This window comes from Rhodococcus sp. ACS1 (assembly GCF_002300155.1).
GTDB classification, from domain to species: domain Bacteria; phylum Actinomycetota; class Actinomycetes; order Mycobacteriales; family Mycobacteriaceae; genus Rhodococcus_F; species Rhodococcus_F koreensis.
This window is the reverse complement of the sequence record NZ_NSDZ01000011.1, coordinates 57,672-115,342: the sequence shown is the minus strand read 5'-3', so window position 1 is coordinate 115,342 and position 57,671 is coordinate 57,672. Positions and strand designations below refer to the sequence as shown.

The window sequence follows — 57,671 nt, the reverse complement described above, 5'->3', positions numbered from 1 at the left end:
GTCGTCGCCGATCATGATGTTCTCGGGTTTGAGGTCGTTGTACACCAGTCCCATCGAGTGCAGGTATCCGAGCGCAGGCGTGACTTCGAGGAGGTAGCGGATGGCATGCTCCACCGGCAGCCTCGGTTTCGGGTCGTCGGGCGCCGCCTCCTCCTTCAGTTCGGTGAGCACGTCGCGCAGGGTCCGGCCCCGGACGTACTCCATGACGATGTAGCCGACGGGATTGCCGTCCATCCCGGGGTGTTCGACGAAGTTGTAGATCTTCACGATGCTCGGGTGCGTCACCTCGGCGAGGAACCGGCGCTCGGCGAGCGCCACTTCCTGGGCCTCGGGGTCGCCCGAATGCAGCAGGCCCTTGAGGACGACCCAGCGGTCGCTGACGTTGTGGTCGAGCGCGAGGTAGATCCAGCCGACGCCGCCGTGGGCGAGGCACCCGAGAACCTCGTACTGACCCGCCACCAACTCGCCCGCCTCCAGTTGGGGGGCGAACGAGAAAACGGTCCCGCAGTGCGTGCACACCCCCTCCGTGTCGCCCGGCCGGGCCGCGGTGGAGCGTCCGACCGGCCGCTTGCAGCGGTCGCAGTACCGTTTGTGCTCGGCGAGAACGGGATTGGTCAGGAGCATCGACAGGTCGGAGGTGTGCGCGGCGTCCGGCACCGTGCGGGACGAGGGGACTTCGTCCTCGTCGTCGTCCGCGAACGGATCGAACCGCACTCCGCGTGTGGATTCCGGTTCGTCCATCGGGGTTCGCCTGGTCTCGTCGCTCACGGTCGGTGACACCTCAGTCCCGGTAGGTGGCGGTCGGCGGTCCCGTGACGGGTCCGAGTACCGTCAGCCAGCTGTCGTAGAGCCTCATCCACGTTCCGTCTGCGCGCATCCGATCCAGCGTCCCGTTCACGAAGCGCACCAGATCCTCGTTGCCCTTGTTGACCCCGATACCGTACGGCTCCGACTGCAGCGGCGGGCCGACGATCTCCAGATTCGGATCCTGCTCGGCGAGCCCGGCCAGGATGGAGTCGTCGGTGCTCGCGGCGTCGGCCCGACGCTGCTGGAGCGTCACGAGGCAGTCGTCCCAGTCGGGCACCGTCACGATCGTGGCCTCGGGCTGCACCCGGCGAACGGTGTCCAGTGAGGTGGTGTCGGCGACGGTGCAGACGCGCTTGCCCGCCAGATCCTCCGGGCCGGAGATGCCGGAGACCTTCGGCACCAGCAGTCGCTGGTACGCCTGGAAGTACACGGTGGAGAAGGCGACGCGCTCGGACCGTTCACACGTGATCGTCGTGCTCTTGACCACGAGATCCACGGCCTTCTTCGCGAGGGCGTCGAAACGGTCGCCGGACGTGAGCAGGCGGAACTCGACCCTGCTGGGGTCGCCGAACAGGTCCCGCGCCATCTCACCCGCGACGTCGACGTCGAATCCCATCAGCATGCCGGTCGTCGGGTCCCGGAAACTGAACAGGTTGGTGTTCTGGTCGATCCCGACGACGAGCCTGCCGCGTGCGGTGATCTCGGCCAGTGCGCTTCCCGGCGCCCGGACGTCCGGCGCGGTGACCGGGCGGAGACTCGCGAGCGCGCCGCAGGAGTCGGGTGCGGGTGGTTCCGCGGGCACGTCGCCGGTCGGCGGATGGATCTGAAGTCCGTTCGTCAACGGCTGTTCGGAGTAGTCGCCGCTCGCGATGGGAGTGAGGGGTTGCGGGGCGGCGCATCCGGCCGCGAGAACGGTGGCCGCGGCAGCCGAAAGGATGAGGGCGCGCGGGCACGTCCGCCGTCTCGGTCGCCTCACCCGCGTCATCAGTGGTACTCGTTCAGTCTGGGCCAGATCCCCCCACCGACGGCGAACCCGCAGAGCACGCCGATCACCATGCTACCCACCGCGAGCAGCGACAACGAGCGAAAGGACTCGGTCATTCCGTCGACTTCCTCGCCGCGGAAGCTGTCGATACCGTGCTGCAGCGCCTCGTCGAGGGCCGCGAACGTCGCGGGAGACGCGGAGTCCGCGGGGCCGATCGCGACGGCCGTCGCCCCCGGGTAGTCCCCCACCTCCAGCCTCTGCTCCAGCATGTCGTGCGCGTGCCGCCAGTCGCCGAGTGCCGTCACCGCCTCGTCGATTGGTTGCGTGGCGCCCGGTTCGTGAGAACCGCCCTGCAGGCCCGCGAGCACGTCGGCCAGCGCGGCGGAGCGGTGGGCGTAGTCGATCTCGGACTGTTCGTCGGATCCACGCTGCAGCAGCGCGAGGGTCTCGTCCGCCCGGGCCTGCTGAGCGAGGATCCTCGCCTGGGTGATCGTCGCGAGTGGTTGCGCCCCTTCGGTTCTCGCCCGATCAGTGGCCGCGGTGGAGACCAGGCTGGCGCCTGCCAGCCAGACCAGGAGGGTGGCGGCGAGCAGGGACGCGACGACGAGGCCGGGGTTGATGCGGCGTTTGCTCTTGCGCGCCAGGTACACCTGCGCGAGGAGGAGCGCGACGAGCAGGGCGACGGTGGCGGCGAACGCGACTCTGGGGAGCCGCCCGGTGAGGACCTGGGTGTCGGCGACGGCCCTCGACTGCTCCGAGTACAGACGCTCGGCGGCGGGCAGGATCGTGTCCTGCATCATCGAGGACGCGTCGCTGAGATAGGCGACGCCGACCGGGTTGCCCGATCGGTTGTTGGCGCGGGCCGTCGCGACCAGGGTGGTGTACGCGGCGAGGTTCCGGGACACCTCGGACAACTGGGCGAGGGCGGCGGCGTCGGTCGAGTCGACCCCGTTCGACGCGGTGACCAGCGCATTCGACGCGTCCCCGATCGCCTGGTTGTACCGATTGCGGACGGCGATCGGCTCGACGCCGCCCGAGATGAACGACGTGGCCGCCGCGGCGTCGGCGATGGACAGCGAACTGTAGAGCCGTTCGGCCGCGTAGGTGAGGGGTTCGGTGTGCGTCCGCAGCGTCTCGATGCGTTGTTGCCGGGCGCCGATCGCCGCCGACGTGACCGCCCCGGTCGCCAGCGCCGCGGTGACGAGCACGATTCCCAGCACGGACAGCCGTCCCGGGGTCGAGACGAGGAATTCCCGCCACGGCCGGCGCCGGGAGTCGGGCTCGACGAGCAGCGACTCGTCGAGCGAGTGTTCTTCGGTGACGACGTCGTCTCCGCGGTGGAACACGGTGTCCTCCTCCGCCGAGGTCTTCTGCAAGTGTGCCCCGATTCGCGGCGGGTCGTGCCGGAAAAAGCCGATGTGGCATCGGGGGCACAAAAGAGGGGCAGGGACCGCCGGTGCGGTCCCTGCCCCTCTTCGACAAGGCGTGTGTCAGTGTTGTTCGCGCGTCACGATTCCGACGAGTTGTTCCGCTTCGGCACCCGTGGCGGCGGGTTCGGCGGCCGGTTCCGCGGGCGGGGTGACGGTGTCGAGGCGTTCGGCGCTGGTGCGGCTGCGCCGGCGGAACTCGTAGCCGATCAGGATGAAGGCCAGAGTCACCACACTCAGCCAGAACTGCGAACGGGTGGTGGGGAGCACGGCCATGGCGGCGATGACGGTCCCCATCAGCGCGATGGTCGCGTAGCTGAGCCAGGGGAACAGCCACATCTTCAGGCTGAGTGCCTCGGGATCCTGCGCCTCCAGCTTCCGGCGGAGCGCGACCTGGGAGATCGCGATCATGAGGTAGACGAAGAGCGCCACGGCGCCGTACGAGTTGACCAGGAACGAGAACACGAGATCCGGGGAGACGAACGCGGCGATCACCGAGGCGTATCCGATCACCGTCCCGGCGAGGATGGCGCGCCGGGGCACTCCGCCACCCGACAGGCGGGTGAACATGTGCGGGGCGTCGCCGTTGCGGGTGAGGGCGAAGAGCATCCGCGAGGACGTGTACAGGGCGGAGTTCAGGCAGGACAGCACCGCGGTGAGGATGACGACGTTCATGATCGTGGCCACCCCGGGAATGTGCAGGGCGGACAGGGCCGCCGCGTAGGGGCTGACGCCGACGGCTTCGGCGCTCCACGGCACCACGGCGACGACCACGAAGATGGATCCGACGTAGAACGTGATGATCCGGACCACGATGGAGCGCATCGCCCGGGCGACGGCCTTCTTGGGTTCCGCGGACTCGGCGGCCGCGATGGTCACGATCTCGGCGCCGGTGAAGAAGGCGACGCAGGGAACGACCGCGGCGAGTACCGCGCCCCAGCCGAGCGGAGCGAATCCGCCGTGATCGACGAGGTTCGCCACCCCGGGGGTCGAGTCCGGCCACAGTCCGGTGATCCACAGGGCACCCAGACCGAGGAAGAGGACGATCGCGATCACCTTGATCGACGAGAACCAGTACTCGAACTCGCCGAACGACCGGGCCGACACCAGATTGGTGCAGGTCAGGATGACGAGAAGGCCGAGGCTGAGGATCCACAGCGGCGCGGACGGCAGGTAGAGCTGGAGTATTCGGCCACCGGCGATGGCTTCGACGGCGACGACGATGACGAAGAAGTACCAGTACATCCAGCCGACGGAGAATCCGGCGCGATTGCCGAGCGCTTCCCTGGCGTACACGTAGAACGATCCGACCACCGGCTTGGCCACGGCCATCTCCGCCAGCATCCGCATGATCAGGAGCGTGATGACCCCCGCGATGAGAAACGACACGATCGCCGCCGGGCCCGCGCTCTCGATGACGACACCGCTGCCGACGAACAATCCGGCACCGATCACGCCGCCCAGGGCGATGAGATTCATGTGCCGCTTCTTCAGACCCTTCCCGAGACCGGAGTCCTGGGATTGGGCCGGGGGTGGTGTTGCAGTCACGTTTTCCTCCACTGTGCGCTGACCGGAAACGTCAGGTCGCCATCGCGATCCGGGTCGGATCACCGGCGGTTGGAACGGAGAACAGTGCCGGCGGAGAAAGAGGAGACGATCCACCGCGAACTGAACTGTTGATGTGATGCACAACACTGTATGGAGGGTGCGGTGGGGAGCACAGTGCCAGTTCCGGTGCGCCTCTGAGGTCCAGATTGTGAGGTTTGACGGTTGCTGCCGTTACCCCAGTTCGTAGACGCGGCCGGTGTGGATCCCGGCCACCGATTTGATGAACGCGCGTGCGACGTCGGCGGCGGGAACGGGCGCGAATCCGGGGAAGAAGTCGCCGTAGACGTCGAGTGCTTCGGTGACGACGCTCGGGCTGACCGCGTTGATGCGGATGCCGCGCGGAAGTTCGGCTGCGGCCGCTTTCACGAACGCCTCCAGGGCCCCGTTGACGGTCGACGCGACCACACCCGAGCGAATGGGTTCGCGGGCGAGCACCCCCGTGACCAGGGTGAACGAGCCGCCGTCGGCGACGAACGGCAGCCCGCGCAGGACCAGTTCGATCTGCCCGAGCAATTTGTCGTCGAAACCCTGCCGGAAGTCGCCGGTCGTGGTGTCGCCGAAGGCGGGGAACGGGGTGACACCCGCGGTGCTGACCACCGCGTCCACCGTCCCGACTCGTTCGTACAGCGCGGTGACGGACGCGGCATCCCGGAGGTCGACCGCGACCTCGGTGGAGCGGGATGCGACGACGACGTCGTGGTCGGGTGTCAGGGCGTCCACCACCGCCGTGCCGATGCGGCCGGTGCCTCCGACGACGAGAACCTTCACGAGTTGACCTCCTGTCCGTGCACGGCGGCGACCGGTGTCGCCCGGTGGGCCGGTGTGCGGGTGGGTGCGGCGGGTTCGACCGCTAATCCGGAGTCGGCGAGCGCGGCGTCGAGTTGTTCGGTGTGGAAACCGCTGCGGACGGCCCACACGTAACTGACCAGGGCCAGCGTGATCACGACCAGCAGGTCCCAGTAGTCGGCGAGCGGCGGTTCGTCGAGAGGACCGAATTCGCCGTAGTAGGACACCAGCAGCGTCGCGAGGAGGGTGGCGATCAGCCAGACACCGGCGTCGAGGTGACGACGGCCGGCCGGAGTGCTCACCACCCGCAGCGCGAGCACGAAGGCCAGCAGTGCCGCGGTCATCGCCGCGAAGTAGACCGGGAACGACCAGCTGCCGGCGCGCTGCACCTCGGTGGTGTTCATGAACCATCCGCCGCGGGAACTGACGTAGATCCACACGACCAGGAACACCGCCGAGATGGACCACCCGGCGGGCCTGCGCACCCAGCCGTGGTTCACCGACGTGTAGGCGCCGTAGATGCTCACCCCGGCGAATGCGATGACCAGGAGCTGCGCGAGGGACGCGAAGCCTGCGGCGTAGACGATGAACAGGCCTGCTGCGTAGCCGGCGGGCGCCCAGAAACCGATTGCGGGCAGCCGCCAGGTGCGGTCCGCGTGGGGTGCGGTCTTGCGGAGCACCGGTGCGATCGCGCTGCCCATCAGGTAGCTCAGCACCAGGCAGACCGACACCACCGACACCAGCTGGTACCAGCTCGGGAACGGGAGCATGAAGAGCGCGCTGACCACGATCGCGACCACGAGCGACACCCACGGGATGCCGTACCGGTTCACCTTGGCGAGACCCTTCGGCGCGTACTTGTCTATGCCGAACGCGTACGACGCCCGGGCGGCGCTGCCGAGGGTGACCCAGCCGTTGCCCGCCGGGGAGATGGCGGCGTCGATCAGCAGGACGGTGGCGAAGGCGCCGAATCCGGCCGCGCCGAGGGCCTGGAACAGCGGGGCCGACGCCCAGCCGCTGGTCCGCAGACCCGCCCAGTCACCGACGGAGATCCCGGCATCGGACCAGTCGAGTGCGCCGAGGAAGCCGATCTGCAGGCCGATGTACACGACCATCGGGATGAGGATGGACAGCACGATCGCCAAGGGGATGTCGCGCTTGGGGTTTCGCGCCTCCCCGCCGTAGTCGAGCACCTGCCGGGAGCCGAGGTAGCCGAATGCGATCCCGCCGATCGCGAGAGCGTGCACGATGCCGCCCGCGCCGGTGGGGAGGAAGCCGCCGCCGACGGTGAGGTTGCTCGAGTTGAACGCGAAGAACAACAGGAGGAACGTCAGGCACGGGACGACGAGCTTCCAGATCGTCACATACGTGTTGACCTTCGCCAGCAGCTTCACGCCGAACAGGTTGAGGACGAAGAAGATCGCGAGAATACCGATGCCGCAGAGTATTCCGTTCGGCCAGGCGAGGATGGTGGTGCCCTGCTCCACCTTCACCAGACCGAGATCGGGGAAGCGGCCGCCGAGATAGGTCAGGACGGCCTGCGCTTCGATGGCGGGCAGGCAGACCGTGCCGATCCAGTATCCCCAGCCGGTGATCCACCCGGCGAATGCACCGTGAGAGAGCGCCGGATAGCGCACGATCCCACCCGATCTCGGGAACATGGTGCCCAGTTCGATCCAGGTCAGCGACACGACGATGAACAGGCCCGCGCCGAGGACCCACGACAGGATGGCGGCCGGGCCTGCGACCGACGCCGACGACAGCACCGCGAACAACCAGCCGGAGCCGATCTGCGTGCTGACCCCCAGCAACGTCAGCTGCCAGAGTCCGAGGGTTCTCTTCAGTTTGTGATCGGGAGCGTCCGGGGATCCGGGCGCCGAAGGTGAATCCGGTAATGTGCTCATGTGAATCCTCCTTGGGGATTCAGGTGCCCGCTCTCATTGGCGTGAGGTTTCGGCGGGCGCCGGGGACCATCGTGTCCGGGGGTCGACCTCCTCGGCAGAAGAGATCGACCCCGCCCCGGTGGGTTGCTGAAAAGTGTTCGGGGTCAGTGTCTGCCGAAGATGAGGTCGTGCCAGCCCTTGTGTGCCTCTCCGGTAATGTCGGACATGACGTGCTTGACGTTGGTGTACTCGTCGAACGAGTAGGTGGACATATCCTTGCCGAATCCGGAGGCCTTGTAGCCGCCGTGCGGCATCTCGCTGATGATCGGGATGTGGTCGTTGACCCACACGCACCCGGCCTGGATTTCCCGGGTGGCCCGCTGCGCCCGGTACACGTTCTGCGTCCAGGCGGATGCGGCGAGGCCGTAGGGGGTGTCGTTGGCGAGGGTGATGGCCTCGTCGTCGGTGTCGAACGGCAGTACGACCAGGACGGGGCCGAAGATCTCCTGCTGGACGATCTCGGAGTCCTGCGTCGCGTCGACGATCAGCGTCGGCTCGTAGTACGCGCCCGCGGTCGGGGTGTGTTTCGGGATACGGCCGCCGCGAACCACTTTCGCGCCGGAGTCGCGGGCCCGGTCGACCATCGCCGCGACCTGGTCGCGCTGCTTCAAGGAGATCAGCGAACCCATGTCGGTGTCGGTGTCGTCGGCGGGGCCGACCTTCACCTCGTCCATCAGTTCGGCGACCCGCTGGACGAAGTTCTCGTAGAGCGGACGCTGGACGTAGGCGCGGGTGGCGGCGGTGCAGTCCTGGCCCGCGTTGATCAGCGAACCGGCGACGGCGCCGCGGGCGGCCGCCTCGATGTCGGCGTCGTCGAACACCACGAACGGTGCCTTGCCGCCGAGTTCCAGATGGACCCGTTTGACGCTGCCGGCCGCGGCCGCGGCGACCTGCTTGCCGACCGGCGTCGACCCGGTGAACGAGACCATGTCCACATCGGGATGCTCGATCAGAGCCTGTCCGGCGATCCGTCCGGCCCCGGTGAGGATGTTGACGACGCCGTCCGGCACGCCGGCTTCCTTCGCGGTCTCGGCGAAGAGCAGCGACGTCAGCGGGGTGAGCTCGGAGGGCTTGAGGACGATGGTGTTGCCGGCGGCGACCGCGGGCAGGATCTTCCAGGCGGCCATCTGCAGCGGGTAGTTCCACGGCGAGATCGACCCGACGACGCCGATCGGCTCGCGCCGGATCGACGAGGTGTGATCGCCGGAGTACTCCCCGCTCGCCGTGCCCTCCAGATTGCGGGCGGTGGTGGCGAAGAACGTGACGTTGTCGATGACCCCGGGGATGTCGAAACCGTCGGCCAGCTTGATCGCCTTGCCGCCGTTGCGGCTCTCCAGGGCGGTCAGCTCCGTGCTGCGGGACCGCAGGACCTCGGCCCAGCGCAGCATGATGTCCGAGCGTTCGGCGGGCGTGGTGCGGGACCAGCCCGGGAACGCGGCGCGAGCGGCCGCGACGGCGGCGTCGACATCCCCGGTGGCCGCGGCCAGGCCGGTGGTGATCGGCTCACCGGTGGACGGGTCGATGATCGTCAGCTCCGTGTCGGAGCTGCCGTGCCGGCGTTCCCCGGCGATGAACTGCAGCTTCTCGTGGGTGGTCATCAATTCTCCAGATCGAGTTGGTCGAGTAGTTGCCGGGCGTCGTCGCCCTGGGACTCCGGGCCCCACAGGTCGCCCAGGGTGTAGCCGCGCGGAAACGGGTCGTCCGCGTCGAGGACGTACTGGTTGAACCCGGTGATCCAGCCGCGACCGCTGACCGACGGCAGCACCGCCCGGTGCGGTCCGACGTCGGTGATGTCGGTGAGTGTGCCGGTGAACGTGGTGCCGAGCAGGCTCTCGTGGACGAACTGCTCTCCGAGCGCCAGTTCGCCGCGCGCGTGCTTGGCGGCCATCCGCCCGCAGGTGCCGGTGCCGCACGGCGACCGGTCCAGCGCGCCGGTCCACGTCGTCGGGTCGTCGAGGTCGACGGTGCCGTTGGGCAGGACGACGGTGTTGCGCCCGGAGACCCCCGGGGTCGGGGACGGGCCGTGGATCATCGTCAGTGCGACGTGGTCGATGTCCGGGTTGAACGGGTGCCGGACCGCGACATCGCGTTGCGCGACGGTGCGCAGCACGGCCCCGGCGCGGGCCAGGTCCTTCGCGGCGCCGGGCACCAGTTCGACACCGAGGTCGGCGGCCTTGGCCTGGACGAAGAACTGCCCGCCGAAGACGATGTCCACCGGGACGGTGCCGTATTCGGGCAACTCGAGCGGATGGTCGATGGCCACGGCGAACGCGGGGACGTTGTCGAAGGTGACCCGCACGACCCTGCCGCCGGCGATGTCGGCGCGCACGTGCACGACACCGACGGCGGTGTCGACCTTCAGCTTCGTCACCGGCTCCTGCACCGGCAGGGTGCTGGTCTCCAGGAGCGCGGTGACGGCGCAGATGAGGTTGCTCCCGGACATCGGCCGGAATCCCCCTTGTTCGAGCACCACCATGCCGAAGTCGCTGTCCGGGTTGACCGGGGGCAGCACCAGGACGGCGCACAGTCCGGGATAGCCGCGCGGCTCGTGCAGCATCAGCAACCTCAGATCGTCGAGGTGCTCACGGCAGTACTGCAGCCGGTCGGCCATGGTGGCGCCTTTGACGTGCAGGTGGCTGCCGATGAGCACCCGTCCGGGCTCGCCGGCGGCGTGGACGTCGACGGCGTTGATGGTCTGCCTGGGGATCACGGTCTCGTCCTTCGGTTCTAGTTCTCGACGACCGGTTCTAGTTCTCGACGACGCTGACGCCGGCCGCGACGAGGAGGCGGCGGAACTCGTCCCGGAACTCCGGTGCCAGTGGCAGCACCGGGCGGCGGGTCGGGCCCGCGTCCTGGCCGACGAGCTCGAGGCCGGTCTTGATAGCGCAAGCGTAGTTGTGTGATTCGAGGAATTCGCAGATCGGGAAGATCTTCGTCCACAGTTCCCGGGCGGCAACCAGATCGCCGCGGACGGCGAGGGCGTCGAAGAAGTCCGCGCACAGCTGCGGGATGACGCTCGCGGTCCCCCACACCGACGCCTTCGCGCCTGCGGCGAGCCCGGCGAACGAGAGGGTGTCCCAGCCGTTCAGCGCGGTGATGTCCGCGGCGTGGTGGTTCAGCACGGACGCGAACTTCGCCGCGTCTCCGCCGGTGTCCTTGTAGGAGTTGACGCGGGTCTTGCGTGCCAGTTCGGCGAACTGCGCCGGCGCCAGGTCCACCCCGGTGGCGGAGGGGAGGTTGTAGTACATGATGTCGATGTCGACCGCGTCGGACACCGCGCTGTAGTGCGTCAGCAGTTCGTCCCAGGACGGGGTGTCGTAGAACGGCGGGACGATCATCACCGCGGCGGCGCCGGCGTCGGCGGCGTGCTTGCTCAGCTCGACGGTCTCGGCGGTGCTCAGTGCGCCGGTGCCGGCGACGACGGGGACCCGGCCCGCCGCGGCCTCGATGTACAGCTCCGTCGCCCGCTTGCGTTCGTCGGTGGACAGGGTCGTGAACTCACCGGTGCTACCGCCGGGGACGAGGCCGTTGATGCCGCCGCCGATGATGTGCTCGGCCTGACGCTTGATGCCGTCGGGGTCGACGGCCGATCCGTCGGCGGTCAACGGGGTGACGACCGCGGCGAGGATTCCGCTGAACTGCGTGCTCATGAATTGTCTCCTTGTGTGTCAGGGGTGGTCGGAGTCGCCGATGATCGAGACGACTTCTTCTGCGCTGCTTCGGATGTGCCGGGTCACTTCGGCCCGGATGATGTCGGGGTCCCCCAGTTCGATGACGTCGACCAGCCGGGCGTGCATGGCGAGGTCGCGGTCGGGGTCGTAACGGGTGGCCTGGTCGACCGTCATGGCCATGCGGATCTGCGCCGCCACGAGAGGCCAGATCTTGATCAGCATCTCGTTGCCCGACGCCAGCCACAGCGTGCGGTGGAACTCGAGGTGCGTCAGGTCGGACGCCACCACGTCGCCGGAGGCGATCGCCGTTCGGTGGGCGTCGAGTGCCTGCCGCAGGGTGTCGAGTCCGCCGCGGGTGGGGTCGGCGGCCAGCCGTTGCGCCGCCGTGGTCTCCAGCGAGACACGGACCTCGGCGAGGTCGAGCAACGCGTGCGGGCTGGTCTGCGCCACCCGAATCCCCTTGTACGGCTCCTGGATCAGGGTTCCCTCGTGAATCAGCACGTGCACTGCTTCGCGCAGGGTGGGCCTGCTGACGCCGAGGACGGCGGCGAGTTCGACTTCTTTGATCCGCTGGCCGGGTTGCAGTTCCCCCGTCAGGAGGGCCCGGCGGATCGAGTCGGCCACTTCTTCCCGGCGCGTGCCGCTGCTGATCGGCTGCAGACCGCGGACGACGCCGGTGCCGGTAGCCGGTTGTGCGATCGTCATGGCGTGAGGTTTCTTTCTCGGAAGGCGCCTGCCGAGACGGCCGATCAGGCGCGGCGCAGGGCGCGCCGGGACAGGAAGCGGTTGGGCGAAATCGAGGTGGCGATCTCCGGAACACGATGATTGACAATGGTTTCGGTGATGATCTCGGCGGTACCCGGCGCCAGAGTCAGGCCCAGCATGCCGTGCCCGGAGGCGATGTAGGCGTTGTCGAGGTTCCCGAACTTGCCGACGATCGGCAGGCCGTCCGGGGTCATCGGACGCAGTCCCGCCCACGGCGCCGCCGCTCCGGGCGGGTTGTCCCAGCCGTCGAAGTTCTCGGCGGCCGCACGCTGGATGGCGGCGACCCGGGTCTGGTTCACGCTCTCCTCGAAGCCGCCGAACTCCATGGTTCCGGCGAGCCGGATCATGCCGTCGAGCGGGGTGACCGCCACGCGGGCGTCCTCGAGTGTCAGGGAGGTGTTCAGCTTGATCGGCGCCGGACTGTAGTCGACGCTGTAGCCCTTGCCCGGACGGATCGGCATCGGGGCGCCGAGTTCCTTCGACAGCGGGCCACTCCACACGCCTGCCGCGAGCAGCAGCGCGTCGCCGTCGATCTGCTCGCCCGTGTCGGTGACGACACCGGTCACGGTGGAGCCCCGGCGCAGGAACCGGCCCACCTTGGTGTTCTCCCGGATCTGCACCCCGAGTTCCTCGCAGCGCTTGACCAGCGCACGGGTGAGGGAGTCCGGTTCGAGCTGGCGGTCGTCGGCGAAGAAGAGGCCGTGCTTGATCCGGTGGTTGAGCGCGGGCTCGGTTTCCTGGACGCCGTCGCTGTCCAGGTGGGTCGGGTGCATGCCGAAGCCCTCGAAGATCTGCAGGGATCCGCAGTGCTCCTCGTAGCGCTCCCGGGTCTCGAACGCCAGCAGTACACCGGCCTTGTGCATCTCGAATTCGATGCCGTCCTTGGTGTATTCGTCGAGCAGGTCGTTCGCGTCGGACGCCAGCCGCAGGTGTGTCTCCAGCCCGAAACGGAAGTCCCGGGCGTTACAGTGCCGCGCCATCGTCAGCATGAACTTGATGAAATCCGGTGCCACCGAAGGCTTCACGTAGAGCGGGCTGTCGGGCTTGAGCATCCACCGCAGTCCCTGCAGGATGACGCCCGGCGCCGGGACCGGCCCGCTCTCGGCCAGCGCGATCTTCGCGGCATTCCCGTGGGTGGCGGCCGACCCCGCGGTCCGGGCTTCCAGTACGACGACCTCGCAGCCGGCCTTGGCGAGACGGTACGCACTCGCCAAGGCGACGACACCACCTCCGACAACAACGATTCGCATGATGTCTTCAGCCTCCTGACAGCGCCGACCGGCGCTTCGATGCAACCGGTGGGTCGCGAAAAATGTGAGATGCAGTTTGTCAGACAATCTGCGCTTGTGATGGGCAACACTAAGCACTCCGTCGACCCGCTGTCAACGGCTGGGGAAATTGGCGTCCCTCCCGTGATCGAACGGGGCTTCTCTACGTCCATATGGGTCCCAGGTCCGGGATTGTCAGGCAATATGCATAATGGGTTTCAAGGAAGTCCCCACTCGACAAGGCGGATCATGGCGAAGTCACCGGCCACGGCCGACGGCACGGCGGCAGTCGCACCGAGCAGTGCCTCGGCGCTGCTGCCGGTCGCCTCGACCACCCGCCGCGACGGCGTCATCGCCGAGATCAAGCGCGCGATCGTGCTCGGCGCCCTGCAGCCCGGCGAGAAGCTCACCGAGGCCCAGCTGTCATCTTCGCTGAGCGTGAGCAGGCCTACCGTCCGCGAAGCCCTCAACCAGCTGGCCCAGGAGGGGCTGCTCGTGCAGGAGCCGTACCGCGGCCTGCGGGTGGCGTCTCTCGACGCCAAGGCCCTCCTCGACATCGCCGAGGCGCGCGTCGCGATCGACATGCAGGCGATGACCGCGATCCTCGCCGACGGCTCCGGCCGACGCCTCGAGATGGTGATGGCCAGCTGGCGCGAGTACGCGCGGCTCGCCTTCGACCCCGACCCGCTCGTCCAGCACGATGCCCACCTGCGATTTCACCGCAGCATCTGGGCGGCGTCGGAGAACTACCTGCTGCTGAAGCTGTGGCCGGTCACCGAGGCCCACATCACGATCGCGCTCGCGCAGGACCAGTTCACCCGGTCGGACCCTCAGCGTGCCTTCGAGGTCCACGAGCGGCTGGTCGACGCGATTCGCACGCGCAACCTCGACAAGATCCGGGCGGCTTTCGTCGCGCACACCATCGACAGCGCCGAAGAACTCGTCGCACTGATGGCGGCCGCCGAGGGCTCGGACTGAGCTTCGGGCCCCTTCGGAAGGCTGCGGCCGCCGAGATAACCCGAAATTTACACACCGTCGGCTGACGCGCACCGGCGCAGGCGCGACCGGACAATCCCCAGCTCAGCTGCCCGTGGGCTCCTCTGCGCACGATGGTTTTGTTTCGTCCGGGTGACGCCGATCGACCGAAGTCTCGAAAACCTTCCGCGACCTCTTGCGCTCCGTCTGATTGTTTGACAATCTTACGTAGGAGGAAATGCGGCGTGGATCACACTTTCGCCGACTTCCGCACCAGCCGAGCCATGGAGACACACGCGCTTCGCTCGAATCGCCTCACCGAACTCGGAATTCGGACCCAGTGCCGCCGCACCCCACGGCGCCTGCACCCTGCACACGAAGAGGGCAGTCATGCAAAAAAGCACCAAGAGAGTTCTCGGCGTCGCCGGTATCTGCGTCGTCGCCGCGGCATCCGGCTACGTCGGCGCCGGCCTGAGCAGCGGATCGGAGTCCGGCGGCGTCGGGGGTCCGCAGGGCTCGTTCATCGACGACATCAAGGATCGGGGGGAACTGCGGGTAGGTGTGGCAATCGCCGCGCCGATGACCGTCCAGGGCGCCGACGGAACGCTCGGGGGACCGAACCTCATCCCACTGCGGGCGCTGGCGGACCAACTCGGGGTGGAACTGAAGCCGGTGGCCGCCGAATGGAAGAACATCGTCGCGGGACTGCAGGCCGATCGCTACGACTTCGCCGCCAACCTCGACTACACCGTCGAACGGTCGCTGGCCATCCAGTTCACCGATCCGGTCTACGAGTACCAGGCGGTGTACGTGGTGAAGGCCGACTCGCCGCACACCACCGCCGAACAGATCAGGGCGGACGGGGGTGCCGTCGCGACCGCGCAGGGCTCCGCTCCTGAAAAGGCGGTTCAGGAAACAGGATTGACCGTCATGCCGGTGGACAACTATTCCAACGCGCTCTCCGCCCTCCAGGCAGGTCGCGTGATCGCGGAGTTCGCCGATCTGCCGACCGCCGAGGCCCAGACCCTCGCCGATCCCAGCCTGAAGATCGTCGTGCCCAATCCGCCGATCTACTCCGCGTCGGCCGCGTACGGTATCCCCGCCGACACCGACACGCGGTCGCTGCAGATCATCAACATCGCCATCGAGCGTGCACGCGAGAGCGGACAACTCGCCCGCGCCTACGCCGACGTCGACTACCACGAGATCGACGATCTCGGCGACCTGGTCAAGAAGTAGGGGCGGCAGCCATGAACTACGAATTCGACTGGACCATCGTCGCCGACGCGTTTCCCCTGATGCTCGAGGGCCTGGTCGTCACGCTCGAACTCACGGTCGTCACCATCGCGATCAGCATGGTCCTCGCCGTGCCCGTCGCGGTCGCGCGGATGTCGGAGATCGAACTGGTCCGCTGGGGGGCGCAGGCCTACATCGAAGTGTTCCGGTGCACCCCGATGCTCGTCCAGCTCTTCTGGATCTTCTACGCACTCCCCGCCCTCACCGGTCTGACGATCTCCGGATTCACCTCGGCGATCATCGCACTGTCGGCGAACCTGACCGCATTCATGGCCGAGGCCTACCGAAGCGGATTCCAGGCAGTGCCCGTCGAGCAGGTCGAAGCCGGCAAGATGCTGCGCCTGACGCGACTGCAGCAGTTGCGCTACATCATTGTTCCCCAGGCGATTCGGCAGCAGACGCCGGTCATCCTCTCGCTGAACATCTCGATCTTCAAGGATTCGGCCCTGGTGTCGACGATCGCGGTCGCGGACCTGATGTTCGTCGCCAACACGATCTCGTCCGAGACGTACCGTTCGCTGGAAGTCTTCACCCTCGCCGCGGTGATCTACTTCGCGGTCGCGTTCCCGGTCTCCCTGGCCACCAGCAATCTCGAACGACGCATGCAGCAGAACTCGGCACGCGGGGCAACGGGCAGCCAGAGCTTCCTCAGCCGCATGATTCCCGGGCGACGGGTGGCGACGGCATGACGACCGACCACCGCACCCCCACCGATCGCACGAACCGAACCAGAGGCCAGCGATGAAAACCCTCGAATCCACCGCACCGTTCCACACCGAAATCGGCGGCGTCCTCGTCTCCGCCCGCGGCCTGCAGAAGAGCTTCCACGGCCGCACCATCATGCGCAACGTCGACTTCGACATGCACGCCGGCGACATCACCGTCATCATCGGCAAGAGCGGATCCGGCAAGAGCACCATGCTGCGCGCGCTCGCCGGTCTCACCGAGCCCGACGAGGGAACCATCGACTTCGACGGCGTCCGCGTCTTCGAGGACCAGCAGCGCACCGAGGCGTGGGCGGACAAGAGCTTTCACGTCGGCATGGTGTTCCAGACGTACACCCTCTGGCCGCACATGAACGTCCTCGACAACCTCACCCTCGCGCCCCGCAAACGGCTCGGCATGTCCGGCTCGGAGGCACGGGACCGCGCCGAGTCCGCGCTCGCGGAGGTCGGGATGAAGCAGCACATCCTCAGCCGGTGCACCCAGCTGTCCGGCGGTGAACGCCAGCGCGTCGCCATCGCCCGCGCGTTGATGATGAAGCCGCGACTGCTGCTGTGCGACGAGATCACGTCGGCGCTCGACCCGCCGGTGGCCGCCGAGGTGCTCGAGGTGCTGCGGCGCCTGAAGGCCGAGGAGGGCATCGCCATCGCACTGGTCACCCACGACATGGCCTTCGCGTCGAAGGCGGCCGACCGCCTGGTGTTCTTCCAGGACGGCGAGATCGCCGTGAACACCACGCCGGAACTCGCGTTCACCAGGTCCGACAACGAAGAGCTGAACAAGTTCATCGACGCCGTCCGGTTCTGACCGCACCACCCCCCGACACTCCGATCGAACGGGAGCCGCTAGACCATGAGCCCAACCCAGACCGTAGGTTCGACGACCACGTCGTGATCGTCACCGGCGCCGGCGGCGGCATCGGTGCCGCGATCAGCGCCCGGTTCGCCGGCGAGGGCGCTCGCGTCCTCGTGTGCGACGCCGACGACGCAGCTGCCAAGGCCGTCGCCGACGAACTCGCCGGGCGGGGTCTGCTCGCCGAGGCCCGGGTCTTCGACGTCACCGACCCCGACGCGTGCGCGGCACTCGCCGCGGACGTCGTCGAGAGCCACGGCCGGATCGACGTCCTGGCGAACAACGCGGGCATCAACCGCCGCGGCGACCTTCTGTCGCTGACCGAGGACGACTGGTCCGCCACGTTCGCCGTGAACGTCGACGCCCTCTTCCACCTGTGCCGCGCAGTCCTGCCGACGATGATCGGGGCAGGCGGGGGCGCCATCGTCAACACCGCGTCCCAGTGGGGCCTGTACCCGGCCCCGGGGCACGTCGCCTACAACGTCTCCAAGGCCGCCGTGGTCTCCTTCACCCAGAACCTCGCCCGCGACTACGCCCCGCACAACATCCGGGTCAACGCCGTGTGCCCCGGAGAGATTCGTACCCCGATGCTCGAGGCAGGCCTGGCCCGCAAGGGCCTGACGGTCGCCGATCTCGACGCGAAGGTCCCGTTCGGGAGGATCGGGCGACCCGAGGAGGTCGCCGCGCTCGTCGCGTTCCTCGCGTCGGACGAGGCCCCGTTCCTCTGCGGTGCGGCCGTGGAAATCACCGGCGCGCAGGCTGTCTCGTGAGCGCCCTCGCGGCAGGTCCGCTCGCCGGAAGGGCTGTCCTGGTGACCGGTGCGTCCCGGGGTATCGGTGCGGCCACCGCCCGCGTGATCCACCGGGACGGTGGCACCGTCGTCGTGCACTACGCGTCGAATGCGCACGCGGCGAAGAACCTTGCCGAGGAACTCGGCGGCACCCGGGTGCACCTCGTCCAGGGGGACCTCACCGACCCCGCCGCCACCCGCGACGTGTGGGAGGAGGCGGTGCGTGTGTGCGGACGGATCGACGTGCTGGTCAACAACGCCGGCGCCTGGATCGCGTCCCCGATCGACGACGAGTCCGAGTGGAACGAGGGGTGGACTCGCAACCTCGCCTTGAACCTCACCGCGCCCGCCGATCTGACCCGGTACGCGATCATGCACTTCCGCGACCACGGCGGCGGCGCCATGGTCACCGTCGCCAGCCGCTCTTCCCATCGCGGTGACGACGCCGACCATCTGGCGTACGGTGCCGCGAAGGGCGCGATCCTGGCGCTCACCCGAGGTGTCGCCCGCGGCTTCGCCGGCGACGACATCCTCGCGTACGCGGTGGCACCGGGATGGGTGGCCACCGATCTCGCCGACGACGCGGTGACCAGCGGCGCCGCGGCCGCGCTACCCCTCGGCGAGGTCACACCGCCCGAGGACGTGGCCGAGACGATCGCTTTCCTCGCGTCCGGTCGTGCCCGTCACGCGACCGGGGCCACCGTCGACATCACGGGAGCGGACTACGTTCGCTGACGGTCCGGACGCGGACGGGGTTCACAGCGGTGCGGTGATCGGCGCCTCGGGTGCCTCCGTGACGCTCGTGTGCCCGGTCTCGAGGTACTCGGTGACGGCCTGGTCGACGACGGCGTTGCCGCCCTGGATCCCGGCGCCGTGATCTCCGCCCCCGACGGTGACGAGGTTCGCCCCCATGTCGTGGGCGAGTCGAACTCCGCCCTGATAGGGCGTCTGCGGGTCGCGCAGGCCCTGCAGGACGAGCGGCGGCGTCGCCAGCCCCCGGTTGCTCAACGCGGGCGGCGCGGCGACGGGCAGGGCGCCGGCGCAGAACGTTCCGGAGCTGTAGCCGTACCCGATGAGGTCGAAGAGATCTCCGGTGACGAACGTGGAGAACAGCCAGCCGGGGATGCGGTCCGGCCGCGCCGCGACGGTGTTCTCGTTGCACAGCACGAGCGTCTGCATCGTCTGGGACTGGAGCAGTCGCGCGTACTCCTGCTCCGTCAGGTCGTTCAGCCCGGCACCCTCGGGGATCGCGCCGGGTCCGTCGCGGACCACCCGGGCCAGGAGCGGCCAGTTGTTCCGGGCGGGAAGCAGTTGCCGTGTCATCACGTAGATGCTGGACGACGTCTGGGTGTGCGACGGATTTGCGATGCCCCGGATGAAGGCCTCGAACTGGACCCGGGCAGGCCCGGTCAGATCGACCCCGCCGCGGTAGGCGTCGGCGAGCGATTCCAGGCCGGGCGGTACGTCACCCACCTGCGCGGGCGGCGGCGCGAGTGTCGGGTTGCCGCCCGCCTCCTCGACGATCCGGTCCGACCACCGCTGGTAGACCTTCAGCGGGGTGTCGCCGAGCCCGTACGTGTCGTCGTGGGCGGCGACCCAGTCCATGAGGTCGTAGAAGCGTTCCTTGTAACCGTCGTTCTGCTGCCACAGCACGTCGTTCCACAGCCACTTCTGGTCGACCGCGGAATCGAGGACCATCCGGCCGGTGTGCTGCGGGAACAGCGTCGCGTAGGTGGATCCGAGGATGGTGCCGTAGGACAGGCCGTAGATGTCGATGACGTCCTCGCCGAGTGCCGCCCGGACCTGCTCCCAGTCCCGCGCGGTGTTCTCGGTCGTCAGGTGCGCCGTGGTGCCCGGCGCCGCGGACTCGCACGCGGCACGCGTTGCGGCGCCGCCGAAGCCGAGGCCCATCGCCGTCGTCTGCTCGGGGGACAGGGCGCAGTCGACGGCACCGGCGTACGGGAGACCGCGCGGTTGCACACCGATCACGTCCCACTGTGCGCGGACCGCGTCGGGCAGCACGTCGACGAACATGCTGTTCGAGCCGATCGCGTCTCCGCCCGGCCCACCTGGATTGGTGAACAGCACGCCTCGCCGCGCGGCGGGATCCTCGGCGCGGTGGCGGGTGACGAGGACGTCGATCGTGCCGGCGGCCGGATCCGCATAGTTGCGGGGCACGGTGACCGACCCGCACTGCTCGGACGCCGGATCGAGTTCGTATTCGGCCGGGCAGGGCCCCCAGTCGAGTTCGTCGCTCGGCGCCGGCTGCGCGGCGGCGAGCGGTGTGGCCCCCGCCGCGACGACGACGCTGATGCCGACGGCCAGGGCCGCTCGTCCGAAGATCCCCCGCATACTCCCGCTGCCCCCTCGTGGTCTCGCGATCGTTCCGCGGCCAGTCTCTCAGATCTCGTCCACCGCAGCGGGATGTGCGACCGCGTCCGTGCGTCAGCCGGCGCCGAGACCGACCACGGCGACCATCAGTGGCAGCAGGACGATGATCAGGATTCCGCCGATGATGTCGAACGTGATCCCGCTTCGGATCATCGTGGTGATCCGTACCGCTCCGGAGCCGTAGACCACGGCGTTCTGCGGCGTCGACACCGGCAGCATGAAGCCGAACGACGCGGCGAACGTGGCCGCGAGGGCCGGGACGAACGGGTTGACCCCGGCCGCGATCGCCACCGGAATCACGATCGGCACCACGACCGCCGCGGACGCCGTGTTGCTCGTCGTCTCCGACACGGCGATGGCGAGGAGCACGGCGAAGATCGTGATGGCGACGACGCTCGTCAGGCCCAGCGAATCGGCGACCGAGGTGCCGATCGTCTCGGCGAGACCGGTGTCGGCGAGCAGCGACCCGAAGATGATGCCGGTGCCGAACAGGACGATCGTGCCCCAGTCGATCTGCGCCGCGTCCCGCCAGCGCAGAGTGAACTCGCGTTGTTCCCAGTCGGTCGGCAGCAGGAACAGCAGCGCCGCCCCGAACACCGCCACCATGCCTTCGTCGAGGCGGTCGCTGATCGTCGCGTAGCGGTCGGAGTCGTTGCCGGTGATCACCGCGACGACGCCGGGCAGGATCCACAGCGACACCGTCACCCCGAACGCGATGAGCGTGTTCTTCTGGGCACGGGACAGGGGGCCCATTTCGGCGCGCTGCTCCGCCAGGTAGTCGGAGACGCCTTCGATGCGCCGGATCTCCGGCTTGTTGAGGCGCAGCAGGATGAAGGTGAGCGCAATGAACATCACCAAGCAGATCGGGACGGCCATGGCCACCCACTGCCCGAAGGTGATCCGCTCCCCGGTGGCCTCCTCGATGAGCCCCCGTCCGATCAGGTTCGGGGGGCTCCCGACCGGCGTCAGCAGGCCGCCCACGCTGGCGCCGTACGCGAGCATCAGCATGATCGCGGCGCCGACGCGGAGCCGCAACGGGTCGAAGTCCGGAGCGACCACACCGCGGTGCTGCATCACCTTGGCGATGACCCCGAGGATGCCCAGGGCCGTGGGCAGCAGCATGGCCACCGTCGCGGTGTTGGACACGAACGCCGACAGCCCGCACGTGATGACGCCGAACGCGACGATGACCCCGGTGGTGGACTGGCCGACCCGGGGCAGCGTCAGGATCCGGAACGCGAACCGCCGCGCCACGCCGTGCTCGAGCATCGCCTGGGCGAGGATGAACGCGCCGATGAACGTGAAGATCGTCGACGAACCGAACGCCGAGAGGACCTCGTCGGCAGGCGCCACCCCCAGAAACACCACGACGGCCACACCGAGCAGCCCGCCGATCGGGATCGGCACCGCCTCGGACACCCACAGCACGATGACGCCGAGCAGCACGCCCGCCAGCGTCTGCTGGTTCGGCGGAATGTCGAGGGGAAGCGCGAGGAATCCGATCGTGATCAGCGGGGCGAGAAAGAGCCCGATCGTGCGGCGGCCCTTCTCGAATCGCTCCTCCGCGGGCGAGAGGTGCTGCTCGCCGAGGCTGCGGTACGTCGAGTGTCCGAGCAACGCCTTGTCGACGTCGGTTCGGTCGCCCTGGTTGTCGGTGGTCATGGCGCCTCCCGCGGCGACGTGGATCGGTACCGAAGTAGTACCCGTCGGGAAGGGCGTTATGCGCTCCGCGCGTCCCGGGCCCGACCACCGCCGACCTCGGATCCGTACAACCTCTGGTCCCTCTCCTCCCCGCAAATCTGGCTCTGGGCGGTCGCTGTTTCCGAGTCGTAAGGTGAGGTGACTCACCAAATGAGTGATGTGGATCACACCTGCTCGGTGCCCGCCCTGCACCACCGTCCGGCGACGGACGGCCGCAGGCAGCCGGCGCGCTCGGTCAACGCCCTCTGGAGGAAATGTGGACAGTACCGTTCCCGAACACACCGACGGTTCCGGTCTCGGAAAAGGCCTGAAACGCCGGCACATGAACCTGATCGCCCTCGGTGGCGTGATCGGTGCCGGCCTGTTCGTGGGCAGCGGCGTCGTCATCGGCGGTGCGGGACCTGCCGCGATCATCTCCTTCCTCATCGCGGGCATCATCACGCTGCTGATCATGCGGATGCTGGCGGAGATGGCGGTGGCCAGGCCGGTGATCGGATCGTTCTACGTCTACGCCCGCCAGGCGCTGGGGCGTCGGGCCGGGTTCGCGACGGGGTGGATGTACTGGTATTTCTTCGTCATCGTCGTTGCGGTCGAGGCCATCGCCGGCGGCCGGATCCTGCAACTCTGGATCCCGATGGTGCCGCTGTGGATGCTGAGCCTGGGGCTGATGCTGCTGCTGACGGCCACCAACATGGTGTCCGCCCGCTCCTACGGCGAGTTCGAGTACTGGTTCTCCTCGATCAAGGTGGTCGCGATCGTCCTGTTCCTCGGGATGGGCGCCCTCTGGATCACCGGGCTGTGGCCCGATTCGACGCCGGGGCTCGGCAACCTCGTCAGTCACGGCGGATTCACCCCGCTCGGCTGGGGCGCGGTGCTCGCCGCGGTCGTCCCCTGCGTCGCCTTCTACACGGGGGCCGAGATCGTGACGATCGCCGCCGCCGAGTCGGAGGAACCGAAACGTGCTGTCGCCCGGGCCATGCGGTCGATCGTGGCGCGGATCGTGACGTTCTACGTCGGGTCGATTCTCGTGGTCGTCACAATCCAGCCGTGGGACACCGAGAGCGTCGGTGTCAGTCCGTACGCCTCGGTGCTCGAGGTGCTCGGGATTCCCGGCGTCGCCACGATCATGAACTTCATCGTCCTCACCGCGGTACTCTCCTGCCTCAACTCCGCGCTGTACACCACGTCACGAATGTTGTTCGCGCTCACCCGAAATGGTGATGCGCCCAAGTTCTTCACCAAGCTCTCCCGCAACGGCGTGCCGCGTCGCGCGATTCTGCTCGGCACGACCATCGGCTACATCTCCGTCGCCTGCACGTACGTGTGGGGCGACATCGTGTTCAACTTCCTCGTCAACTCCTACGGCGCCGTCGCGCTGTTCGTGTACCTGCTGATCGCCGTCTCCCAGGTGGTGCTCCGCCGGCGCCTCGAGCGCGAAGATCCCGCGGCACTGCAACTCCGGATGTGGTTGTTCCCCTGGCTCAGCTACGCCACCATCGCGCTGATGGCCACGGTCATCCTCGCGATGGCCTTCCTCCCGAGCACCCGCTCGCAGTTCCTCATGAGCGGTCTGACGTTGATCGCCATCCTGATCAGCTACGAGGTGCGCAAGTGGCTCGGCAAGGCAGGTGTCGACGACGAATCGCTCTCCGCCGCTCCCCTGGTCGGTTCGGCGGACGAGTCCGTCTCGCAGGCCGAGAAGCGCATCGAGTCGGTGGAGACGCTCGGCGGCTCGGACATCGAACTGGCCGCGGCGGCGCAACAGGAGCCGAATTCTCATCGCCACCACCGGAGGCAGTCGTGAACACCCCTGCGGTGACCTGATCGAACTGTAACGGCCGATGACGAGATCGTGGAGACGAACCCCGGCCGGCCCGCTCCTGCGGTGCCGGGTGGCGCTCGTCGCGGCAGTGTCTCTGGGTGTGGTGGGTGTGGCGTGCGCGGCCCCCTCGGCGCTGCCCCCACCCCTCGCCGGCGACTATTCGCACTACTCGCTCCCGGACGGTGCCGAGATCCTGCCGCCCACGGCTGTCGTTCCGCCGCTCCCACCGGATCCCTCCTCGTGCGGCGCGCTGTCGAGTCTGCGGCCCGATCCCGGTCTGCGGCCGGAGACGGCGCCGCCGGGGTCGGCGCTGGCCGCGATCGTCGCGCGGGGACGGCTGATCGTCGGAACCGACCAGAACACGAACCTGTTCAGCTTCCGGGACCCGTCGACCGGCACGCTGTCGGGGTTCGACGTAGACCTGGCGCGGGAGATCGCCCGCGACCTCTTCGGCGACCCGGACAAGGTGGAATTCCGTCTGCTGACGTCGGCCGGCCGCTTCGATGCACTGGAACGAAACGACGTGGACCTGGTTGTTCACGCCACCTCCATCACGTGCGAGCGCGCCACCCGGGTCGGATTCTCGTCCGTGTACTTCGAGGCGTTCCAGCGACTGCTCGTACCGGAGGGATCCGGCATCACCTCTCCCGCGGACCTGGCCGGCAAACGTGTGTGCACCTTCATCGACACCACGTCCCTCGCCACGATCCAGCGGGTGGCACCCGAAGCCACGATCGTGGCTGTCCCCGACTGGGACGATTGCCTGACCACGTTGCAACTGGGCCAGGCAGACGCAGCGACCACCGACAACTCCATCCTCGCCGGCCTTGCAGCGCAGGATCCGAACCTCGAAATCGTCGGCCCGAATCTGGAACTGGAGCCGTACGGCGTCGTCGCGAACAAGAACAACGACGCTCTGGTGCGCTTCGTGAACGGAACCCTGGAACGGATGCGCGAGGACGGGACGTGGAATCGCCTGTACGACCGGTGGTTGGGCCTGCTGGGGCCGACGGCGGGTCCACCGGCGCCGAGTTACCGGGACTGACGGGAAGCGGTCCGGTCCCGCAGAACAGGACCGGACCGCACTCGTCGATCAGCCCAGCAGTTCGGGGATCGTCGCTGCGCTCTCCAGGATGTGCGTGTGAGGCTCGGGGCGCAGCGTCGCAGCGTCGTGGGCGCCGGTCAGAACGCCGACCACGTACCGCGCCCCGGCGTTCGTGCCCGCGCGCAGATCGTTGGGGGTGTCGCCGCCGACCAGGACCTCGTCGACACTCTGCACGCCCGCCAGTTCCATCGCACGGAAGATGAGATACGGCGACGGCCTGCTCATCCGCACCTGATCGCTGGTGATCACACCGTCGATGTCCCGCCCGATCTCCCACCCGACCTGCTCGAGCAGCGGTTCCGCGATCTCGCGCGAGTATCCGGTCTGGAGAACGATCTTGACGCCGCGCTGCCGCAGGGTGCCGAACGCGTCGTGAACCCCGGGCAGTGCGGTCGGAGGCGTCTTCCAGTACGCGTCCAGAAGCATTGCGGTGAAATCCGATTCGACGGCGTCCAGAACACTCTTCTCCGCCGGCACCCCGCTCTCCCGCAGCAGTCCCTCGATGGCCTGCCGCTTGCCCGTGCCCTTCCACCGGTCGAACCGATCGTCCGGAAGCGGCCCGCCGAGGTGCTTCTCGACGGTGTCGCGTAACGCGACGTACACGGCGCCGCCCTCGTCGACGCTCGTGCCGGCAATGTCCAAGGTAACCAGCGAAACCCGGGGTTCGGTCATGGGGGTGACTCCTTCACAGTTGAGCCACTCACAGGCGCGCCTGTCAGTGGGCGATCATCGACAGCACGTCGGCGATGACGTCGCTGTTGGTTCCGTGCGTCAGATCGAGCGTCCGGCAACGGTCGTAGTACGGGCTCAGATCCAGCCCGACGCCCAGGCCGTAGACCTCGACCGCGCGTTCGTCCTCGTGCCGTTCGACCACGACCTGGAGGTGGTGGTCCAGGTAGAACTCGTCGTTGGCCAGCGCGGTGGCGCCGTCCAGTGGGCTGCCGTCCGAGATCACGAACAGCAGACTCCTGCCCGGGCCGTGGTCGCGCATCCGTGAGCACGCCCAGTCGACGGCCTCGCCGTCGACGCCCTCCTTGAACAGGTCGTCCTTGAGCAGTCCCGCGATGGCGGGACGCGCTCGGCGCCAGGTGGTCTCGGCGTCCTTGAACACCAGCTGCCGGACCTCGTTGAGACGTCCCGGATCGTCCGGACGGCCGGACCGGAGCCAGTCCCTGCGGGCCCGGCCGCCGTTCCACGCGGTGGTGGTGAAGCCGAGGATCTCGCACCGGGCGTCGGCCAGTTCCAGCGCCCGCGCGAACACGTCGACCAGGACGGCGACCGGTTCGCTGAACTTCTTCATCGAACCGGAGCAGTCGATGAGGAACGTCACCGTCGCGTCGTTCCGCGGTTCGGTGCGTTCGGCCCGGAAGAGTCTGCGTTCGGTGGGCGAGGTGACAAGCTGCGCGAGCCGGCGACCGTCGATGTAACCCTCGTCGCGCCCGCCCTCCCAGCCGTCGCGGTCGGGCTCGGACAGCAGGGTCTTCAGCTGCCGTCCGAGCTTTCGGACGTTGAGACGATTGTCTTCGATGCCGACGTCGAGGCGCCGGCGGAAATCCCGGAGCAGTTCGGGCCGGACGAGGGACGTGATCTGCCGGGTCTCGTCGTAGGCGCGGGTGAACACGCGGTACCCGTCCCCGCCGTCACCCAGCGCGCGGCTGTGGCCCGACGCGGCCGTCGCGAATGTGTCATTCTCGTCCGGCTCGAAGTCGAAGAGCAGGGAGAAGGTCGCGGCGCGGTCGTCGCGCCTCGTATCGTCCGACTCGTCCGCGTCCGCGGCCTGCTCCAGTCGTCGGCCGATCACGTCGGCGACGGCCAGCGCATGCACCGCGAAATCCGATTGCGAGTCCCGGGTTCGGCGTAGCTGCGGAAGCTGGTCACCGAGCACGGAGGCGAGGCCGAACCGGGTCGATTCGATCAGATCCTGCGTGGTCTCGGGTATCGGCTCGGCGGTGATCCGTGCCCGGCACATCTGGATCACCGTGAACAGCAGCATGCCGTGCACGGTCTCCGTCAGGCCGGACGCCACGAACTCCTGCGACCACCGCGAGAATCGGTGGGCGAGATTCGCGCGCACCCCGTCCCACGCGCCGGCGGCCAGCGATTCGACGCGGAACTGTTCGAGGGTTTCGAAGATCAGCCGACTCGGCGTGTCCTCCGGGTACAGGCTCCGGTGCAGGGCGGGATCGGTGTGGAGCAGTCGCAGCGCCATGCCGTCGCCCGCACCGCGGAAGGAGGCGACGTCGGCGCGGCCGAACGACGGGTGCAGGTGCGGGGCGGGCATCGGCACCCGCCGATGTCCGCGATGAAGTTCCGTTCCGCGGAAATGCAACTCACCCTGACCGGTCAGAGCGCGGATGCTGCCGGCGCAGAGTTCACGAACCTCCTGCCGACGACGGACCGATTCGGGGCACACGGGCAGTTCTGCCATGACCGCCCGCTCAGGCCGTGCTCGCCGCGAGCATCGCCGACCACTCGGGTTCCTCGTCGAAGCATCGCTGGAAGTACTCGGCGACGATGGGCCGCTCGGCCTCGTCGCACTTGTTGACGAACGACAACCGGAATGCCAGCGCCGGGTCGTGGAAGATCTCGATGTTCTCGGCCCAGGTGATCACCGTGCGCGGCGACATCAGCGTCGACAGGTCGCCGAGCCGGAAACCGTTGCGGGTCAGATTCGCCACGGCCACCATCGACGCGATCAGCGACCGCCCCACGGACGGCACCCGCGCGGACACGATCTCGATCTCCTGTTCCGCGGGGAGATGATCGAGCGTCGCGACGATGTTCCAGCGGTCGATCTGCGCGTGATTGAGCCGCTGCGCACCGTGATACATCCCGTTGAGGTTGCCCAGTCCGACCGTGTTGGCGGTGGCGAACAACCGGAACGCCGGATGCGGAGACAGCACCCGGTTCTGGTCGAGCAGGGTGAGTTTGCCGTCGCGCTCGAGGAGACGCTGGATGACGAACATGACGTCGGGGCGGCCGGCGTCGTACTCGTCGAGGATGAGGGCGACGGGACGCTGCAGCGCCCAGGGCAGGATGCCTTCCTGGAATTCGGTGACCTGCTTGCCGTCTCGCAGCACGACCGCGTCCCTGCCGATCAGGTCCAGCCGGCTGAGGTGGCCGTCGAGGTTGACCCGCACGCACGGCCAGTTGAGCCGCGCCGCGACCTGCTCGATGTGCGTGGATTTGCCGGTGCCGTGCAGTCCCTGCACCATCACCCGGCGGTTACGGTCGAACCCGGCGAGCAGGGCGGTGGTCACCGCGTGATCGAACCGGTACGCGTGGTCGACGTCGGGGACGTGGTCGACCGGTTCCCGGAAGGCCCGAACCGTCAGGTCGGTGTCGAGTCCGAACAGCTCACGCGCGGAGAGCACGTGGCTGGGTGCCGCAGTGGTCATTTCGGGCATGCGCCCTCCTTCAGTTCAGGTCTGCCGTTCCGTCGTCCTGGACCTCGTTCTCGATCTCACCGATGGCGTCGGCGGCCCGCCGCAACGCGGGTAGCAGTTTGAGCGCCTTGTCGGGGGTGAGTCGCATGACCGGGGCCTGGACTGCGATGCAGAGATTGGAATTACCTGTGGCGCAGGGGACGAGCACCGCGGCGCACACGAGGCCGGGCAGGAACTCCTCGTCGTCGATGGCGTAGCCGTCGCGGCGGACCTGCTTGAGTTCGGTCTCGATGAGTTCGACGTCGGTGACCGTCTTGTTGGTGTACCGCTCGAGCGGCATCCGCCCGAGGAGTCGCCGGCGCTGCGCGGGGCTGAGTTGCGACAGGATCATCTTGCCGCTCGCCGAGCAGTGCGCGGGCACCCGCGACCCCGCATGGAGTGTAAACCGAAGGGGCTCGGAGGTTTCCACGCGGTCGAGGTACACCACCTCGCTACCCGACAGGGTGGTGACGTTGCAGCTCTCGCCGAGTTCGGCGACGAGGTTGCGGAGGATGGCGTGCCGCGCCCCGTGGTGGGTGTCGTTGAGCAGCAGGTTCTCGGCGAAGCGGCGCAGGCGCACACCGGTGCCGTAGTGCCTGCCGTTGTTCTGCCGGGTGAGGAGTCCGGCCCCCTCGAGTTGCTGCAGCATGCGGTGCAGGGTCGGCTTGGCCATGCCCGTCTCTTCGACGAGCCCCTGCAACGTGAACAGCTGGTCCTTGGACGCGATCATCTCGAGCAGCGCGAACAGGCGGAGCGTCGGTGTGTCTCCGGGTAGCTCCGTCGTCGGGTGTCCGTTCGACTCGTCGATCCGGTGAATCTCACCCACGGTTCCTCCTAGGCAGAACGGCGACGCATTCGCATCATGTATCGAAAAATCATACATCTGGTTCCGGTTTTAGGAACATTCATTGACGAACCGTGTGACGTGGCCTACTGTCACTGCAGATCACAAAATCACGAACGAAACGTTCCGATTTTTGACATTCTCGGCCGGTTCCGGCGCGCCCCTGAAGGAGGATCACACATGACCAAGAAGAAGAACGGTGCCGATCGCACCGCTGTTTCCGGCGTACAGAAGATGACACCGTCGGAGGCGTTCGTCGAGACGATGGTCGCGAACGGCGTAACCGACATGTTCGGCATCATGGGATCGGCCTTCATGGACGCGATGGACATCTTCGCTCCCGCCGGAATCCGGCTCGTACCAGTCGTGCACGAGCAGGGCGCCGGACACATGGCCGACGGATACGCCCGGGTCAGCGGACGTCACGGCATGGTCATCGGGCAGAACGGCCCAGGCATCAGCAACTGCGTCACGGCGATCGCCGCCGCATTCTGGGCGCACAGTCCCGTCGTCATCGTCACCCCCGAGGCCGGCACCATGGGAACGGGCCTGGGCGGCTTCCAGGAAGCCAACCAGCTGCCGATGTTCCAGGAGTTCACGAAGTACCAGGGCCACGTCAACAACCCCAAGCGCATGGCCGAGTTCACCGGCCGCTGCTTCGACCGTGCGATGTCCGAGATGGGCCCGACGCAGCTCAACATTCCCCGCGACTTCTTCTACGGCGAAATCGAGACGGAGATCCCGCAGCCCACCCGCCTCGATCGTGGCCCCGGCGGGGAGAAGAGTCTGAACGAGGCGGCGGAACTGCTGGCGCAGGCCAAGTTCCCGGTCATCGTCTCCGGCGGCGGCGTGGTGATGGCCGACGGCGTCGACGAGTGCAAGGCGCTCGCCGAGCGTCTCGGTGCCCCCGTCGTCAACAGCTACCTGCACAACGACTCGTTCCCCGCCAGCCACCCGCTGTGGACCGGACCGCTCGGCTACCAGGGCTCGAAGGCCGCGATGAAGCTGATCAGCCAGGCCGACGTCGTGCTCGCCCTCGGCACCCGCCTCGGCCCCTTCGGCACCCTCCCGCAGCACGGGATGGACTACTGGCCGAAGAACGCCAAGATCATCCAGATCGACGCCGACCACAAGATGCTCGGCCTGGTCAAGAAGGTCTCCGTCGGAATCTGCGGCGACGCGAAGGCCGCTGCCGTCGCGCTCACCGAGCGGCTCGAGGGCAAGGCCCTCGCGTGTGATGCCAACCGCGAGGAGCGCAGCAAGAAGATCGACGCCGAGAAGGCGGCGTGGGAGAAGGAACTCGACGAGTGGACCCACGAGCGCGACCCGTTCAGCCTCGACATGATCGCCGAACAGGAAGGCGAGGACGGCAACTGGCTGCACCCGCGTCAGGTGCTGCGTGAGCTGGAGAAGGCGATGCCGGAGGACGTGATGGTCTCCACCGACATCGGCAACATCAACTCCGTCGCCAACAGCTACCTCCGCTTCGAGAAGCCGCGCAGCTTCCTCGCCCCGATGAGCTTCGGCAACTGCGGTTACGCACTGCCGACCGTCATCGGCGCGAAGGCCGCGGCACCGGAACGGCCCGCCATCGCCTACGCAGGCGACGGCGCCTGGGGCATGAGCCTGGGCGAGGTCATGACGGCCGTCCGGCACGACATCCCCGTCACGGCGGTCGTGTTCCACAACCGGCAGTGGGGCGCGGAGAAGAAGAACCAGGTCGACTTCTACAACCGCCGCTTCGTCGCCGGTGAGCTCGAGAGCGAATCCTTCGCCGGAATCGCGCAGGCGATGGGTGCCGAGGGCATCGTCGTCGACAAGCTCGAAGAGGTGGGTCCTGCACTGCAGCGCGCGGTCGCCGCACAGATGAACGAGGGCAAGACCACGGTCATCGAGATCATGTGCACCCGCGAACTCGGCGACCCCTTCCGCCGCGACGCCCTGTCGAAGCCGGTTCGCCTGCTCGACAAGTACAAGGACTACGTGTAGTTCCACTACGGCGAGCACGTGGCCTCCGGCGATCACGCCGGGGGCCACGTCCCGTGCGGTCCTGGTACCGACGATTCGACGCGGTCTGGACCTGTCGCTTCGCCGCCGCGACCCCCACACTTCTGACGGAGACCACGACGAACGGAAGCGGAGCAACAGGGTATGGCGGCAACGGTGTGGGATCTGTCGCTGCCCGCCCTCCTCTTCGCGCTCGGCATCGTGGTGGCCGGCGGCGTCGTACGCGGCTTCGGGGGTTTCGGTGGTGCGATGGTGTGGGTCGCCGGACTCGTCGTCCTGCTCCCGCCGACGTCCGTGATTCCCACCGTGTTCGTCCTCGAGGTCGTCGCCAGCGCCGCGATGCTGCCCCAGGTGTGGCGACAGGTGCACTGGAAGTCGTTGCGCTGGTTGTTCGCAGGCACCCTGATCGGAATGCCGGTCGGCATGTGGGCGCTCACGCAACTGTCCGGTGACCTGGTGCGCGTACTGCTCGGTGCCGCCATCATCGGATCCGCCGTCGCCATGGCCGCCGTCCCCGACCGGCAGTCGCTGCCGGGCCCCGGTGTCACCGCCGCGACGGGAATGGCGTCCGGACTCCTCAACGGCGGCTTCGCCCTCGGCGGCCCGCCCGCCGTCCTCATGTACTTCTCCGCGTCCACCCACGTGGCCGCCGGACGCGCCTCGCTCGTCGTGTTCTTCCTCGTCATCGACGCCTTCGGCGCGGCGGGATCGGCCGCCGGCGGCCTCCTCACGCTGCCCGTCCTCGCACAGATCGCCCTGTTCACACCACTCTGCATGCTCGGCGCCGCCGCGGGGAAATGGATGTTCGACCGCACCACTGCCCACCAGGTCCGCCAGCGCGTGCTGTGGTTGCTCGGCTTCCTCGGCGCCGCCGTCCTCGTGCAGGTGGCGTTGCGGTAGAGCTGCTACTCCCCTGCGGTGTCGGAGGTCGTGTCGCCCGAATCGCGGTGGAACAGTCCGAGACTCAGCACCGAGCGCTGCAGGCCGTCGAGGGTCCGGGGGTCCCAGCCGGTCAACTGTTGCCAGCGGTCGAGCCGGTAGGTGATGGAGTTCGCGTGGAGGTGGATGTCCCGGCCTGCCGCGCTGATGGAGAAGCCGTTGCGGGCGAATGCCGACACCGCCTCGACGAGGTGCGGGTGGTCGGCGGCGACGGTGGCCCCCGGTTCCAACAGCGTGGTGAGTTCGGCGCGATGGTCTGCCAGCGTGGCGGCGACCCATTCGTCGGCGAATCGGACCACGGCGCCGGTGGGGGAGGCCAGTTGCAGCACCCGCCGCGCGTCGGTGATGCTCATCGCCGCACCGGCCAGGCCGGGGCGGTCCAATCCGACACCGACGGTGGTGCCCGGGTGACCGAGCCGAACCTCGCGGATGATGTCGTCGACCGGTGCGTGCTGGCTCAGGGCGACGATGACGGTGCCGTGCCCGCTGCATTGAGTGGTGCCCGGGATCGTGTCGAGGGTGCGTTGCAGCCGCTCGAGCTGCGCTTCCGACCACTCCTCCGCGGCGACGCACACCGCCCGAAACCCGTGTTGTGGTGTGAACCCGAGCGCCTCCGCCAGCTCCCGCACGTCGCGGTCGTCGCCGTCGGTGGACCTCGCGAGTGCCTCGAAGAACCGATACCGCACGCCCGCGCGGATGGCTTGTTCGCTTCGGGTCGCGTCGGTGTGTCCGACGGCGACCGCGCTGGTGGCGGTGTGGACGAGATCCCACATCATGCCGCCTGCACGCAACAGGTCGGTTGTCGGTTCGGCCGCTCTGGCGACCATTGTGTTCCACAGTTCGCGGGACGCGATGTGGTACGTCTCGATGACATCGGACAGTGGTAATCCCTGCATTGCCCGGCGCCGGCCGAGCTGACGTGAACGCTCGAGGACGTCGTCGGCGAGGGGTTCGCTCTCGGCGAGGGCGTGCAGCGTCGCCGCGAGCTGCCGGGCGATGTATTCGTGCTGTTCGTCGATCGGAACGGCAGTGTACGACTGCAACTCGGCGCGAATCTGACGCACCGATCGGTCGGTTACCGACTCGATCTCCTCCGAGACCTGCCGGCACAACCGCTGGATCGTGTCTTCACCCGCGGACTCGGGCACTTTCCCCTCACATTCCACACTCCCGTGAAATTCACGAACCGCTTCGGCGTTTTCCGGGATTCGCCCATGGCCCGCGGGGAGTGACTCGGACCACACTAGTGCCAGAGTGCACGTCGCCAGGCACCGGACCACACCGCGACGCCGGTCGACGCAGTCAGAATAGGAGCCCAACAATCATGTCCAACGAGGCAAAAAGCGCCTTACTCGCGATAGGTGTCCCGTTCGCTGGGGTTCTGGGCGGCATCGTGGTCCTGTCCGGATCCACGGCCGCGGTCTTCGGAGTTCCGATCCTGTTCGCGTGGTTGTTCCTGTGGATGCCACTCACCTCGCTGTGCCTGCATCTCTCCTGGAAGTTATTCGACCGCAAAGACTTCGAAGCTGCCGAACGTGCCGAATCCGCCGCTGCGAGCAGTGGGATCGGAGAACAGTCATGACCGCGGCGTTCTTCACGCTCGTGCTGATCCTCGCCCTGGGGGCGGGTGTGCTGTCGCGGCGCGGCAGCAAGAAGGAGATCTCCGACTACCTGGTGGGTGGCCGGTCGTTCGGTCCGCTGCTGGTGTTCATCCTGGGGGCGGGCGAGGCGTACAGCATCGGCACCCTGATCGGGTTCCCCGGTGGCGTGTACGCGCACGGGGCGAGCTACGGCGTCTGGTTCATCGGGTACATCCTGCTGGCCTACCCGATCGGATACTTCTTCGCGCCCTACCTCTGGCGCGCCGGCAAGAGATACGGCGCCATGACGTTGCCCGATGTGGCCGGACGCCACTTCCGGTCGCGGGGGCTGGAATTGACGATCGCCATTGCGTCGGTCGTATTCCTCATCCCGTGGGGTCAGCTTCAGCTCGCCGGTCTGCAGATCGCGCTGACCGGTCTGGGGATCTCCATCGATCCCACCGTCGCCGTATTCGCAGGCGCGGCCCTCGCGCTGCTGTTCCTCATGCTGTCCGGGGTGCGCGCCCCCGCATTCGTGTCCTACGTGAAGGACACCGCCCTGCTGCTCGGCGCCGTCCTGATCGGACTGGCGGCAGTGATCGAGACCGGTGGCACCGAGAAGCTGTTCGCCGCGGCGGCGGCCAGTGGTGGCGGCTCGACCTCGCACTCCACGGTCACCGGGTCGTCACTGACCTTCGTACTGACGACGATCGTGTTCCAATCGGTGGGGTTCTTCATCTTCCCGATCATCGTGCAGGCCGTGCTCGCGGCGAAGTCCGAGGCGACGATCAAGCGGGTCGCCAAGTTCAATCCCCTGTACATGCTCATGTACCCGTTCCTCGTCGCTGCCGCCTTCGGGGCGATCACGCTGCTGCCGACGAAGCTCGAGGGCACGGAATCCGACCAGGTGCTCCTGCAGTTGTCGCGACAACTGTTGCCCGACTGGCTGACCGGCGTCGTCGCCGGCGGCGCGGCCCTCTGCGCGATCGTGGTGCTGTGCGGGGCGGCCCTCGGCATCGGTGCGATCGTGTCGCGCAACATCATTCCCGGGATCCCCGAATCCCGCCAACGGATCTGGGTGCGCGGAGTCGTCGTGGCGTATCTGGCGATCTCGCTCCTGCTCACCCTCGCGACACCTCAGCTCCTGCTGACCCTGGTCAACACCGCGTACTACGGCGTCACACAGGCCGCCGTGGTGTTCGCGACGATGGTCTTCGGCTGGAAACTGCGCCCCTCCGCCCTCGCGATGGGCGTGGTGCTCGGAGACGTCGTGGTGCTGTGGCTGTATCTCGACAAGCACGGCCCCGTGTCCGTGTGGCTCGCCGAGCACGGTGTCAACCTCGGCGCGGCCGCACTGGTCCTCAACATCCTGTTCGTGGTGGCGACGCGGTTGTTCTGGCCGGCCACCGACCCCGTCCGCGGCCTTCGCACCGAAGGTCGCACACCCGCCGCCGTGAAATCCACGGCCACTCCCAGCCAAGTAGGTGCCTGAATGTCCCGAACACTGCTCACCGCCGATGCGATCCACACCCAGGACCCGTCGTCGCCGACCGTCGAAGCGCTGGTCATAGCCGACGACCGCGTGCTCGCGACCGGCACCAGGAAGGACATGGCCGACTGCGCCGGGATCGGCGCCCGCCGCGTCGACCTGCCCGGCGCCACGGTGATCCCGGGACTCATCGAGTCGCACATCCACCCCACGTACGCCGGTCTCACCGACGGCTGGGCGGACTGCCGGACGCCACCGTGCCGGTCGATCGCCGACATTCAGCAGGCGCTGCGTGCCTCGGCCGGCGGCAGCGGCTGGATCCGGGGGTGGGGTTACGACGACACCCAGATCGCCGAGGGACGGCACCCGACGCGGACGGATCTCGACGCGGTCAGCATCGACAGGCCGGTCATCGTGCTGCACATCTGCGGGCACTTCGCCGTCGCCAACACCGCCGCACTCGCGGCGGCGGGCATCGACGAGTCGACGGTGCCGATGGACGACCCGCTCTTCCCCCGCGGGGACGACGGCCGGCTGACCGGGATGGCGTGGGAAATCGATGCGGTGTCGAGGCTCACCGCGGCGGTTCCCGCGCTGACCGAGCAGGAGGTCAACGGTGCCTTGCTCCGCAGCCTGCTGTCGGCGCGGGCACGGGGAATCACCACGATCCACGATCTCGGGGTGGGTCTGTCGGCGGGCGAGCAGGAGCTGGCCGCCTACCGCTCACTGGACGTATCGGGTGAGCTACCGGTCCACGTCGTCGGGTTCCTCCGCGGCGACCTCGCGCTGCAGGCCGTCGACGACCGGGGAGTCACGTTCGAGCACGCACCCGCGGCCGGAGCGCACTTCCGGCTGGCCGGCGCGAAATTCTGGGCCGACGGATCGATCCAGGGACTGTCCGCCGCACTCCGCGCCCCGTACGCCTGCGACCCCGGTCATCACGGCGACCTGCTCTACCCGCAGGAGCAACTCGACGAGATGATCCTGCGGGTGCACCGCGCGGGTGGTCAGGTCGCCGTGCACGCCAACGGCGACGCCGCCGTCGGCGCCGCGATCACGTCGCTGCGGCGGGCGCAGGCCACCGACGGCCGGGTGGGACGGCACCGCATCGAACACTGCCAGGTGAGCGCACCGAGCGACCTGGCCGCGATCCGGGAAGCCGAACTCGGGGTGAGTTTCTTCGTCAACCACGTCTTCTACTGGGGCGATCGCCACCGCGACCGCTTCCTCGGCGCCGAGCGGGCCGCCGACATGGATCCCCTGGCCTGCGCCGACGAACTGGGTCTGCGATTCGGGCTGCATTCGGACTGTCCGATCACGCCGATGGACCCGCTGGCGACCATCCGCACCGCGGTCACCCGGATGACACAGGGCGGCACCGTGCTCGGCGGGAACCAGCGGATCGGAGTGGATCGCGCGATCCGGGCCATGACCGTCGACAGCGCGTACCTGGTCCACGACGAGACTCGCGTCGGCAGCCTGACCGCCGGCCGTCGCGCGGACCTGGTGGCGCTCGACGGCAGCCTCGGCGATCTCGGAGACGGCACCGTCGACATACCCCGTCCGGCAATGGTGATGATCGACGGAGAAGCGGCAGACATGCACCCAGCCCGGGTGTAAGTGATTCAGCTGCAATGGAACTGGAACCCGTCCTCGCCGATCAGGTGAGGGCGGGTTCCCGTTGCCGGCGGAAGCTCCGGGAGCTCCCGGAGGCACTGAGCGGCGACTGGGCGGCGGAAATGAAGTACGACGGGTGCCGCCTCTCGGCTGCGGTCGGCTGCGGTCAGGGGCCGGTCACCTACCTTCCGTTCGACGTTCTCTCTGCCGACGGTTCCGATTTGATGGCGGCGCCGTATCTGGAGCGCCGTGCAGCTCTCTCCGACCTCGGTCACGCGCTGCCCGGGGTCGGCGTGCCCGTGCAGATCTTGCCGCACTGGGAAGGAGTGGACGGTGCCGTCATTCTGGAGACCGCCAGAAATTCCGGGATGGAGGGTGCGTTGTAGCCACACTTCTGAGTTGACCATTGACCACCGCCGTCGTGTCGAGCCCTTGCTGGTGGAGGGTATGGCCTCGGTCGAGGGAATCAGTCTGCAAACCAGTTTCGAAATCTCCCCCAGAGACTGATGAGATTCATGGAAGTGTTGGAGGAGGAAACGCAATCCGCGGAGTGCTGTGGATTCCGGATTCCGGTACTCGTCGGTTGAGCGCAGCGACCCGCAGGTTTCTGCACCGTTTGACGCTCCAATTCGGGATTCTTCATCGGACGACCTCTACGGGACGTCGCAGGTCAGCGAGTTCCAGTCACGGGACGGCAATTGGAACGAGCCCGGGTGAGGGTTCGGTTATTGGTCCGGTGAGTCGGCCAGCGCCTGGTATCGCCGCATGGCTTTCTCTCGTGATTCGGTGCCTGCGGGATAGAAGGCCGAGAACATGTAGTCGAAACGAAGGCCGCCGACCTCTTGGAGAAGGTGGACCAGCGAATCCCCGAGGGTCGTATGGTCCCCTTCTCCTCGGATGCCAATCGATACATCCAGCAGGTGCGTTCCGGCGGGAAGTGGCTCGGGACGGTGTTCCTCGCTGAGTTTTGCGGCGGCCTCGGATGCCGGGCTGGGTCCAAGGATCTGCCAGCGCCCGATGTCTGCGAGCGCGGCGGCTAAGAGGGCGCGCAGGGCGGCGATGTACTCGACGGCGCCGGCGTCTGTTGCGTAGATCCGAAACACGTATTCGACGATGTCGGTGTCGTGAAATGGCCACGGCAGGTCTGGCTCACTGTCCCACACACTTCCGCGCAGGACGTTGTATCCGCCGACCGGTTCTAGGCGGTGGTCGGCAGCGGATTCGATCAGGCACAGCATCGGATGGGCATACAGTCCTGCCAATCTGGCCTCACGGGCGAAGTGGTCCAGTATCAGGTGCGCGGTGCGGTCGTCGAGGCTCATCAAGGTGTCGAACCCGGCGATCGCCAGGACGGTTCCCGTGGAATCGGGATCACTGCCGAAATCGAACGTGCCCACGTCGGCGAACACATCACTGAACGCGCTGGTGCTGCCGCCGTAGGCCCGCTGGTATCCCATCGCCTCGGCGAAGGCATCGAACATGTCTTCCACCGAGGACCATTCGTGCGCGTCGATCCGTTGCACTAGGTAGCCGAGCCCGGTGAGTCGGTCGCAGGCGCTATCCAGTTGGAATCGGGTGTCGTACCGGAACACGGCGCCGTTCTGCAGCAGACTCCAGTCGAAGCGTTGTCGTTGCTCGTTGAACAGGTCCCTGTCGGTAGGATCGAACACCGCTCTGCGCGCCATTCTCAGAGCCTATGCGTCTGATGAATCTGACAGATCCAATAGACGACTCGTTGTCGCCGGTCATGGATCCTGTAACGGTGCGACTTCCTCCATCTGAGGTCTGCGATCTGGGACGGCATGGGGGTGTACCGTCACCGAATCCGGCCATCACCATCAGCCGAAGATCGGGCCGAAGATCGTTACCAATGGGTACACCGTGTACCAGTAATGGTCACCGAGCCAGTACCACATCGGGGAAGGGGACATCGGGGATCCTCTCGTCGATCGCACGGCAAGTGCTCGCGGCCACCCGACCTACGTCCACGTTCGCCCAGCTAGCCGGCCCTGTCAACCGAGCCCCACACATCAAGGACGCCAGGCACTCTGCAGGATCGGCGACGGTCAACGATCCCGCTGACGGGATGGGGACCGAATTGAGGATTCCGACAAGCTCGTGAGAATCGGGCACTGACACGATGTTGAGAACCCCGCAGGTCAAAGATTCAGAGAAGTGACGCCAAGCCGTGGAACCTACATTTCCCGCGACGGCGCAGGTGTTTTGCGCGCGGACACCCTCAGCGGATCCGTCCGGGGCTCGGCTCGGCTCGACGCCTTGCAGGAGGTGGACCCATGTTCCGAACCGCTTTGATGCCCCGCAGCATGACTACTGTCGCCGGGACTGCACTCGTAGTACTGCTGCTCGCCGCTCCGCCGGTGAGCGCAGCCCCGACCGACACGGTCCTGGCGATCCCGTTCGCGGGACTGACCAACGGACCGACTGGATTCACCAACTCGCCGTCCAGTACGGATATCACTGTCCGGACAGACCCAGACGAGCCGGGGATCACTCGATTCCGTTGCGGCGCATTCCTCTACTGCGATTTTGTCGTCCACTGGCGCAACATATCGACCGGCGCGAGTGGCGCTGCGGACCTCTTGTGCGGACCTTCCAGGGGGTCGCCCAGACTGGCTCCGGGATAGTGGTTGCCCTCTTCACCGCGGGCGGTGCGCCCGGTTACCCTGGCACCCCCGCCACGCTGTTACCGGGCGCTGGTGTTGGGCAGTTCCTTGACCTGGATTAACGCGTCCGACGACACCCGTCACGTTCCATCGACTGTGTCCGCGTCACCCACTCCCGCGGTACGCAGTAGCCGACAATCCCGCTATTCGCCAGTCAGCTGTTACCGAGTCCGGCCGATGAGGCCCCGGACTCCCGAAGTTGGTCTGACCTGCACGGATGGCTGCTTCGTCTGCCGGCTTCAATGAAGTTTCCTCATAACCTGCCGATTCGTCAGGTCGTCGTGACGAACCCGATCCGCACAAACCTATCGGGGGTCGGCCAAGATACGACGGAAACCGGCAACCAGTGATCTTGTTGAACTTGCCGCAGTTGAGGTGCCGGGGCGGATCGGCGTCGGCTGCCCGACCAGGGACAGCGATGCGCAAACGCAGCCGGGGGCCCGATCTTCTGTCACCGTTCGCAGGGGGCTCCTCGCGTACCCGCTCAGATCGGTCAACGGCGCACCCGATAGCGCAGGTGAAGGACCCGGTTGCCCTGACTCACCACATCAGGATCCTCCAACAGGTGCTGCGCGTGGACCGACCCGAAGTAGCGCTTGCCGGACCCGAACACGACGGGTACGACGTCCATGCGCACCTCGTCGACCAAACCTGCGGCAAGCACCTGGCCACCGACGTCGCCAGCGGCGACCTCGACGATGCGGTCACCCGCAAGCTCCTGCGCCTTGGCCACGGCTGCCTCGACGCCGTCGACGAAGTGAAACGGCGCCTTTAGGTCCCAGCCCTCGGGCTCCGGCCGGTGCGTCACGACGACCACGTGGTCGATCCCGCCCGGAGGCTTCCCGTCCCAGCCGTCGGTCATGTCGAAGACGTGGCGGCCGACGAGTGTCGCCCCGATCTGGTCCCAGTACGGCCGGGTGTGGTCGTAGGACGTCTGTGACACCGTCACCTCGCCGCTCTCGTCCAACGGGACGTCACCGCTGGACAACCAGTCGAACAGCGGTCCGGGCTGGTCATTCTCGTCCGCGATGAAGCCGTCCACCGACACCGAGCTGTACATGACCACCTTGCCCATGGGGCGCTCCTCTGCTTTGGGGTGCCCCAAATTTAGCGTGTCGTGAGCTGTCGTTCTTGTAGGAAATCAATCGGCCGGCCGCGGCCAGCTGTCCAGCATGTGGCCGGGATGTTCGCGCAGGAACCGCCGCCGGACTCCGTACGCACATCCGCTTGGCGTGGTGGAACTGCCCTCGGTGTGGCCTGACCGATGATTGCTTCGCGCCGTGCTGGTCTGTACACCGAGTACCGACTCACGGGAGGCTGACACCATGCGGAAACTGACCTTCGCCATGAACGTGAGCGTGGACGGCTACATCGCCGCACCCGGCGACGACCTCGGCTGGAGTGTGCCGAGCGACGAGCTGTTCCAGTGGTGGTCCGACCGGGTGAGGGCGACAGGCACAGCGCTGTACGGGCGCAAACTGTGGGAGACGATGAGCTCCCACTGGCCGACCGCCGACCAGCAGCCGGGTGCCACACCGGCGGAGATCGAGTTCGCCCGCCGCTGGCGGGGCATGCCGAAGGTGGTGTTCTCCTCGACGACCAGCACGGTCGACTGGAACACCCGCCTGGTCACCGGCGACGCGGTCACCGAGATTGCCCGGCTCGGGGCCGAGGACGGCGGCCCCATGGATATCGGCGGCGCCACACTCGCTGCAGTGGCCATGCGTGATGGGCTGATCGACGAGTACGCGATCGCCACCCACCCGGTCCTGGTAGGTGGCGGCACGCCGTTCTTTGCGGCCCTGGACAACTGGGTGAACCTGACCCTGGTGGAGACCGGGACGTTCCCTGACGGCGTGGTCCTGACCAGGTACGAGACCAGGCGCTGAGTACCCACCCTCGGATCGGCGTGGGCTTCGGGCCGGCGCTGATTCAATTTCGCATTGCGCCACCGGCGTTCCCGGGGTGGCTATTTACTGCAGGTGCCGGTAGAGCCGTCCGTGGTTGCTGAACCAGGCGACATTCCCATCGGACCCCCGAACGAAGTTGGATCGGGTGCCGGTGGGTTTGAGGTCGGGGCCAAGGTCGAGCCCATAGTCGGTCTTGTAAAGCGCAAGACCGAGATTCGGGACTGTCTGCTCATCCGGCAGGGAGGTGCCATCCGGGGCGTCGCTCATGTTGCCGACGAGCTGGCCGTCTTTGCCGCGGAAGTGGATCACGACGGTCCCCAGGGTGCCCGATTGATCGATGTCGTCAGTGGCATACGCCCCCTCGTAGGGCGCCAACTCGGCCGTGCTCAACTTCTGGGGCGTCGCGGGCAGGTTACTGATTCCGGCGAAGCGGCGAAGCGACCAGTCCTCGGCGAACAGTTCGTTGAGCAGTTTCCCTCCCCCCTCGGAATTGGTGAGCACGGTCATGGCGAAGTTACGGCTGGGCACCATGAAGAACCCGGATCGTTGACCCGCCCAGGTCCCGCCATGTTGGACGATCGTCTCGTTCTCCGCGGACGGCCGCAGCATCCATGTCACTCCCACGCCGGTGAGTTCGACCTGAAGCGTGCCGCCGACGCCTGGATTCGAACGCATGGCGATGAGCGAGTCTTTGCTCATCAACCGATCTCCCTTGGGTGTGGTGCCATCGCCGAGGTGGAAGCGCGCGTAGCGCACCTGATCCCGCACGCTGGAAATCAACGATCCGGTCGGATTGCAACTGCGCGAGAAGAACCAGAAGCCCGGATCCACAACGGCTTTTCCGTCGTCGACGTTGTGTGAGGCGGCGATATTTTGGCCGATTATCTGGTCCGAGAAGAAGCGGGTGTGACGTAACTCGAGCGGGTCCAGCAGCATCTTCTGGACGGCGTCCTCGTAGACCGATCCGGTCACGGCCTCGACGATCCGCCCCGCCACAACCAACCCTGCATTGTTGTAGGCGAAGACCGCGCCCGGCGGGGTCTTTTGTGGGAGCCGGGTCATCGACGCCACGAACTTGGCTATCGCGTCGTCACCTCGACCGAAGTCCTGGAGATCGTCACCGAGCCAACCCGACGTGTGGTTGAGCAGTTGTCGCACCGTCGTCGTGGCGCTGGCGTCTGGATCGGCGACCGCGAAATCGGGCAGATACTGGCGTATTGGTGCCTCCAGATCGACTTTGCCCTCGTCGACGAGGCGCATCACGGTCGTTCCGGTGAACGTCTTCGTCGTGGAGCCGATCCGGAACAGGGTGTCGCCGTCCACCGGGGTCGGGTGGTCGACATTGGTGACCCCGTACCCCTTGATGTACTCCTTACCGTCGGCAATGACGCCAACCGCAACCCCGGGGACCGCGTAGTCCCGCATCGCCTTGTCGATCTTGGCGTCGAGCTCGTTGAATGCGTCCTTCGCGTTCGCCGGGACGCTCGTGGCTGTGGTGGTCGACTCCGTCGACGAACATGCCGGCGACACGAGCACCGTCAACCCGGCGACCGCCCCGCCTAGCACCGCCCGGCGCGACAACTCGGGGCCACCGACGGCGAACACCTCGGTCGTCATCAGCGTGGCGCGAGAATGTCGTATGCCGGCAGTGGCGTCGTGTCCGTGCAGGATGTGTCCGGGTTCTCCGGATTGTCGAAAAACGACGCGATTATCTCGGCTCCGCACGGTGGCTCTGCATACACACCGTGTGCAGCTCCGGGCACTACCGCGACTATGGATTGCGAGAGATCCTTCGCGATGTAGTCGCCCCACACCGCTCCGGTCTGCCCGTCGTAGGTACCCGACAGCACAAGCGACGGGATGTCACTGACAGTGATGTCCCGGATCGAGTCAGGGGCCTTCGGCACGTCCCACACCTCGCAGGCGTCGCGCAGGAACGGCAGCTGTGGCGCTTGGGCCCGAACGGACTCCGGGAGTTCAGGGAATTCCTGTTCCGCCTGTTGCAGTGACTGCTCGACGGTCTCGAACGGGATCCATTCACGGCACCAAATGCTCAGGGTGAGGCCCCAATGGAGGACGCCCCTCTCCGGATGCCCCCACACCTCGGCCCACCGCGACGCAATGGGCTGCGCATTCCCGTGTGCGAGCTCATCGACCGTTGACGGGAACTCGTTCGGTAGATGGGTAGCCACGGGGACAAACCAGTTCAGCAGCATTCCGCCGTCGACGACAACCTTCGTCTCTCCTACCCCCGCAACGTTGACCGTCGTGGTAATGGGCTTCGCTTCAAGCTCATTGACCAGCCGGATGAACGTTGCCCCCAGGTCGGGATAGCGCACTTTGCATGCTGGCTGGTCCTCGCACGCCTTGACCATGTTGTCGAATGCTTGGCGAGCGCTGGCCCAGGTCCACCCCAGGGCACCAGCCGATGGAGGCGTCACTCCGTCGAACACGATCGACTCGATGGCGTCGGCGTCTTGACGCATGTAGATCAGCGCAAGGTCGGTACCGTACGAGTGGGAGAACACATTCCACTTCTCGAGGCCGAGTGCCTTGCGTAAATCAATCAGGTCATAGGTGCTCTCGGTCGAATTGAACGCCGAGAGGTCAACGGTGGGAGCCAGGCGGTCGTGGCAGCCCTTCACCGCTTCTACGTACGCATCCCGTGTGGACTCAGCGTTCCACGCCATTCCGACCCGGTGGGCAAAAAACTCGAAAATCTCCGGGCAGGGCAACGGCGAGCTGGACGTGATGTTGCCGCGCTGTCCCATCAGGATCAGATCGCGATCACGGTTCAGCGGCACGTCCGGGTTGACCGGGGGATCGGTGACCGCATCCTGACCGGGCCCGCCCATGAGAAAGACGATCGGAGCCTTGGCCGGCGGCTGCGTTTCCGACGGAACGATCGCAACTGCCAAGCGCAAGGATCCGCTGTCTTCTCTGGTGCGGTTCACCGGTACCACCAATTCCCCGCAGCGAGCATTCTCCAGCAGTGGGACCGGATTTGGCGTCTGCGCGCACGGACCCTCGACAAACTCCGCCGGCGGATGAGCCACAGTCGTCGGTGGCGAACCGGACGGATCGGAATTGCTGCCACACGCCGAGCTGACGAGAATCGAGACAAACGCAATCGCCGTTACTTGGTTCACAAACCGCATGTCAACCACCCTGAATGGCGACCGCCCGAACCTTGTGTTCGGGCTCGGTCCGAGTATCTACTCGGATAAATCCTGGCACACCCATAGCATTGGGAGCGCCGTTACCGGTGAAGCAGCCACACAGGCCGTTGAAATCGGCCTCGATACCTCGGTGAGGACCGCCGTCGCCTTGGTGAGGGCGTCGAGTTTGCTGTCGGCGTGGGTGTGGCCGTTGTCGTGGCAGACTCGCATTCGCAGACCCTGCGATTCGATATCCATTGGTTCACCCGATATCGACCAGTCGGAAAGCCTTGCCTGTCGTTACCTTTCAACGATGCGCCCCGGCGTGCACGCTCTGGGCGTCACGAATGCGCTTAAGGCCATGCAGAACCGAGCGCACCGATCGCCTGGGCGGGCTAGTTGATGCGTGATCCCCGGACGCGTTCGGCGTTGCGCGGCGGGAAGGGTTCGCCATCGTTGTATTCGCGTTCGAGAACGGCGAGGTAGCGGGTGAGGGCCTCGTCGACGAGGTCGGACCAACTGTCGGGGGCGCCGGCGATGTGGCCGATCGCGGCGACGGCATTCTTGCCGCCTTCGACCTTGGCGCGGTTGATATAGACGGATTCCAGCGTCTTGTCCGCGGGTACCCGTGTGGTGGTCGTTTCCTCGTCGAGGGCCACCGGCCCCGGCTGGGTTCCGTCGTTGGTGGCCGCTTCTCGTGCGACGTCCACGCCCTGCTCGACGAGGTTCGGCAGCCGCCGCTTGCGTTCGACGGGGCCGTTGACGAGGCCGGGCTCACAGGTCACGTTGATCAGGAGATCCTTCCGACGAGTTCTCGAGCACGTCCCGACCTGATGGGCGCCTGCGCGAGGCTGGGGACGGCGGTCGAGGGGGTTGCTGGCGAGGCCGGGTTTACGTGTCGCGCTCATCAGGACATCCTTTCGACGAGTTCTCGGGCGGCGTCGCGGTAGGCGCGTGCCGCCGACGACGATGGTGCCCACCTGACGACGGGTTCTTCGGCGCTGTAACTTTCGCTGACACGGACCGACTTCGGGATGATGGTGCGCATCGTCTGATCGGGGTAGGTCTCGCGGAGCGCGGCGAGGACCTGCTGGTCGATGATCTGGCCGAGTTCGACGCGGCCGCACAGAATGTGATTGAGCCGCGCGGTGGGGTTGAGCAACTCGACCTGCTCGCTGATGTAGTTCTCGATCCGCATGAGCGCTTCGAGTTCCATCGCTCCCGTCATGACAGCGGCGAGCACGTCGGTGCAGGCGACGAGTGCGCTGATGGTCAGGTGGTCGAAGTCTCCAGGGCAGTCGAGGAGGTTGAAGTCGACATCGGGGGCGCCGGCGAGGGCTTTGCGCAGGACGCCGTGCGCACCGGGCTTCTTGAGGAAGTAGGGCCCGACGGAATCGAGTTCCTTGGTGGCAGGAACGAGGTGAATCCCGGACGCGGTGATGGTGGTGGCATCCTCGATGCTCGCCACCATCATGAGCACCGACAGGACATCGTTGTCGACGGCCTCGGGCGTGGCACCGAGCCAGGTGGTGGCGTTGCATTGCGGGTCGAGGTCGACAACACGGACGGTGTGGCCGGCTTCGACGAGGGCCTGGGCGAGATTGACGGTGCTCGTGGTTTTGGTGGAACCACCTTTGTGGTTGACCACCGCGATGGTGCGGGTCATGGGCCTGTCCCTTCGTGCAATAAATAGTGCCGTAACGTGCACTGATCCGTCGGGGGCGTTCAGTGTCGCGTTGACGTTTCTCGTTCCGGCGGAGTCCCGCGATCATCGCTGACGGCGGACGATCTACTGTCACTATCGCGACGAGCACACAGGTCGCCACACACTGCCCAGACCGGTGATCCGTCACGGTCCCGATCTGCAGGATTCCGCGGATCGTTGTGTCGCGGTCTGCTTCTCCTGAATCGAAGCCAGCAGCTCGGTCAGGCCGGTGTCGGCCGCGATAAGCGCCGCGATGTAGTCGTTCGCGGTCATGCCATACGCCTTCGCGGCGCTGGCAGCTGCTTCCTTGAGCTCCGGAGGCACCAGCGCCTTGACCACAGCACGGGTTCCCTTACTGGGCCGCCCCCGGCGGCGGGAAGCAATGATCTCGGCCATACCCGCAATTCTGGGACCAGAAAGTCGAACGACCTAACCGCCACACCGCACCCCCCCCAGAATTTCTCGCGGCCGGGCATCGCTTGCAGTGCCCGAGAACTCGACAACAAGGAATACTGACCGCGGCGGATCACGTCGACCTACCAGTTTCCCGGAAGGCGGTGCGGGAAGCGGAATTCTCGTCACCAACCGCACAAACCCGAAGTAAGCCGCCAAGGGGGCTGTGAGAGTGCTCCGGAACAGCGTCTTGCAGGTTCCACGTTTCGGTGTCGGTTTCCACATTTCGTGCCGCCTGCCCGCCTCATCAATATGGAAGGAACACCGCCGGGCTGCGTTGCCACATTGTTCAGTCCGCTGGTCAGCGGGTCCCAACCTTCTCGGCATTGCGGATAAGGACGGAGTCGGAGCGTGCGATCACCTACCCTTGTCGAGTGGACTCATAGCTCGGCCAAGGCCAGGTGTTCGTACGAAGCGGACGGGGCGACGTCACGCAGGGGCGCCGAGCGGCGGGTGCTCGAGCACGCGTGGCTTGTACTCGACCAGCTGGATGCGGCCGTCGAAGGTCCGGTGCTCGATCATCTCGAGGGCGACGTCCGGGTAGCCCTCGTAGATGCGTTCTGCGCCCGTAGCCCCGGTGATCACCGGGAACATCACGACTCGGAAGCGGTCGACGAGTCCGGCCCGTAGCAGGGACCGGCACAGGCTGAGGCTGCCGATCGTGCTGAGGAGCCCCGAGCCATTCGACTTCATGGCGCGGACCGTCTCGACGGCGTCGTCGCGGACGAGCGTGGAGTTGGCCCACGTCAGTGGCTCCTCCAGCGAGGAGGAGAACACCACCTTGGACGCTTGCGTGAGCTCGTCGACGGACGCCTCTTCTTCGGCCCTGAACTCATCTTGGCCATTCGGGACCTCGCCGGCGGCGAAGCCTGACATCAGGCGGTAGGTGTTCGCTCCCATGAGGTAGGTGACCTCGGGCTGCTCGCCGAGCCAAGCGAGGTACTCCGGGCCCTCGAGGCCCCAGAACCCGGGCCAGCCCTCTCCCGATGCGTTGCCGTCGAGGGAGGTGATGAAGTCGACGAGAAGTTCTGACATGGCGGTGTCCTTTCCTCGGGTGTTACGAGTTTGGACCGGCCGCGGGCGACGAACTCATCGGATCCGTTCGGTTGTTTCGATGATAGGTCGGCCATGGATCAGAAACCGTCGAATGGGAGACACCCAAAACAGCGCACAACTATCCAGAGCAGATCGTCTGATGTCCCGTTTGTCGCCCCGATTCGGGATTCGTCACCGGACGGAGCTATCGGGACCTCTGCGGCGCAGCTCGCTCCGGCAACGGCCGACTTTCGGGACGTGCCGGCCATCGTTAGTCAAATGGTGCGGCCGGGCCGCGGGTGTTGTCGGGGTCTACCTGCCAAAGCGGAAACTCGCCTGGCACGCCTGGCCGAGGAGGGCGATGCCTTCCTCGATGGAGCGCAGGGGAATCGCCCCGTAGCCGATGCGAAAGTGGTTGCGGGGCGGTACCGGCTGGGTGAAGAAGATGTCGCCCCGCTCGATGAGGACGCCGCGGGCCTCGGCCTCCCGCGCGAGCACCCGGCAGTCGAGATTCTCCGGACCGGTCATCCACAGGCTGACCCCACCGGGCGGGTACGGCTCCTGCGGCCAGGGAAGGTACTTGTCGACGGCCGCGCACAGGCGTTCCCATTTGTGTTTCATCTGGGTGCGGTGATGGCGCAGCGCGCGGTGATACTCGCCGCTGTCGATGAGCATCGCCAGGGCCCGCTGCTGATGACCCGGTGGGTGACGCAGCACGTACCGGCGGGCTTTGCGCAGCTCACGCACCAGATCCGCCGGTCCGACGAGGTAGCCGAGGCGCAGACCGGGGGCCAGGAACTTCGAGAACGTGCCGAGGTACACGGCATCGCCGCTGGAGTCGAGGGCCTTGAGCGCCGGGCTGGGACTGCCGTGATAGCGGAACTCGCTGTCGTAGTCGTCCTCGACGATCACGGTGCCGGATTCCGCGGCGAGCTGCAGCAGACGCTGCCTGCGGTCGATGCCGAGCGTCACGTTGGTCGGATGGTGATGGCTCGGGGTCAGATACATCAGGTCCGTGCCGCGCAGCGTCTCCGGCGGGCGCAGACCGTGCGCGTCGACGTCGATGCCGTACACCTGAGCGCCGGTGCGCAGGAAGATGTGTCGCGCGTCGAGGTAGCCGGGGTTCTCGATCGCGACGCGGTGTTCGGGTCCGAGGAGAACGCGGCCGACGAGATCCAGCCCCTGCTGGGAACCGACGGTGACGAGTACCTCGTCGGCACCGGCCTCGATACCGCGCGACGGCAACAGGTGCTGGCGGATCATGTCGATCAACATCGGATCGTCCGCGCCGACGCTGTCCTGCAGGCTGGCGTAGGCATGCGGCTGGTACAGCGCGTCGCGCAGGCAGCGGACCCACGCGCGGGCCGGGAAGCTGCGGATGTCGATCTGCCCGGCCAGGAACGGATACGGGTAGCTGTGCCAGTCGACGTTCTTCTCGATGTGCGGAACGTCGGCGTCGGGGTACCGCCGGATGCGGGACGACCAGTCGATGCGCGGGATGGTCGCGCGGGCGTCGGATGCGAGCGTCTCGATCATGTCGGGATTCACGAACATGCCCGAGCGCTGGTGGCTTTGAACGAGCCCCTCGGCGATCAGTTCCTGATAGGCCAGGTTGATCGTGTTCCGGGAGATCGCGAGATCGACCGCCAGTTCCCGTGAACTGGGGAGGCGGTGGCGTGGATCGAACAGTCCGTTGGCGATGCCGTGTTCGATCGCCCGTCGAACCTGCCGGTAGAGCGGTTCGGCGGAATTGCGGTCGATCTCGATCAGTGTTCTCGGCACGCATCGCCTCCCGTGGATCCAAGAGTGGCCAGGTGTAGGCCGACCCGGCACGCCGAGAAGTTCCCGAACGAGCACTTCTCAGTATGCCGGGCCGGCGGCGAAATCAAACCAGGTTGAGCGCGTCGTCGACGCCGACCGACTCGATCCCGAGTGCGGCACCGACGGCATCGTTGGTGAGGCGTCCGGAGATCGTGCTGACGCCGGCGCGGAGTGCGGCGTTCTCCCGGGCCGCGCGGGCCAGGCCCTTCTCCGCGATCTGCAGCGTGTACGGCAGGGTCACGTTGGTGAGCGCGTACGTGGACGTGTGGGGCACAGCTCCCGGCATGTTCGCCACGCAGTAGAACACCGAGTCGTGGACCTTGAACGTGGGGTCCGCGTGGGTGGTGGGCCGCGAGTCCTCGAAGCAACCACCCTGGTCGATCGCGATGTCGACGAGGACGCTGCCCGGTTTCATCCGTGAGACCAGCGAGTTCGAGATGATCTTCGGTGCCTTGGCGCCCGGGACGAGCACGGCGCCGATGACGAGGTCGGCCTGCATGACCTCCTGCTCGATCGAGTAGGCGTTGGCGGCGAGGGTCCGGATCCGCCCCTGGTACATGCGGTCGGCGGCGCGCAGCTTGTCGACGTTCTTGTCGAACAGGACGACGTCGGCCCAGGTGCCTGCGGCGACGGCGACGGCGTTCATGCCCGATACGCCGGCACCGATAACGACGACCCGCGCCGGGGACACACCGGACACGCCGCCGATCAGCACACCCCGGCCACCCTCCGGGCGCATGAGTGCCTGCGCACCGACGAGGGGAGCGAGCCTGCCGGCGACCTCACTCATCGGGAACAGCAGCGGCAGCGAACCGTCGGGAAGCTGAACGGTCTCGTACGCAACCGAATTCGTGCCGGCGGCGAGCAGGGCCCGGGTGCACTCCTCACCCGCGGCGAGGTGCAGGTAGGTGAACAGCGTGAGGTCCGAACGCATCCGGTGGTATTCCTCCGCGATCGGCTCCTTGACCTTCAGCAGGAGTTCCGCGCTCTGCCACACGGCGTCGGCGCTGTCGAGGATCTTCGCGCCGGCCGCGCCGTAGGCGTCGTCGCCGATCGACGAGCCCTCCCCCGCACCGCGTTCCACGAACACGTCGTGCCCGTGGGCAACCATCTCGTGGACACCGGCGGGAGTGGCCGCCACCCGGTACTCGTGGTTCTTGACTTCCTTGGGGATACCGATCCTCATCTGAGACCTCCGTTAGCTGGGGCTGTTCGCCGCTCCGGCCACATGCCGTGGTGCCGAGCGATACCGAAGTCTGGATCACTCTGGCATGGGACCAGAAGGACCAGTTGGGGACCGTCTGCGGGGACCAGTCTGGACCCATCGAATACCGCGCTTCTGGTTCTGACCTGCGGTCCGCCTCGTCGGTATGTTGTGGATCACAGCCATTCGACAACGAAGGAGATGGTCGTGGACGTCACCGAATTGCGAGCACGGGCCCGTCGGCACCTCGGACCTCATTTCACCCGCAAGGACACCTGGGAAAGCGACTTTCCGGTGTTCGTTCGGGGTGAGGGTAGCTATCTGATCGACACCGAGGGAGACCGTTTCCTCGACGGTCTGGCTGGTCTGTTCTGCGTGAACATCGGTCACGGCCGCGACGACATCGCGAAGGCGGCGAGCGAGCAGATCGGGACGCTGGCGTACGCGTCCAACTGGGGCAGCGCCCACATTCCCGCGATCGAGGCGTCCGCGCTGATCGCCGATCTGGCGCCCGGTGACCTCGGAACGACGTTCTTCGTCAACTCGGGTTCCGAGGCCGTGGAGACGGCCGTCAAGTTCGCCCGGCAGTACCACCGCAGCCAGGGCAACCCGCAGCGAACCAAGATCATCAGCCGCGAGATGGCCTACCACGGAACCACTCTCGGCGCCCTCTCGGTGACGCAGCTGCCCAAGATCAAGGATCCGTTCGGCCCGCTGCTGCCCGGCGTCCGCTCCGTACCCAACACGCTCGGCTACCTCGGCGACTGCGGCCCGGCGAACGAGCTCGACTGCATCGCCGCGATCGAAGCCGTCATCGAGGAAGAGGGCGCCGAGACCATCGCCGCCGTGTTCGCCGAGCCGGTCCAGAACGGCCGCGGCGCCCTGGTCCCGCCGGACGGATACTGGGCGGCGCTGCGCGCACTGTGCGACAAGCACGGGATCCTGCTGGTCTCCGACGAGGTGATCTGCTCGTTCGGCCGCCTCGGACACTGGTTCGGACACGGACTCACCGGTGTGGTGCCGGACATGATCACGTTCGCGAAGGGCTCCACCTCCGGATACGCCCCGCTCGGCGGTCTGATCGTGCGTGAGCAGCTGGTGCGCGAACTCTACGACTCGCCCAAGGGCGGCGTGTTCACCCACGGCGCGACGTGGGGCGGGCACCCGGTGTCGACGGCGGTCGCGGTCGCGAACATCACCGCGATGCGCGACGAGAACGTGCTCGGCAACGTCAGCGCACGCGGCCCGAAGCTGAAGACGGCACTCGATTCGCTGATGCGCTCGCACCGCTGCGTGAAGGACGTCCGCGGCACCGGATTCTTCTACGCGATCGAACTGATGGCGGACAGCGACAGCGGCCGCGAGTTCACCGAACAGGAGTCGCTGACGGTGCTGCGCAAGGTGCTGCCGGAGGCGTTCGCCCGCACCAAGGTGATCCTGCGCGGCGACGACCGCGGTGCCACGATGCTGATGATCTCCCCGCCGCTCGTCGCCGACGACGAGGTGCTCTCGGAACTGCTGCACGGCATCGACAGCATGCTCACCGACATCGAGAAGGCGATCCAGCCGTAGGGAAGGGCACCTTCCCCGAGTTCCAGCGGGTGGCGGTCGTCGTGATCGACGACCGCCACCCCTCTTCGTATCGACGGGAGAGCGAGGCCATGGCCCCGGGCGCCACCACTGCACCACCCACTGACATTGCACGACTGAATGATTCGTCTCTGATCGACCACTGGACCGCCACCCTGAGCGGCCGGAACCGGACCGTCGCGCTCGCGGACGGAGAGGACGGACGCGCGATCCGTGCGGCCCACCATCTGCACCACAAATGCGTCGTCGCCCCGCGCCTGTTCGGGCGCCGGGACGTCATCCGGCGCACCGCCGAGGCCGCGGGCATTCCGCTGGCCGAGGAACTCGTCGTCGACCTGGACGAGGCCGCCGCCGACCCCGCGATCCGCGACGCCGTCGCATCGGGATTCGCGAAATATCCCGACCGGATCGAGTCGGCGCTGTCGGACCCGGTGTGTCTCGCCGCGGCGGCGGTGCGCGCCGGGGTGGTCGATGCCGGAGTCGCGGGTGCGAGCAGGCCGACGTCCGACGTACTGCGGGCCGGACTGCGCATCGTCGGACTCGCACCGGGTTCGAGCACCCTGTCCAGTGCGATCCTGATGTTGCTGCCGGACGGCAGGCAGCTGACGTTCTCCGACTGCGCCGTCGTCCCCGACCCGACGGTCGAGGAACTGGTCGACATCGCGCTCGCCGCCAGCGCCACCCACTTCCAGCTCACCGAGCAGACCCCGATCGCGGCGATGCTGTCGTTCAGCACCCAGGGCAGCGCCAGCCATCCGCGCGTGGAGAAGGTCCGCGAGGCCGCGGAACGGGTGCGCGTCCGGGACCCGCAGTTGCACGTGGACGGAGACCTCCAGTTCGATGCCGCGCTGGTCGCCGAGATCGGCGCGTCCAAGGCGCCCGGGTCCCGGGTCGCCGGCCGCGCGAACGTCCTGGTGTTCCCGAACCTCGACGCCGGCAACATCGGGTACAAAATTGCCCAGCGGCTCGGCGGTGCAATAGCCTTGGGGCCCATCCTGCAAGGATTGGCCGCGCCGTGGAACGACCTGTCCCGCGGATGCACCGGCAGCGACATCGAATTGATGGCGCTGGTGAGCGCAGTCCAATCCCTCGCCATCTGAGCGGCGGACCAGGCACGGGACCGTGCCACCGGATCGAGAAGGGAGTCGCGATGACGATGCTCCTCGTGGGTGCCCTGTGCATCGGCATCGCCTCCGTCATCGGAGGGGCCACCGGGTTCGGGACGGCCCTGATCGCGACGCCGGTGATGCTGATGATCGGATTCGCCGTTCCCGAAGTGGTATTCGTCAATCTCGTCGCCGGGCTGATCACCCGCATCGGCGCGGCGTATCACCTGCGCGAACACATCAGCTGGGGACGAGTGGCACTGCTCGGTGGGGGCAGTCTGCCCGGCGCCTGGCTGGGTGCGGTCACCCTCGGGTTGGTGCCGGAACAGTATCTGAAGCCGGCGGCGGGAGTCGTGGTCATGCTGTGCGGGGTCGCGATGGCACTCCCGACCCGGACGCAAACCACCCGGACCCCCTCCACCACCGCACATGTCCTCACCGGCTCCGTGGGCGGCTATCTGGGCACCACGACCTCCCTCAACGGACCGCCCCCGGTGTTGTTGCTGATGCGTGCGCGGCTGCCACCGCTGGCGTTCATCGCCGATCTCGCAGGCTATTTCATCGTCGCCAACGTGATGGCGCTCGGTGTCCTGTGGTTCCACGACGAGATCACGGAGTCGATGTTCTGGCCGCGTCTCCCGATCTTCGTGACGGCGGCGGTGATCGGCAATGTCGCCGGACTGGCGATCGCCAGGCGACTGCCGCCGGGCGTGTTTCGGTCCGCCGTCATCGTGCTGGTGATCGCGGCCGGCGCGGCAACGTTCCTGCTCGGCTGAGCGCCGGTCAGTTCTCCGCCCCGACCCGGCGGACCAGGCGCACCAGTTCGCCTGCGGGACCGTCGAGCTGACGCGCGCCCCGCCACACGGCCCGCAGAACCCGGTCGAGTTCGAGGCCGTCGACGTCGATCACCTTCAGCTCCCCGGCGGCGACCTGCTCGGCGACCGCGAGGGTGCTCATCACCGCCGGTCCGACCCCGGCCAGCACGCTGGTGCGAATCGCGGCGGCGCTGCCCAGTTCGAGAAGTGGTGCCGCCCGTTCGTATTCCTGCAACGCCACGTCGAGGGTAGTCCGGGTGCCCGATCCCGGTTCCCGGACCAGGAGCGGCGTCAGCGCCAACTCGCTGACGGACAGTGCTTTTCGCCGCCGCGCCCACGGATGGGTGGGGTGAACGACGACGACCAGCCGGTCGCGCGCCACCGTGAGACTCTTCAACGGACGCGGCACCGTCGGCGACTCGACGAACCCGACGTCGCAGATCCTGTTGTTGATGCGCTCGAACACCTGAGTCGAGTTGTGCACCTGCAGATGAATGGTGACGTCGGAGTGCAACCGGCGGAACTGTCCCAGCCACCCCGGCATCAGATGTTCCGCCACCGTCATGCTGGCGCCCACCGTCAACTCGGCCGAGCGTTCCGCGCGCAGCCCCTCGGCCACATCGAGCAGCCTGCACGCATCGGACAGCACCCGGCGCGCCCAGTGCGCGATCACCGTGCCCTGTGGCGTCAGTATCGAACCCGTCGGGCTGCGCTGCAGCAGGGTCATGCCGAACTGGCGCTCGAGTTGCTTGATGGCGCGACTCGCATTCGGCTGCGCCATGCCCGCGAGTCTGGCGGCAGCGCTGAGGCTTCCGTGGTCGTCGACACCGACGAGCAACTCGAGCACCGGAAACTCCGGCCATTTGCGGGACATGCACCGAGTATATGACCCTGCCGCAAGACATATCTGATTGATATGTGTTCATGCCGAAATGACGGCTATCGCAAAGCGCCGCAGTGACGGACCGTAGGAGTATGAGCACCGAACTGAGCGAATCGAAGTCCGAGGAACAGCGCGTCGAGAGCACGGGAACGCTGCCGCGACTGCAGACCGCCACGGCGACTCTCCTCCCGGGCCTGGCGCTGTGCGCCGCCGCCACCGCCCTCGCGATGGGCATCGGCAGGTTCCTGCCGACGGTGAGCCCACTGTTGATCGCCATCGTGCTCGGCGCCGTACTGTCGAACGTCGCGCGACTGCCCGAGCGCCTCCGCCCGGGACTGCAGTTCTCCGCCAAGAAACTGCTCCGGGTCGGCATCGCCCTCCTCGGGCTGCAGTTGATGTTGAGCGACATCCTCGGACTCGGCTGGGGCGTCATCGTCGTGGTCGTCTCGATCGTCTGCCTGGGCATCGTCGGCACCATGTTCGCGGGCAAACTGCTCGGCCTCAGCTGGACGCAACGGCTGCTCATCGCCTGCGGATTCTCGATCTGCGGTGCGGCCGCGGTCGCGGCGGTGGACGGGGTCGTGGACGCCGACGAGGAAGAGGTGATCACCGCGGTCGCGCTCGTCGTCATCTTCGGCACCCTCATGATCCCCGCGATCCCCCTGCTGTCGCGGGCGCTCGGGCTCTCGGACACCGACGCCGGCCTGTGGGCGGGCGGGTCGATCCACGAGGTCGCGCAGGTCGTCGCGGCCGGCGGAGCGATCGGCGGTGCCGCCCTCGGCGTCGCCGCGGTGGTCAAGCTGGCCCGCGTCCTCATGCTCGCACCGGTCATGGCCGTGCTCAGCGTGCGGCAGCGCTCCCTCGCCGGTAACGACGCCGACGTGAAGCGCCCGCCGCTCGTCCCGCTGTTCGTCGTCGCGTTCCTCGCCTGCGTCGGCCTCCGGTCGTCCGGCCTGCTGCCCGCGGGTCTGCTCGCCGACGCCAAGATCCTGCAGACCGCGCTCCTCACCGCCGCGATGTTCGCCCTCGGCGCCGGCGTCCAGATCGCCACCATCAAGAAGGTCGGCGCCCGCCCCTTCGTCCTCGCCACGATCTCCACCGTCTGGGTGGCCTCGATCGCGCTGGTGGGCGTGCTGCTCGCGGGGTGAGCACGTCCCCACCGCCTCCCCTTCCGCGACGAACGGGACGCTCGTTGCGTCAGATGCAACGAGCGTCCCGTTCGTCGCGGCGGGTTGGGGTAGGGCGGAGAAATCCCGGACAAATTTTGATCAAGGCTTTCATTATTTTGTGAGCCGGGTTACTGTGGTCACCATCAATCAAACCTTTGATTAGTTAGGTGCATCGCATGAGCCCGACAAGCTTCGCGTCCTCGGCCGACCTCGGCGAGAAGGAACAGACCCTGGAAGTTCTCGCCGAAGGCGTGTACGCGCTGACCGCCGAGGGTGATCCCAACATCGGCGCCATCGAGGGCGAGGACTTCGTCGTCTGCTTCGAGGCGCTCGCCACCCCCGTGGCCGCTCAGGACTGGCTGCGCAAGCTGCGCGAGCACACCGACAAGCCCGTCCGCTACCTGGTGCTCTCGCATTACCACGCCGTCCGCGTGCTCGGTGCGTCCGCGTTCGACGCCGAGACCATCGTGTCGCACGAGACCACCCGCGCCCTCATCGAGGAGCGTGGAAAGGAAGACTGGGCAAGCGAATTCGGTCGGATGCCGCGCCTCGCGAAGGCCGCCGACTCGGTGCCCGGACTGACGTGGCCCACCCTGACGTTCGCCGACAAGCTGACCATCGACCTCGGCGGCGGGCGTGGCGACCTGGTGCTCCAGCACTTCGGCCGCGGGCACACCGAAGGTGACATCACCGCGTGGCTGCCGAAGCAGAAGATCCTCTTCGCCGGCGACCTCGTGGAGGCGCAGGCCGCGCTCTACACCGGCGACGCCTTCCACCGCGACTGGTCGACCGGCACCCTCGACCGGATCAAGGCGCTGGGCGCCGAGGTCCTGATCGGTGGACGCGGCGCCGTCTCCCACGGCCGGGAGGCCGTCGACGCCGCGATCGAGCAGACCCGCCACTTCATCGAGGTCATGCTCGCCGAGGTCGGTGCGGTGCAGCAGCGCGGCGGCACCCTGAAGGAGGCGTTCGAAGCCACCCACGCCGCACTGAACGAGAAGTACGGGCACTGGCCGATCTTCGAGCACTGCCTCCCGTTCGACGTCTCCCGCGTGTGGGACGAACTCTCCGGCATCGAACGCCCCGTCATCTGGACCGCCGAGCGTGACCGCGAGGTCTGGGACCAGTTGCAGGGCTGAAATCCGTCACCGTTTCACAGGGCTGACATCCGTCACTGTTTCACACTGACAAGGCGAGGATCATGGGAAGACGACACACCCGCGGCGGCACCGTCACCGTCGTCGGCAACGGCCCGGTGGGGCAGACGACGGCGCTGCTGCTGGCCCGGTGGGGCATACCGGTCACGCTGCTCGACGCCCGGG

Annotated in this window: 49 protein-coding genes and 1 pseudogene (2 of these 50 cut by a window edge); 21 read left to right on the top strand and 29 right to left on the bottom strand. The window is 67.2% G+C overall.

The genetic code is table 11. The features are described from left to right. The 11 genes from CJ179_RS41950 to CJ179_RS41900 all read right to left on the bottom strand — a co-directional run. A protein-coding gene (locus CJ179_RS41950) for a serine/threonine-protein kinase (RefSeq protein WP_179377889.1) crosses the window boundary here: on the bottom strand, positions 1-741 show its beginning. 1,431 nt of this gene lie to the left of the window's left edge; only the first 741 of its 2,172 coding nucleotides appear in the window; the start codon lies at positions 739-741; its stop codon lies off the left edge, out of view. A 40-nt stretch (positions 742-781) separates the two neighbouring features. After that, positions 782-1,792, bottom strand: a complete 1,011-nt coding sequence (locus CJ179_RS41945; RefSeq protein ID WP_095865386.1) for a glutamate ABC transporter substrate-binding protein — start codon at positions 1,790-1,792, stop codon at positions 782-784. Next, positions 1,792-3,138: a hypothetical protein gene (locus CJ179_RS41940; RefSeq protein WP_095865673.1), complete on the bottom strand. Its 1,347-nt coding sequence runs from the start codon at positions 3,136-3,138 to the stop codon at positions 1,792-1,794. Before CJ179_RS41940 ends, CJ179_RS41945 begins: the two co-directional genes overlap by 1 nt. 144 nt (positions 3,139-3,282) lie before the next feature. Then, a complete protein-coding gene (locus CJ179_RS41935) occupies positions 3,283-4,698 on the bottom strand; it encodes an amino acid permease (protein WP_257016138.1) in 1,416 nt (471 codons plus the stop codon). A gap of 300 nt (positions 4,699-4,998) precedes the next feature. Continuing rightward, entirely contained in the window at positions 4,999-5,595 is a 597-nt protein-coding gene (locus CJ179_RS41930) for a short chain dehydrogenase (protein ID WP_095865384.1), read from the bottom strand. Further along, entirely contained in the window at positions 5,592-7,517 is a 1,926-nt protein-coding gene (locus tag CJ179_RS41925) for an APC family permease (protein WP_095865383.1), read from the bottom strand. The genes CJ179_RS41930 and CJ179_RS41925 overlap by 4 nt, the downstream gene beginning before the upstream one ends. A gap of 143 nt (positions 7,518-7,660) precedes the next feature. Then, a complete protein-coding gene (locus tag CJ179_RS41920) occupies positions 7,661-9,154 on the bottom strand; it encodes a gamma-aminobutyraldehyde dehydrogenase (RefSeq protein ID WP_095865382.1) in 1,494 nt (497 codons plus the stop codon). Continuing rightward, entirely contained in the window at positions 9,154-10,266 is a 1,113-nt protein-coding gene (locus tag CJ179_RS41915) for a proline racemase family protein (protein WP_095865381.1), read from the bottom strand. The genes CJ179_RS41920 and CJ179_RS41915 overlap by 1 nt, the downstream gene beginning before the upstream one ends. A 37-nt stretch (positions 10,267-10,303) precedes the next feature. Next, complete coding sequence (locus CJ179_RS41910; RefSeq protein WP_095865380.1) at positions 10,304-11,206, bottom strand: dihydrodipicolinate synthase family protein; 903 nt, start codon at positions 11,204-11,206, stop codon at positions 10,304-10,306. Between the two features lie 18 nt (positions 11,207-11,224). Continuing rightward, a complete protein-coding gene (locus tag CJ179_RS41905; protein WP_072942513.1) occupies positions 11,225-11,932 on the bottom strand; it encodes a GntR family transcriptional regulator in 708 nt (235 codons plus the stop codon). 44 nt (positions 11,933-11,976) lie between these two features. Continuing rightward, the gene (locus tag CJ179_RS41900) at positions 11,977-13,242 is read right to left on the bottom strand and encodes an FAD-binding oxidoreductase (protein WP_072942512.1); all 1,266 of its coding nucleotides are present in this window, start codon (positions 13,240-13,242) and stop codon (positions 11,977-11,979) included. A 267-nt stretch (positions 13,243-13,509) separates the two neighbouring features. Here CJ179_RS41900 and CJ179_RS41895 point away from each other — a divergent pair, with 267 nt between their 5' ends. The 6 genes from CJ179_RS41895 (at position 13,510) to CJ179_RS41870 (ending at position 18,631) form a co-directional block, all read left to right on the top strand. Beyond that, a complete protein-coding gene (locus tag CJ179_RS41895) occupies positions 13,510-14,238 on the top strand; it encodes a GntR family transcriptional regulator (RefSeq protein ID WP_095865379.1) in 729 nt (242 codons plus the stop codon). Between the two features lie 387 nt (positions 14,239-14,625). Then, positions 14,626-15,474 (top strand): ABC transporter substrate-binding protein, encoded by an 849-nt coding sequence (locus CJ179_RS41890; RefSeq protein WP_072942510.1) that lies wholly within the window; start codon positions 14,626-14,628, stop codon positions 15,472-15,474. A gap of 11 nt (positions 15,475-15,485) precedes the next feature. After that, complete coding sequence (locus tag CJ179_RS41885) at positions 15,486-16,220, top strand: amino acid ABC transporter permease (RefSeq protein ID WP_095865378.1); 735 nt, start codon at positions 15,486-15,488, stop codon at positions 16,218-16,220. A gap of 52 nt (positions 16,221-16,272) precedes the next feature. Continuing rightward, positions 16,273-17,061 carry an amino acid ABC transporter ATP-binding protein gene (locus tag CJ179_RS41880; protein ID WP_072942507.1) on the top strand — a complete coding sequence of 263 codons (789 nt, stop codon included), beginning with the start codon at positions 16,273-16,275 and terminating at the stop codon, positions 17,059-17,061. Beyond that, entirely contained in the window at positions 17,058-17,876 is an 819-nt protein-coding gene (locus CJ179_RS41875; protein ID WP_257016137.1) for an SDR family NAD(P)-dependent oxidoreductase, read from the top strand. The genes CJ179_RS41880 and CJ179_RS41875 overlap by 4 nt, the downstream gene beginning before the upstream one ends. Continuing rightward, a complete protein-coding gene (locus CJ179_RS41870; protein WP_095865377.1) occupies positions 17,873-18,631 on the top strand; it encodes an SDR family NAD(P)-dependent oxidoreductase in 759 nt (252 codons plus the stop codon). The genes CJ179_RS41875 and CJ179_RS41870 overlap by 4 nt, the downstream gene beginning before the upstream one ends. Before the next feature lie 21 nt (positions 18,632-18,652). Here CJ179_RS41870 and CJ179_RS41865 read toward each other — a convergent pair whose 3' ends face one another. Together CJ179_RS41865 and CJ179_RS41860 are read right to left on the bottom strand one after the other, a co-directional pair. Then, a complete protein-coding gene (locus CJ179_RS41865; RefSeq protein ID WP_257016054.1) occupies positions 18,653-20,248 on the bottom strand; it encodes an alpha/beta hydrolase in 1,596 nt (531 codons plus the stop codon). Positions 20,249-20,341: 93 nt separating this feature from the next. Then, positions 20,342-21,949, bottom strand: a complete 1,608-nt coding sequence (locus tag CJ179_RS41860) for a DASS family sodium-coupled anion symporter (RefSeq protein WP_095865376.1) — start codon at positions 21,947-21,949, stop codon at positions 20,342-20,344. Positions 21,950-22,244: 295 nt separating this feature from the next. On the opposite strand from CJ179_RS41860, the gene CJ179_RS41855 reads away from it, so the two are divergent. Together CJ179_RS41855 and CJ179_RS41850 are read left to right on the top strand one after the other, a co-directional pair. After that, positions 22,245-23,792, top strand: coding sequence for an amino acid permease (locus CJ179_RS41855; RefSeq protein ID WP_095865375.1), 1,548 nt, complete (start codon positions 22,245-22,247; stop codon positions 23,790-23,792). A 37-nt stretch (positions 23,793-23,829) separates the two neighbouring features. Then, positions 23,830-24,855 carry a glutamate ABC transporter substrate-binding protein gene (locus CJ179_RS41850; RefSeq protein ID WP_095865374.1) on the top strand — a complete coding sequence of 342 codons (1,026 nt, stop codon included), beginning with the start codon at positions 23,830-23,832 and terminating at the stop codon, positions 24,853-24,855. Positions 24,856-24,903: 48 nt separating this feature from the next. On the opposite strand, the gene CJ179_RS41845 is transcribed toward CJ179_RS41850, so the two are convergent. From CJ179_RS41845 to CJ179_RS41830, 4 genes are read right to left on the bottom strand one after another with little or no spacing between them, the layout of a single operon-like run. Further along, positions 24,904-25,587 (bottom strand): phosphonatase-like hydrolase, encoded by a 684-nt coding sequence (locus tag CJ179_RS41845; protein WP_095865373.1) that lies wholly within the window; start codon positions 25,585-25,587, stop codon positions 24,904-24,906. A gap of 43 nt (positions 25,588-25,630) precedes the next feature. Further along, on the bottom strand, positions 25,631-27,343 hold the full coding sequence (locus CJ179_RS41840; RefSeq protein WP_095865372.1) for a cobalt chelatase: 1,713 nt from the start codon (positions 27,341-27,343) through the stop codon (positions 25,631-25,633). A 10-nt stretch (positions 27,344-27,353) separates the two neighbouring features. Further along, positions 27,354-28,322, bottom strand: a complete 969-nt coding sequence (locus CJ179_RS41835; protein ID WP_072942491.1) for an AAA family ATPase — start codon at positions 28,320-28,322, stop codon at positions 27,354-27,356. Positions 28,323-28,332: 10 nt separating this feature from the next. After that, positions 28,333-29,166 (bottom strand): IclR family transcriptional regulator, encoded by an 834-nt coding sequence (locus CJ179_RS41830; protein WP_072942490.1) that lies wholly within the window; start codon positions 29,164-29,166, stop codon positions 28,333-28,335. A 198-nt stretch (positions 29,167-29,364) separates the two neighbouring features. Between CJ179_RS41830 and xsc the strand changes: the two genes are divergently transcribed. Together xsc and CJ179_RS41820 are read left to right on the top strand one after the other, a co-directional pair. Then, entirely contained in the window at positions 29,365-31,173 is a 1,809-nt protein-coding gene (gene xsc / locus CJ179_RS41825) for a sulfoacetaldehyde acetyltransferase (RefSeq protein WP_095865371.1), read from the top strand. Between the two features lie 162 nt (positions 31,174-31,335). Then, entirely contained in the window at positions 31,336-32,091 is a 756-nt protein-coding gene (locus CJ179_RS41820) for a sulfite exporter TauE/SafE family protein (RefSeq protein WP_095865370.1), read from the top strand. A gap of 5 nt (positions 32,092-32,096) precedes the next feature. Here the strand turns inward: CJ179_RS41820 and CJ179_RS41815 are convergent, their stop codons facing one another. Beyond that, on the bottom strand, positions 32,097-33,278 hold the full coding sequence (locus CJ179_RS41815) for a CdaR family transcriptional regulator (RefSeq protein WP_095865369.1): 1,182 nt from the start codon (positions 33,276-33,278) through the stop codon (positions 32,097-32,099). Between the two features lie 176 nt (positions 33,279-33,454). Here CJ179_RS41815 and CJ179_RS41810 point away from each other — a divergent pair, with 176 nt between their 5' ends. The 4 genes and pseudogenes from CJ179_RS41810 to CJ179_RS41795 form a co-directional block, all read left to right on the top strand. Further along, positions 33,455-33,712: a DUF3311 domain-containing protein gene (locus CJ179_RS41810; RefSeq protein WP_095865368.1), complete on the top strand. Its 258-nt coding sequence runs from the start codon at positions 33,455-33,457 to the stop codon at positions 33,710-33,712. After that, positions 33,709-35,202: a sodium:solute symporter gene (locus CJ179_RS41805; RefSeq protein WP_072942476.1), complete on the top strand. Its 1,494-nt coding sequence runs from the start codon at positions 33,709-33,711 to the stop codon at positions 35,200-35,202. Before CJ179_RS41810 ends, CJ179_RS41805 begins: the two co-directional genes overlap by 4 nt. Then, the gene (locus tag CJ179_RS41800; RefSeq protein ID WP_095865367.1) at positions 35,203-36,819 is read left to right on the top strand and encodes an amidohydrolase; all 1,617 of its coding nucleotides are present in this window, start codon (positions 35,203-35,205) and stop codon (positions 36,817-36,819) included. A gap of 14 nt (positions 36,820-36,833) precedes the next feature. Continuing rightward, positions 36,834-37,199, top strand: a pseudogene (locus CJ179_RS41795) (hypothetical protein); the annotation flags it as partial. A 342-nt stretch (positions 37,200-37,541) separates the two neighbouring features. On the opposite strand, the gene CJ179_RS41790 reads toward CJ179_RS41795, so the two are convergent. Continuing rightward, complete coding sequence (locus CJ179_RS41790) at positions 37,542-38,501, bottom strand: barstar family protein (RefSeq protein ID WP_257016050.1); 960 nt, start codon at positions 38,499-38,501, stop codon at positions 37,542-37,544. Positions 38,502-39,993: 1,492 nt separating this feature from the next. After that, the gene (locus CJ179_RS41785) at positions 39,994-40,575 is read right to left on the bottom strand and encodes a dihydrofolate reductase family protein (protein ID WP_095865366.1); all 582 of its coding nucleotides are present in this window, start codon (positions 40,573-40,575) and stop codon (positions 39,994-39,996) included. A 250-nt stretch (positions 40,576-40,825) separates the two neighbouring features. On the opposite strand from CJ179_RS41785, the gene CJ179_RS41780 reads away from it, so the two are divergent. Beyond that, positions 40,826-41,389 (top strand): dihydrofolate reductase family protein, encoded by a 564-nt coding sequence (locus CJ179_RS41780; protein ID WP_095865365.1) that lies wholly within the window; start codon positions 40,826-40,828, stop codon positions 41,387-41,389. Positions 41,390-41,473: 84 nt separating this feature from the next. Here the strand turns inward: CJ179_RS41780 and CJ179_RS41775 are convergent, their stop codons facing one another. The 8 genes from CJ179_RS41775 to ald all read right to left on the bottom strand — a co-directional run bounded on the left by CJ179_RS41775 (position 41,474) and on the right by ald (position 50,768). Then, positions 41,474-43,027, bottom strand: a complete 1,554-nt coding sequence (locus CJ179_RS41775; protein ID WP_095865364.1) for a serine hydrolase — start codon at positions 43,025-43,027, stop codon at positions 41,474-41,476. Then, the gene (locus tag CJ179_RS41770) at positions 43,027-44,568 is read right to left on the bottom strand and encodes an alpha/beta hydrolase (protein WP_257016049.1); all 1,542 of its coding nucleotides are present in this window, start codon (positions 44,566-44,568) and stop codon (positions 43,027-43,029) included. Before CJ179_RS41770 ends, CJ179_RS41775 begins: the two co-directional genes overlap by 1 nt. Before the next feature lie 395 nt (positions 44,569-44,963). Further along, complete coding sequence (locus CJ179_RS41760) at positions 44,964-45,476, bottom strand: hypothetical protein (protein WP_095865361.1); 513 nt, start codon at positions 45,474-45,476, stop codon at positions 44,964-44,966. After that, positions 45,476-46,234 carry a ParA family protein gene (locus CJ179_RS41755; RefSeq protein ID WP_095865360.1) on the bottom strand — a complete coding sequence of 253 codons (759 nt, stop codon included), beginning with the start codon at positions 46,232-46,234 and terminating at the stop codon, positions 45,476-45,478. The genes CJ179_RS41760 and CJ179_RS41755 overlap by 1 nt, the downstream gene beginning before the upstream one ends. A gap of 183 nt (positions 46,235-46,417) precedes the next feature. Next, a complete protein-coding gene (locus tag CJ179_RS41750) occupies positions 46,418-46,669 on the bottom strand; it encodes a hypothetical protein (protein ID WP_257016048.1) in 252 nt (83 codons plus the stop codon). A gap of 486 nt (positions 46,670-47,155) precedes the next feature. Further along, positions 47,156-47,761: a dihydrofolate reductase family protein gene (locus tag CJ179_RS41745; protein WP_095865359.1), complete on the bottom strand. Its 606-nt coding sequence runs from the start codon at positions 47,759-47,761 to the stop codon at positions 47,156-47,158. A gap of 312 nt (positions 47,762-48,073) precedes the next feature. After that, entirely contained in the window at positions 48,074-49,543 is a 1,470-nt protein-coding gene (locus tag CJ179_RS41740) for a PLP-dependent aminotransferase family protein (RefSeq protein ID WP_095865358.1), read from the bottom strand. Between the two features lie 103 nt (positions 49,544-49,646). Then, the gene (gene ald / locus CJ179_RS41735; RefSeq protein ID WP_095865357.1) at positions 49,647-50,768 is read right to left on the bottom strand and encodes an alanine dehydrogenase; all 1,122 of its coding nucleotides are present in this window, start codon (positions 50,766-50,768) and stop codon (positions 49,647-49,649) included. Between the two features lie 219 nt (positions 50,769-50,987). Here ald and CJ179_RS41725 point away from each other — a divergent pair, with 219 nt between their 5' ends. The 3 genes from CJ179_RS41725 (at position 50,988) to CJ179_RS41715 (ending at position 54,258) form a co-directional block, all read left to right on the top strand. Then, the gene (locus CJ179_RS41725) at positions 50,988-52,358 is read left to right on the top strand and encodes an aspartate aminotransferase family protein (protein WP_179377872.1); all 1,371 of its coding nucleotides are present in this window, start codon (positions 50,988-50,990) and stop codon (positions 52,356-52,358) included. An 89-nt stretch (positions 52,359-52,447) separates the two neighbouring features. Next, positions 52,448-53,476, top strand: a complete 1,029-nt coding sequence (locus CJ179_RS41720) for a phosphotransacetylase (RefSeq protein WP_095865668.1) — start codon at positions 52,448-52,450, stop codon at positions 53,474-53,476. 50 nt (positions 53,477-53,526) lie between these two features. Continuing rightward, positions 53,527-54,258 (top strand): sulfite exporter TauE/SafE family protein, encoded by a 732-nt coding sequence (locus CJ179_RS41715; protein WP_072944983.1) that lies wholly within the window; start codon positions 53,527-53,529, stop codon positions 54,256-54,258. A gap of 7 nt (positions 54,259-54,265) precedes the next feature. Here CJ179_RS41715 and CJ179_RS41710 read toward each other — a convergent pair whose 3' ends face one another. Beyond that, the gene (locus CJ179_RS41710) at positions 54,266-55,171 is read right to left on the bottom strand and encodes a LysR family transcriptional regulator (RefSeq protein ID WP_072944985.1); all 906 of its coding nucleotides are present in this window, start codon (positions 55,169-55,171) and stop codon (positions 54,266-54,268) included. A gap of 101 nt (positions 55,172-55,272) precedes the next feature. On the opposite strand from CJ179_RS41710, the gene CJ179_RS41705 reads away from it, so the two are divergent. From CJ179_RS41705 to CJ179_RS41695, 3 genes are all read left to right on the top strand, one after another. Beyond that, positions 55,273-56,328, top strand: coding sequence for a YeiH family protein (locus CJ179_RS41705; protein ID WP_072944987.1), 1,056 nt, complete (start codon positions 55,273-55,275; stop codon positions 56,326-56,328). A gap of 197 nt (positions 56,329-56,525) precedes the next feature. After that, positions 56,526-57,488: an MBL fold metallo-hydrolase gene (locus CJ179_RS41700; protein ID WP_072944989.1), complete on the top strand. Its 963-nt coding sequence runs from the start codon at positions 56,526-56,528 to the stop codon at positions 57,486-57,488. Between the two features lie 62 nt (positions 57,489-57,550). Then, positions 57,551-57,671 carry the beginning of an FAD-dependent monooxygenase gene (locus CJ179_RS41695; RefSeq protein ID WP_095865354.1) on the top strand. It continues 1,544 nt past the right edge of the window, so only the first 121 of its 1,665 coding nucleotides appear in the window; the start codon lies at positions 57,551-57,553; its stop codon lies off the right edge, out of view.

Excerpts from the sequence above, each read along its gene's own strand:
- CJ179_RS41945 (WP_095865386.1), bottom strand. The coding sequence starts at position 1,792 with ATGACGCGGGTGAGGCGACCGAGACGGCGGACGTGCCCGCGCGCCCTC.
- CJ179_RS41935 (WP_257016138.1), bottom strand. The coding sequence starts at position 4,698 with ATGAATCTCATCGCCCTGGGCGGCGTGATCGGTGCCGGATTGTTCGTC.
- CJ179_RS41925 (WP_095865383.1), bottom strand. The coding sequence starts at position 7,517 with ATGAGCACATTACCGGATTCACCTTCGGCGCCCGGATCCCCGGACGCT.
- CJ179_RS41920 (WP_095865382.1), bottom strand. The coding sequence starts at position 9,154 with ATGACCACCCACGAGAAGCTGCAGTTCATCGCCGGGGAACGCCGGCAC.
- CJ179_RS41910 (WP_095865380.1), bottom strand. The coding sequence starts at position 11,206 with ATGAGCACGCAGTTCAGCGGAATCCTCGCCGCGGTCGTCACCCCGTTG.
- CJ179_RS41905 (WP_072942513.1), bottom strand. The coding sequence starts at position 11,932 with ATGACGATCGCACAACCGGCTACCGGCACCGGCGTCGTCCGCGGTCTG.
- CJ179_RS41900 (WP_072942512.1), bottom strand. The coding sequence starts at position 13,242 with ATGCGAATCGTTGTTGTCGGAGGTGGTGTCGTCGCCTTGGCGAGTGCG.
- CJ179_RS41895 (WP_095865379.1), top strand. The coding sequence starts at position 13,510 with ATGGCGAAGTCACCGGCCACGGCCGACGGCACGGCGGCAGTCGCACCG.
- CJ179_RS41890 (WP_072942510.1), top strand. The coding sequence starts at position 14,626 with ATGCAAAAAAGCACCAAGAGAGTTCTCGGCGTCGCCGGTATCTGCGTC.
- CJ179_RS41885 (WP_095865378.1), top strand. The coding sequence starts at position 15,486 with ATGAACTACGAATTCGACTGGACCATCGTCGCCGACGCGTTTCCCCTG.
- CJ179_RS41880 (WP_072942507.1), top strand. The coding sequence starts at position 16,273 with ATGAAAACCCTCGAATCCACCGCACCGTTCCACACCGAAATCGGCGGC.
- CJ179_RS41865 (WP_257016054.1), bottom strand. The coding sequence starts at position 20,248 with ATGCGGGGGATCTTCGGACGAGCGGCCCTGGCCGTCGGCATCAGCGTC.
- CJ179_RS41860 (WP_095865376.1), bottom strand. The coding sequence starts at position 21,949 with ATGACCACCGACAACCAGGGCGACCGAACCGACGTCGACAAGGCGTTG.
- CJ179_RS41850 (WP_095865374.1), top strand. The coding sequence starts at position 23,830 with ATGACGAGATCGTGGAGACGAACCCCGGCCGGCCCGCTCCTGCGGTGC.
- CJ179_RS41845 (WP_095865373.1), bottom strand. The coding sequence starts at position 25,587 with ATGACCGAACCCCGGGTTTCGCTGGTTACCTTGGACATTGCCGGCACG.
- CJ179_RS41840 (WP_095865372.1), bottom strand. The coding sequence starts at position 27,343 with ATGGCAGAACTGCCCGTGTGCCCCGAATCGGTCCGTCGTCGGCAGGAG.
- CJ179_RS41835 (WP_072942491.1), bottom strand. The coding sequence starts at position 28,322 with ATGCCCGAAATGACCACTGCGGCACCCAGCCACGTGCTCTCCGCGCGT.
- xsc (WP_095865371.1), top strand. The coding sequence starts at position 29,365 with ATGACCAAGAAGAAGAACGGTGCCGATCGCACCGCTGTTTCCGGCGTA.
- CJ179_RS41820 (WP_095865370.1), top strand. The coding sequence starts at position 31,336 with ATGGCGGCAACGGTGTGGGATCTGTCGCTGCCCGCCCTCCTCTTCGCG.
- CJ179_RS41810 (WP_095865368.1), top strand. The coding sequence starts at position 33,455 with ATGTCCAACGAGGCAAAAAGCGCCTTACTCGCGATAGGTGTCCCGTTC.
- CJ179_RS41805 (WP_072942476.1), top strand. The coding sequence starts at position 33,709 with ATGACCGCGGCGTTCTTCACGCTCGTGCTGATCCTCGCCCTGGGGGCG.
- CJ179_RS41800 (WP_095865367.1), top strand. The coding sequence starts at position 35,203 with ATGTCCCGAACACTGCTCACCGCCGATGCGATCCACACCCAGGACCCG.
- CJ179_RS41790 (WP_257016050.1), bottom strand. The coding sequence starts at position 38,501 with ATGGCGCGCAGAGCGGTGTTCGATCCTACCGACAGGGACCTGTTCAAC.
- CJ179_RS41785 (WP_095865366.1), bottom strand. The coding sequence starts at position 40,575 with ATGGGCAAGGTGGTCATGTACAGCTCGGTGTCGGTGGACGGCTTCATC.
- CJ179_RS41780 (WP_095865365.1), top strand. The coding sequence starts at position 40,826 with ATGCGGAAACTGACCTTCGCCATGAACGTGAGCGTGGACGGCTACATC.
- CJ179_RS41775 (WP_095865364.1), bottom strand. The coding sequence starts at position 43,027 with ATGACGACCGAGGTGTTCGCCGTCGGTGGCCCCGAGTTGTCGCGCCGG.
- CJ179_RS41770 (WP_257016049.1), bottom strand. The coding sequence starts at position 44,568 with ATGCGGTTTGTGAACCAAGTAACGGCGATTGCGTTTGTCTCGATTCTC.
- CJ179_RS41760 (WP_095865361.1), bottom strand. The coding sequence starts at position 45,476 with ATGAGCGCGACACGTAAACCCGGCCTCGCCAGCAACCCCCTCGACCGC.
- CJ179_RS41755 (WP_095865360.1), bottom strand. The coding sequence starts at position 46,234 with ATGACCCGCACCATCGCGGTGGTCAACCACAAAGGTGGTTCCACCAAA.
- CJ179_RS41750 (WP_257016048.1), bottom strand. The coding sequence starts at position 46,669 with ATGGCCGAGATCATTGCTTCCCGCCGCCGGGGGCGGCCCAGTAAGGGA.
- CJ179_RS41745 (WP_095865359.1), bottom strand. The coding sequence starts at position 47,761 with ATGTCAGAACTTCTCGTCGACTTCATCACCTCCCTCGACGGCAACGCA.
- ald (WP_095865357.1), bottom strand. The coding sequence starts at position 50,768 with ATGAGGATCGGTATCCCCAAGGAAGTCAAGAACCACGAGTACCGGGTG.
- CJ179_RS41725 (WP_179377872.1), top strand. The coding sequence starts at position 50,988 with ATGGTCGTGGACGTCACCGAATTGCGAGCACGGGCCCGTCGGCACCTC.
- CJ179_RS41720 (WP_095865668.1), top strand. The coding sequence starts at position 52,448 with ATGGCCCCGGGCGCCACCACTGCACCACCCACTGACATTGCACGACTG.
- CJ179_RS41715 (WP_072944983.1), top strand. The coding sequence starts at position 53,527 with ATGACGATGCTCCTCGTGGGTGCCCTGTGCATCGGCATCGCCTCCGTC.
- CJ179_RS41710 (WP_072944985.1), bottom strand. The coding sequence starts at position 55,171 with ATGTCCCGCAAATGGCCGGAGTTTCCGGTGCTCGAGTTGCTCGTCGGT.
- CJ179_RS41705 (WP_072944987.1), top strand. The coding sequence starts at position 55,273 with ATGAGCACCGAACTGAGCGAATCGAAGTCCGAGGAACAGCGCGTCGAG.
- CJ179_RS41700 (WP_072944989.1), top strand. The coding sequence starts at position 56,526 with ATGAGCCCGACAAGCTTCGCGTCCTCGGCCGACCTCGGCGAGAAGGAA.